This is a genomic window from Promicromonospora sp. NPDC023987 (assembly GCF_040639055.1).
GTDB lineage: Bacteria > Actinomycetota > Actinomycetes > Actinomycetales > Cellulomonadaceae > Promicromonospora.
The window spans coordinates 1-55,649 of the sequence record NZ_JBEZZF010000022.1 but is presented as its reverse complement, the minus strand read 5'-3'; the positions used below and the strand labels follow the sequence as shown (position 1 = coordinate 55,649).

Annotated in this window: 52 protein-coding genes (1 of these 52 running past the window's edge); 21 read left to right on the top strand and 31 right to left on the bottom strand. The window is 71.9% G+C overall.

The genetic code is table 11. The features are described 5' to 3' along the window. Positions 1 to 721, bottom strand: the 5' portion of a protein-coding gene (locus AB0F40_RS12450) for a MerR family transcriptional regulator (RefSeq protein ID WP_357467328.1). Its footprint begins 65 nt before the window's first position; the window shows 721 of its 786 coding nt (coding positions 1-721); it begins with the start codon at positions 719 to 721; its stop codon lies off the left edge, out of view. A gap of 126 nt (positions 722 to 847) precedes the next feature. Here AB0F40_RS12450 and AB0F40_RS12445 point away from each other — a divergent pair, with 126 nt between their 5' ends. After that, positions 848 to 1,267, top strand: coding sequence for a hypothetical protein (locus tag AB0F40_RS12445; RefSeq protein WP_357467325.1), 420 nt, complete (start codon positions 848 to 850; stop codon positions 1,265 to 1,267). A 97-nt stretch (positions 1,268 to 1,364) separates the two neighbouring features. On the opposite strand, the gene AB0F40_RS12440 is transcribed toward AB0F40_RS12445, so the two are convergent. Then, positions 1,365 to 1,805 carry a DUF779 domain-containing protein gene (locus AB0F40_RS12440; protein WP_357467322.1) on the bottom strand — a complete coding sequence of 147 codons (441 nt, stop codon included), beginning with the start codon at positions 1,803 to 1,805 and terminating at the stop codon, positions 1,365 to 1,367. An 84-nt stretch (positions 1,806 to 1,889) separates the two neighbouring features. After that, complete coding sequence (locus AB0F40_RS12435) at positions 1,890 to 3,413, bottom strand: aldehyde dehydrogenase family protein (RefSeq protein ID WP_357467319.1); 1,524 nt, start codon at positions 3,411 to 3,413, stop codon at positions 1,890 to 1,892. A gap of 235 nt (positions 3,414 to 3,648) precedes the next feature. Here AB0F40_RS12435 and AB0F40_RS12430 point away from each other — a divergent pair, with 235 nt between their 5' ends. Then, on the top strand, positions 3,649 to 5,247 hold the full coding sequence (locus AB0F40_RS12430) for a VWA domain-containing protein (protein WP_357467317.1): 1,599 nt from the start codon (positions 3,649 to 3,651) through the stop codon (positions 5,245 to 5,247). Positions 5,248 to 5,424: 177 nt separating this feature from the next. On the opposite strand, the gene AB0F40_RS12425 is transcribed toward AB0F40_RS12430, so the two are convergent. Then, the gene (locus AB0F40_RS12425) at positions 5,425 to 6,087 is read right to left on the bottom strand and encodes a hypothetical protein (RefSeq protein WP_357467314.1); all 663 of its coding nucleotides are present in this window, start codon (positions 6,085 to 6,087) and stop codon (positions 5,425 to 5,427) included. A gap of 241 nt (positions 6,088 to 6,328) precedes the next feature. Between AB0F40_RS12425 and AB0F40_RS12420 the strand changes: the two genes are divergently transcribed. Then, entirely contained in the window at positions 6,329 to 7,627 is a 1,299-nt protein-coding gene (locus AB0F40_RS12420; RefSeq protein ID WP_357467311.1) for a transcriptional regulator, read from the top strand. A gap of 75 nt (positions 7,628 to 7,702) precedes the next feature. Next, complete coding sequence (locus AB0F40_RS12415; RefSeq protein WP_357467308.1) at positions 7,703 to 8,596, top strand: sulfurtransferase; 894 nt, start codon at positions 7,703 to 7,705, stop codon at positions 8,594 to 8,596. A 4-nt stretch (positions 8,597 to 8,600) separates the two neighbouring features. Here AB0F40_RS12415 and AB0F40_RS12410 read toward each other — a convergent pair whose 3' ends face one another. Continuing rightward, on the bottom strand, positions 8,601 to 8,912 hold the full coding sequence (locus tag AB0F40_RS12410; protein ID WP_357467307.1) for a DUF3175 domain-containing protein: 312 nt from the start codon (positions 8,910 to 8,912) through the stop codon (positions 8,601 to 8,603). 65 nt (positions 8,913 to 8,977) lie between these two features. On the opposite strand from AB0F40_RS12410, the gene AB0F40_RS12405 reads away from it, so the two are divergent. Continuing rightward, a complete protein-coding gene (locus AB0F40_RS12405) occupies positions 8,978 to 9,433 on the top strand; it encodes a SufE family protein (protein ID WP_357467305.1) in 456 nt (151 codons plus the stop codon). Positions 9,434 to 9,443: 10 nt separating this feature from the next. Here the strand turns inward: AB0F40_RS12405 and AB0F40_RS12400 are convergent, their stop codons facing one another. Further along, complete coding sequence (locus tag AB0F40_RS12400; RefSeq protein WP_357467302.1) at positions 9,444 to 10,409, bottom strand: hypothetical protein; 966 nt, start codon at positions 10,407 to 10,409, stop codon at positions 9,444 to 9,446. Between the two features lie 157 nt (positions 10,410 to 10,566). Here AB0F40_RS12400 and AB0F40_RS12395 point away from each other — a divergent pair, with 157 nt between their 5' ends. Together AB0F40_RS12395 and AB0F40_RS12390 are read left to right on the top strand one after the other, a co-directional pair. Then, positions 10,567 to 11,778 (top strand): class I SAM-dependent methyltransferase, encoded by a 1,212-nt coding sequence (locus AB0F40_RS12395; protein WP_357467300.1) that lies wholly within the window; start codon positions 10,567 to 10,569, stop codon positions 11,776 to 11,778. A 312-nt stretch (positions 11,779 to 12,090) separates the two neighbouring features. Further along, positions 12,091 to 12,621, top strand: coding sequence for a hypothetical protein (locus AB0F40_RS12390; protein ID WP_357467297.1), 531 nt, complete (start codon positions 12,091 to 12,093; stop codon positions 12,619 to 12,621). Positions 12,622 to 12,822: 201 nt separating this feature from the next. On the opposite strand, the gene AB0F40_RS12385 is transcribed toward AB0F40_RS12390, so the two are convergent. Beyond that, complete coding sequence (locus AB0F40_RS12385) at positions 12,823 to 14,331, bottom strand: PLP-dependent aminotransferase family protein (protein WP_357467294.1); 1,509 nt, start codon at positions 14,329 to 14,331, stop codon at positions 12,823 to 12,825. 50 nt (positions 14,332 to 14,381) lie between these two features. On the opposite strand from AB0F40_RS12385, the gene AB0F40_RS12380 reads away from it, so the two are divergent. Continuing rightward, on the top strand, positions 14,382 to 15,386 hold the full coding sequence (locus AB0F40_RS12380; RefSeq protein WP_357467291.1) for a DMT family transporter: 1,005 nt from the start codon (positions 14,382 to 14,384) through the stop codon (positions 15,384 to 15,386). On the opposite strand, the gene AB0F40_RS12375 is transcribed toward AB0F40_RS12380, so the two are convergent. The 10 genes from AB0F40_RS12375 to AB0F40_RS12330 all read right to left on the bottom strand — a co-directional run bounded on the left by AB0F40_RS12375 (position 15,368) and on the right by AB0F40_RS12330 (position 26,412). Continuing rightward, positions 15,368 to 16,090: a response regulator gene (locus AB0F40_RS12375; RefSeq protein ID WP_357467289.1), complete on the bottom strand. Its 723-nt coding sequence runs from the start codon at positions 16,088 to 16,090 to the stop codon at positions 15,368 to 15,370. The genes AB0F40_RS12380 and AB0F40_RS12375 overlap by 19 nt on opposite strands. After that, a complete protein-coding gene (locus AB0F40_RS12370; RefSeq protein ID WP_357467286.1) occupies positions 16,087 to 18,612 on the bottom strand; it encodes a DUF4118 domain-containing protein in 2,526 nt (841 codons plus the stop codon). Before AB0F40_RS12370 ends, AB0F40_RS12375 begins: the two co-directional genes overlap by 4 nt. A gap of 4 nt (positions 18,613 to 18,616) precedes the next feature. After that, positions 18,617 to 19,237, bottom strand: coding sequence for a potassium-transporting ATPase subunit KdpC (gene kdpC / locus AB0F40_RS12365; RefSeq protein WP_357467284.1), 621 nt, complete (start codon positions 19,235 to 19,237; stop codon positions 18,617 to 18,619). Between the two features lie 35 nt (positions 19,238 to 19,272). Continuing rightward, entirely contained in the window at positions 19,273 to 21,465 is a 2,193-nt protein-coding gene (gene kdpB / locus AB0F40_RS12360; RefSeq protein WP_357467283.1) for a potassium-transporting ATPase subunit KdpB, read from the bottom strand. Continuing rightward, positions 21,462 to 23,135, bottom strand: coding sequence for a potassium-transporting ATPase subunit KdpA (gene kdpA / locus AB0F40_RS12355; protein ID WP_357467280.1), 1,674 nt, complete (start codon positions 23,133 to 23,135; stop codon positions 21,462 to 21,464). The genes kdpB and kdpA overlap by 4 nt, the downstream gene beginning before the upstream one ends. 5 nt (positions 23,136 to 23,140) lie before the next feature. Beyond that, the gene (gene kdpF / locus AB0F40_RS12350) at positions 23,141 to 23,233 is read right to left on the bottom strand and encodes a K(+)-transporting ATPase subunit F (RefSeq protein WP_357467279.1); all 93 of its coding nucleotides are present in this window, start codon (positions 23,231 to 23,233) and stop codon (positions 23,141 to 23,143) included. Then, positions 23,230 to 23,361 carry a hypothetical protein gene (locus tag AB0F40_RS12345; protein WP_357467278.1) on the bottom strand — a complete coding sequence of 44 codons (132 nt, stop codon included), beginning with the start codon at positions 23,359 to 23,361 and terminating at the stop codon, positions 23,230 to 23,232. The genes kdpF and AB0F40_RS12345 overlap by 4 nt, the downstream gene beginning before the upstream one ends. A gap of 216 nt (positions 23,362 to 23,577) precedes the next feature. Then, a complete protein-coding gene (locus AB0F40_RS12340) occupies positions 23,578 to 24,012 on the bottom strand; it encodes a zf-TFIIB domain-containing protein (RefSeq protein WP_357467276.1) in 435 nt (144 codons plus the stop codon). Between the two features lie 76 nt (positions 24,013 to 24,088). Then, positions 24,089 to 25,282 carry a hypothetical protein gene (locus AB0F40_RS12335; RefSeq protein WP_357467274.1) on the bottom strand — a complete coding sequence of 398 codons (1,194 nt, stop codon included), beginning with the start codon at positions 25,280 to 25,282 and terminating at the stop codon, positions 24,089 to 24,091. A 2-nt stretch (positions 25,283 to 25,284) separates the two neighbouring features. Next, a complete protein-coding gene (locus AB0F40_RS12330; protein WP_357467271.1) occupies positions 25,285 to 26,412 on the bottom strand; it encodes an SPFH domain-containing protein in 1,128 nt (375 codons plus the stop codon). 261 nt (positions 26,413 to 26,673) lie between these two features. Between AB0F40_RS12330 and AB0F40_RS12325 the strand changes: the two genes are divergently transcribed. After that, on the top strand, positions 26,674 to 27,057 hold the full coding sequence (locus AB0F40_RS12325; protein ID WP_357467269.1) for a universal stress protein: 384 nt from the start codon (positions 26,674 to 26,676) through the stop codon (positions 27,055 to 27,057). Positions 27,058 to 27,066: 9 nt separating this feature from the next. Here the strand turns inward: AB0F40_RS12325 and AB0F40_RS12320 are convergent, their stop codons facing one another. From AB0F40_RS12320 to AB0F40_RS12300, 5 genes are all read right to left on the bottom strand, one after another. Beyond that, positions 27,067 to 27,930 (bottom strand): carbohydrate ABC transporter permease, encoded by an 864-nt coding sequence (locus AB0F40_RS12320; RefSeq protein WP_357467266.1) that lies wholly within the window; start codon positions 27,928 to 27,930, stop codon positions 27,067 to 27,069. Further along, positions 27,927 to 28,808: a sugar ABC transporter permease gene (locus AB0F40_RS12315; protein ID WP_357467263.1), complete on the bottom strand. Its 882-nt coding sequence runs from the start codon at positions 28,806 to 28,808 to the stop codon at positions 27,927 to 27,929. The genes AB0F40_RS12320 and AB0F40_RS12315 overlap by 4 nt, the downstream gene beginning before the upstream one ends. Positions 28,809 to 28,812: 4 nt before the next feature. Further along, the gene (locus AB0F40_RS12310; protein ID WP_357467262.1) at positions 28,813 to 30,132 is read right to left on the bottom strand and encodes an extracellular solute-binding protein; all 1,320 of its coding nucleotides are present in this window, start codon (positions 30,130 to 30,132) and stop codon (positions 28,813 to 28,815) included. 69 nt (positions 30,133 to 30,201) lie between these two features. Beyond that, the gene (locus tag AB0F40_RS12305) at positions 30,202 to 32,334 is read right to left on the bottom strand and encodes a glycoside hydrolase family 36 protein (protein WP_357467260.1); all 2,133 of its coding nucleotides are present in this window, start codon (positions 32,332 to 32,334) and stop codon (positions 30,202 to 30,204) included. A gap of 86 nt (positions 32,335 to 32,420) precedes the next feature. Continuing rightward, a complete protein-coding gene (locus AB0F40_RS12300) occupies positions 32,421 to 33,458 on the bottom strand; it encodes a LacI family DNA-binding transcriptional regulator (protein ID WP_357467257.1) in 1,038 nt (345 codons plus the stop codon). 218 nt (positions 33,459 to 33,676) lie between these two features. Here AB0F40_RS12300 and AB0F40_RS12295 point away from each other — a divergent pair, with 218 nt between their 5' ends. Then, positions 33,677 to 36,346 (top strand): hypothetical protein, encoded by a 2,670-nt coding sequence (locus tag AB0F40_RS12295; RefSeq protein WP_357467255.1) that lies wholly within the window; start codon positions 33,677 to 33,679, stop codon positions 36,344 to 36,346. Between the two features lie 62 nt (positions 36,347 to 36,408). Here AB0F40_RS12295 and AB0F40_RS12290 read toward each other — a convergent pair whose 3' ends face one another. Continuing rightward, positions 36,409 to 37,308, bottom strand: coding sequence for a 2-dehydropantoate 2-reductase (locus tag AB0F40_RS12290; protein WP_357467252.1), 900 nt, complete (start codon positions 37,306 to 37,308; stop codon positions 36,409 to 36,411). Positions 37,309 to 37,624: 316 nt separating this feature from the next. Here AB0F40_RS12290 and moaA point away from each other — a divergent pair, with 316 nt between their 5' ends. Together moaA and AB0F40_RS12280 are read left to right on the top strand one after the other, a co-directional pair. Continuing rightward, positions 37,625 to 38,755, top strand: a complete 1,131-nt coding sequence (gene moaA, locus AB0F40_RS12285) for a GTP 3',8-cyclase MoaA (RefSeq protein WP_357467250.1) — start codon at positions 37,625 to 37,627, stop codon at positions 38,753 to 38,755. A gap of 99 nt (positions 38,756 to 38,854) precedes the next feature. Next, complete coding sequence (locus AB0F40_RS12280) at positions 38,855 to 40,126, top strand: DUF4143 domain-containing protein (RefSeq protein WP_357467247.1); 1,272 nt, start codon at positions 38,855 to 38,857, stop codon at positions 40,124 to 40,126. Between the two features lie 47 nt (positions 40,127 to 40,173). On the opposite strand, the gene AB0F40_RS12275 is transcribed toward AB0F40_RS12280, so the two are convergent. After that, on the bottom strand, positions 40,174 to 40,608 hold the full coding sequence (locus tag AB0F40_RS12275; protein ID WP_357467244.1) for a molybdenum cofactor biosynthesis protein MoaE: 435 nt from the start codon (positions 40,606 to 40,608) through the stop codon (positions 40,174 to 40,176). After that, the gene (gene glp / locus AB0F40_RS12270; RefSeq protein ID WP_357467241.1) at positions 40,596 to 41,834 is read right to left on the bottom strand and encodes a gephyrin-like molybdotransferase Glp; all 1,239 of its coding nucleotides are present in this window, start codon (positions 41,832 to 41,834) and stop codon (positions 40,596 to 40,598) included. The genes AB0F40_RS12275 and glp overlap by 13 nt, the downstream gene beginning before the upstream one ends. A gap of 97 nt (positions 41,835 to 41,931) precedes the next feature. Between glp and AB0F40_RS12265 the strand changes: the two genes are divergently transcribed. Next, entirely contained in the window at positions 41,932 to 42,570 is a 639-nt protein-coding gene (locus tag AB0F40_RS12265) for a hypothetical protein (protein WP_357467239.1), read from the top strand. Positions 42,571 to 42,583: 13 nt separating this feature from the next. Here the strand turns inward: AB0F40_RS12265 and AB0F40_RS12260 are convergent, their stop codons facing one another. Further along, the gene (locus AB0F40_RS12260) at positions 42,584 to 43,090 is read right to left on the bottom strand and encodes a dsRBD fold-containing protein (RefSeq protein ID WP_357467236.1); all 507 of its coding nucleotides are present in this window, start codon (positions 43,088 to 43,090) and stop codon (positions 42,584 to 42,586) included. Positions 43,091 to 43,192: 102 nt separating this feature from the next. On the opposite strand from AB0F40_RS12260, the gene AB0F40_RS12255 reads away from it, so the two are divergent. The 4 genes from AB0F40_RS12255 (at position 43,193) to AB0F40_RS12240 (ending at position 48,035) form a co-directional block, all read left to right on the top strand. After that, positions 43,193 to 44,200, top strand: a complete 1,008-nt coding sequence (locus tag AB0F40_RS12255; protein ID WP_357467233.1) for a S66 peptidase family protein — start codon at positions 43,193 to 43,195, stop codon at positions 44,198 to 44,200. A gap of 97 nt (positions 44,201 to 44,297) precedes the next feature. Next, on the top strand, positions 44,298 to 44,717 hold the full coding sequence (locus AB0F40_RS12250) for an Hsp20/alpha crystallin family protein (RefSeq protein ID WP_357467231.1): 420 nt from the start codon (positions 44,298 to 44,300) through the stop codon (positions 44,715 to 44,717). Positions 44,718 to 45,083: 366 nt separating this feature from the next. After that, positions 45,084 to 46,379 carry a family 16 glycosylhydrolase gene (locus AB0F40_RS12245; protein WP_357467228.1) on the top strand — a complete coding sequence of 432 codons (1,296 nt, stop codon included), beginning with the start codon at positions 45,084 to 45,086 and terminating at the stop codon, positions 46,377 to 46,379. A 108-nt stretch (positions 46,380 to 46,487) separates the two neighbouring features. Beyond that, positions 46,488 to 48,035 (top strand): M81 family metallopeptidase, encoded by a 1,548-nt coding sequence (locus AB0F40_RS12240; RefSeq protein WP_357467225.1) that lies wholly within the window; start codon positions 46,488 to 46,490, stop codon positions 48,033 to 48,035. A 69-nt stretch (positions 48,036 to 48,104) separates the two neighbouring features. Here the strand turns inward: AB0F40_RS12240 and AB0F40_RS12235 are convergent, their stop codons facing one another. Further along, entirely contained in the window at positions 48,105 to 49,133 is a 1,029-nt protein-coding gene (locus AB0F40_RS12235; protein WP_357467222.1) for an ornithine cyclodeaminase, read from the bottom strand. Then, positions 49,130 to 50,050 carry a dimethylargininase gene (gene ddaH / locus AB0F40_RS12230; protein WP_357467219.1) on the bottom strand — a complete coding sequence of 307 codons (921 nt, stop codon included), beginning with the start codon at positions 50,048 to 50,050 and terminating at the stop codon, positions 49,130 to 49,132. Before ddaH ends, AB0F40_RS12235 begins: the two co-directional genes overlap by 4 nt. Before the next feature lie 102 nt (positions 50,051 to 50,152). Between ddaH and AB0F40_RS12225 the strand changes: the two genes are divergently transcribed. The 3 genes from AB0F40_RS12225 to AB0F40_RS12215 all read left to right on the top strand — a co-directional run bounded on the left by AB0F40_RS12225 (position 50,153) and on the right by AB0F40_RS12215 (position 52,596). Then, positions 50,153 to 50,590 carry an Lrp/AsnC family transcriptional regulator gene (locus AB0F40_RS12225; protein WP_253868592.1) on the top strand — a complete coding sequence of 146 codons (438 nt, stop codon included), beginning with the start codon at positions 50,153 to 50,155 and terminating at the stop codon, positions 50,588 to 50,590. A gap of 79 nt (positions 50,591 to 50,669) precedes the next feature. Beyond that, entirely contained in the window at positions 50,670 to 51,305 is a 636-nt protein-coding gene (locus AB0F40_RS12220) for a DedA family protein (protein WP_357467216.1), read from the top strand. Between the two features lie 76 nt (positions 51,306 to 51,381). Beyond that, on the top strand, positions 51,382 to 52,596 hold the full coding sequence (locus AB0F40_RS12215) for an MFS transporter (RefSeq protein ID WP_357467214.1): 1,215 nt from the start codon (positions 51,382 to 51,384) through the stop codon (positions 52,594 to 52,596). Here the strand turns inward: AB0F40_RS12215 and AB0F40_RS12210 are convergent. The 3 genes from AB0F40_RS12210 to AB0F40_RS12200 all read right to left on the bottom strand — a co-directional run bounded on the left by AB0F40_RS12210 (position 52,495) and on the right by AB0F40_RS12200 (position 54,667). Then, the gene (locus AB0F40_RS12210; RefSeq protein WP_357467211.1) at positions 52,495 to 53,430 is read right to left on the bottom strand and encodes an AraC family transcriptional regulator; all 936 of its coding nucleotides are present in this window, start codon (positions 53,428 to 53,430) and stop codon (positions 52,495 to 52,497) included. The two genes, AB0F40_RS12215 and AB0F40_RS12210, sit on opposite strands and share 102 nt — an antisense overlap. Positions 53,431 to 53,531: 101 nt before the next feature. Beyond that, positions 53,532 to 53,795 carry a hypothetical protein gene (locus AB0F40_RS12205; protein ID WP_357467208.1) on the bottom strand — a complete coding sequence of 88 codons (264 nt, stop codon included), beginning with the start codon at positions 53,793 to 53,795 and terminating at the stop codon, positions 53,532 to 53,534. A 20-nt stretch (positions 53,796 to 53,815) separates the two neighbouring features. Next, positions 53,816 to 54,667 (bottom strand): helix-turn-helix transcriptional regulator, encoded by an 852-nt coding sequence (locus tag AB0F40_RS12200; protein ID WP_357467205.1) that lies wholly within the window; start codon positions 54,665 to 54,667, stop codon positions 53,816 to 53,818. A gap of 86 nt (positions 54,668 to 54,753) precedes the next feature. On the opposite strand from AB0F40_RS12200, the gene AB0F40_RS12195 reads away from it, so the two are divergent. Further along, positions 54,754 to 55,554 carry a glucose 1-dehydrogenase gene (locus tag AB0F40_RS12195; RefSeq protein WP_357467202.1) on the top strand — a complete coding sequence of 267 codons (801 nt, stop codon included), beginning with the start codon at positions 54,754 to 54,756 and terminating at the stop codon, positions 55,552 to 55,554. The last annotated feature ends 95 nt before the right edge of the window (positions 55,555 to 55,649 follow it).

Genomic DNA, 55,649 nt, shown 5'->3' with positions numbered 1-55,649 from the left:
CCCCGTCGGTGCCGCCGTAGTTCGCGGCGAACCGGTCGTCCGCCACGTACATGTCACCCAGTCCCAGCAGGTAGCCGCGGTCGGGCCGGCCCTGGTCGTGGCCGGGCGTGCCAGGCACTGCGACGAGCCACGCTGCGTGCCGGGCGGCGATCGCCTGAGCCTCGTCCGACGCAGGGTCCAGACCGGCTTCCGCGGCCTCGATCCAGGCGGTGCTCAGCGCCTGCACCCGCGCCTTGAACTGGTCTTGTCCTTCCTTGCCGAGGCCGCGCCACCACGTGTCGCTCTTCACGTACGCGTCGCGGCCCCAGCGCTCGACCACCTCCTGCTCGTACCGGGTGTGGTCGAATCCGTCGAGCATGTCCTGCGCCATGATGTTCTCCTTCGCTTCGGGGTCCTTCTCGAGTGCAGCGACCGTCCGTTCGACCGACGCGATCTGCCGCGCCAGCCGGTCCTGCTCCGCCCGCAGCGAGACGAGGTGACGATGTAACGCCTTCGCCTCGTCCCGGTCGCTGTCGAGCACTTCGGCGATGTCGGCGAGGCCGAGCCCGAGATCGCGCAGCAGCAAGATCCGCTGCAGCCGGACCAGGGCGGGGCGGTCGTAGCGGCGCGGGCCGCTCGCCGTCGTCCGGACGGCGGGCAGGAGCCCCACCGCGTCGTAGTGCCGCAGCGTCCGGCTGGTGACGCCGGTCAGCCGCGCGATCTCTTGGATGGACCAGTGCATGCCTCGCACATTAGAGGTTGACGTCGCGTCAACTTCAAGCCCTTCTTTCAGAGAAGTGCGAGGCGCACCAGGAGCAGCCTGTGGATAACTCGCTCGCCCAGGCGCCTGCGCGGCAATACTGGCTGCATGGACACATCAACTGACATCATTCCGGGGCAACCACTGGCTGACGACGCGGCGCTCCTCGCGTTCGCGAGGTTCTTGCACGACGGCGTAAGACCGCGCCGCCGCACGCTGTGGTTCGTGATGCTGGACCGCGAGCGCCGCCCGCTGCCGGTGATCGTGCCGATCGACGACGTGCCGGACGCGCCGGAGGTCCTCATGGTGGACAACCTGGGGCAGGCCTGGCACGAGATCCTGCAGGACGAGCCGGGCGCGTCGCTCCTGCTGATGCTCGAGCGGCCTGGCCCGGCAGCCGCCTCGCTCGACGACCTCGCCTGGCGCGCGGCACTCGACTCGGCTGCGGCCGGGCACGGGCTCAGGCTCGCCGCGTTCTTTCTCGCGACGGCGGACGGCGTGTCCACGCTGACGCCGGGGGCCTGCTGACAGAGGTCCGGTTCGAGAATGACATCAGGTACCGAGCCGGGCTGGATTCGGTACCCGAAGTCATTCTCGAGACGGACCGTTTGCACGGGAGGCCGGGTCAGTCGCGCAGGAGGTCCGACTCCTCGTCGGTGAACAGCCGCGAGCGGATGAGGAACCGCACGCCCTCGGGCGCCTCCACGCTGAACCCTGCACCGCGGCCGGGGACCACGTCGATGGTGAGGTGCGTGTGCTTCCAGTACTCGAACTGGTTGCGGCTCATCCAGACCGGGACGGTGAACGATTCCGCGTCCCGGTCAGGTGGCGCCGCGACGGCGAGGTCACCGAGGTGGATGTCGGCGTCGCCGGTGATGAAGTCGCCGTCGGGGTAGCACATCGGGGACGACCCGTCGCAGCACCCGCCGGACTGGTGGAACATCAGCTCACCGTGCTTGTCCCGCAACCGTGCGAGCAGGGCTGCGGCGGAGTCGGTCACGGCGACCCGCGCGGGCGGCGCGGGCGGCGCGCCGGCCGCCTGGGGCGGCCAGACATCGTCGGACATGGTGCCTCCTCGTATCGGTCGCTGGTGTCAGACGTACGGGTCACCCGGGTGACCCGTACGTCTGACACGTCGGAGCACGGGCTCCTAGAAGAAGCCCTGCTTGCCCTGCGCGTAGCTGACCAGGAGGTTCTTGGTCTGCTGGTAGTGGTCGAGCATCATCTTGTGGTTCTCGCGGCCCACACCCGAGCCCTTGTAGCCGCCGAACGCCGCCGCCGCCGGGTAGGCGTGGTAGCAGTTGGTCCACACGCGGCCGGCCTCGATCGCGCGCCCTGCCCGGTACGCGTCCGCGCCGGACCGGGTCCACACGCCCGCACCCAGCCCGTACAGGGTGTCGTTGGCGACCTTGATGGCGTCGTCGAAGTCGGCGAACTCGGTGACCGCCACCACGGGCCCGAAGATCTCCTCCTGGAAGATCCGCATGGAGTTCTTGCCCTCGAAGATCGTGGGCGTCACGTAGTACCCGCCCGCGAGGTCGCCCTCCATCTCGGCCCGGTAGCCGCCGGTGAGCACCTTGGCGCCCTCGGCCTTGCCGATGTCGAAGTAGCTGAGGATCTTCTCGAGCTGGTCGTTGCTCGCCTGCGCCCCGATCATGGTGTCGGTGTCCAGCGGGTTGCCCTGCTTGATCGCCTCGGTGCGCGCGACGGCGTCGGCCAGGAAGGACTGGTAGATGTCCGCCTGGATGAGCGCACGCGACGGGCACGTGCACACCTCACCCTGGTTGAGGGCGAACATCGTGAAGCCCTCCAGCGCCTTGTCGTAGAACTCGTCGTTCGACGCCGCGACGTCGCTGAAGAAGATGTTCGGCGACTTGCCGCCCAGCTCCAGGGTGACCGGGATGATGTTCTGCGACGCGTACTGCATGATCAGGCGGCCGGTCGTGGTCTCGCCGGTGAACGCGATCTTGCGGATCCGGGGCGAGCTCGCCAGCGGCTTGCCCGCCTCCGCGCCGAACCCGTTGACCACGTTCAGGACGCCCGGCGGGATCAGGTCCGCGATGAGCTCCATGAGGTACAGGATCGACGTCGGCGTCTGCTCGGCCGGCTTGAGCACCACCGCGTTGCCCGCCGCGAGGGCCGGCGCCAGCTTCCACACGGCCATGAGGATCGGGAAGTTCCACGGGATGATCTGGCCCACCACGCCCAGCGGCTCGTGGAAGTGGTAGGCGATCGTGTCGCCGTCGATCTCGCTGATCGAGCCCTCCTGCGCCCGGATCGCGCCCGCGAAGTAGCGGAAGTGGTCGATCGCCAGCGGGAGGTCCGCGGCGAGCGTCTCGCGCACCGGCTTACCGTTCTCCCAGGTCTCGGCGACGGCCAGCTCCTCGAGGTGCTCCTCCATGCGGTCCGCGATCTTGTTCAGGACCCGCGCGCGCTCGGTGACCGACGTGCGGCCCCAGGCGGGCGCGGCGCCGTGCGCGGCATCGAGAGCCCGGTCGATGTCGTCGGCGTCGCCGCGCGCGACCTCGGTGAAGGTCTGCCCGTTCACGGGGCTGGGATTCTCGAAGTACTGGCCGTTCGCGGGCGGTACGTACTCGCCCCCGATCCAGTGGTCGTACCGGGGCCGGAAGCTGGCGATGGCACCTTCGGTACCTGGGGCTGCGTACACGGTCATGGTCTGCCTCCTCGCAGGTTCTCGTGCCCGCCGTCAGCTGCCCGACGGCGGAGCCACGCCCCGGGTGCAGCGGCGCACCCGGGTGGGGCGAGGTTAGGCAGCGGGGCGTTGCATCGAGGTTGCAACCCGACCGTGACCTCGACGCGGCAAGCACGGTCGGCCACGGAACACATGGCCTGCAGAGGACAGCACACAGGTCCGAGCAGGCACGCCGACCACGACGAGGGGCCACCCCATGACAACCACGACCCACCGGACCATCCCCTGCGCCCGCCCTGCGCGATGGCTGGCCGTCCCGCTCGCAACCCTGGTAACGGCGGCGCTGGCGCTCGCAGGCTGCACCGCCGACGGCGGCGCGACGGAGACCGCCGCCGACGGGGCGAACCTCGCGATCCCCGCGCCCGAGGCGCTGGGCGACATGCCGGTCCCTGTACTGCCCGGCCCCGTGCCGCCCGGACCGGCACCGACCGGTTCGGGCGAGGAGTACGACGACTCCCCCGAGACCCCGTTCCAGGACGTCGCCACCAGCCCCCTGTCCACGTTCTCGGCCGACGTCGACACGGCGTCGTACTCGAACCTGCGCCGCCAGGTGAACCAGGGTGTCGTGCCGGAGGGCGTGCGGATCGAGGAGCTCGTCAACTACTTCGACTACGACTATCCGGCGCCCGCCCCGGGCGCCGAGCACCCGTTCTCGGTGTCGGCCCAGGTCGCGACGGCGCCGTGGAACCCGGACCACCAGCTCGCGATGATCGGCGTGCAGGCGACGGAGGCGATACCGGCGTCGGCGGGCAACAACATCGTGTTCCTGCTCGACGTGTCCGGCTCGATGGACGAGCCGAACAAGCTGCCGCTGCTCGCCGAGTCGTTCGCACTGCTGGTGGAACAGCTCGACGATGACGACCGGGTGTCGATCGTGACGTACGCCGGTGACAACCAGGTGGTCGCGGACTCCGTGCCCGGCTCGGAGCACGGGGTGCTGGTGGACCACCTGCGGTCGCTGCGGGCCGGCGGGTCCACAGGGGGCGCGGACGGCCTGCGGACAGCGTACGAGCTGGCCGAGAAGAACTTCGTCGAGGGCGGCAACAACCGGGTGGTCCTGGCGACCGACGGCGACTTCAACGTCGGCCCGTCCAGCCCGGAGGAGCTCACCGAGCTGATCGAGGCCGAGCGCGAGTCCGGGGTCTACGTCTCGGTCCTGGGCTTCGGCATGCACAACCTGAAGGACGACACGATGGAGGCCATCGCCGACCACGGGAACGGCAACTACGCCTACATCGACACCCTGGCGGAGGCGCGCAAGGTCCTGGTGGACGAGTTCGGCTCCACCATGTTCGTGGTGGCCAAGGACCTGAAGCTGCAGGTGGAGCTCAACCCCGCCACCGTCGGCGCCTACCGGCTGATCGGCTACGACAACCGGCGTCTGGCGGACGAGGACTTCGAGGACGACACCAAGGACGCGGGCGACGTCGGTGCCGGGCACTCCGTGACCGCCTTCTACGAGCTCGTCCCGGCCGGCACCGCCCCTGACGGCACCAGCGACGACTTCATGACGGTGCACGTGCGCTACAAGGCACCGGAGGGCACCGACCCGGCGTCCAGCACCGAGGCCGAGTTCCCCGTCGGCGCGGACGCGTTCACGACGGCGCCGAGCACGGACTTCGCCTTCGCGTCCGCCGTCGTCGAGCTCGGGCTGATCGCCACCCGGTCGGAGTACCGAGCCGGCGCCAGCCTCGACGCGGTGCGAGAGCGAGCGGCGGGCTCCCTGGGCGCCGACCCGTACGAGCTCCGAGCGGAGTTCGTCGACCTCGTCGAGGCCTACCGCGGCCTGGCGTGATCTTTGCTTCGCGGCAAATGCGCAACCTAGAAAGGAACGCTCAATACATCGGTCTGATCGGAGATATCGATGAGAAGAAGCTCGATCCCGCGCCGACCCCGACGATTCCCGGAAAACAGGTTTCGACACCGGAAAAGTGGCGGAACTTTAGGCCGTCGCGAAATGCCGACACAAGCGTCAAGAACCTTCGCGGGACGTGAGCACCGTCCGGTCACCGACCGGGTCCCGGGTGTCCAGGACCCGCTGCGCCCCCTGCGACCGCTGGACCATGTCGACGGCGACACGCAGGTCCTCGGCGGCCCAGTCCAGGGAGCTCTCGATGTGCGTGGCCTGGGCGAGCAGGGTACGAGCCTGCGTCACGGACGACGGCGGCGCGTCCGTGACGCGCTGTGCCGCGGCCGCCCGGGCGTCGGCGAGTGCCTCGGCGAGGACGTCGCGGGTGGCCGGGTCCGCGACCTGGCCGTTCGAGTGGTCATAGACCCGCTGGGCCGTGTCCATGACGGCTACGAGGTCGTGCGAACGGGCCGATGTGGTGCTGACCTGCGTGTCGATCTGGGAGTTGAGGGTCATGAGGTGGCTCGTCTCGTCGGCCCGGACCGACCCCGACCAGAGCGAGACGGCGACGGCGACACCGGTGACGATCGCGGCACCGAAGACCCAGCGTCGCCGGCCACGTGCGCCGGCAAGATCAGCGACCGGCGGCTCCGCCGTATCGAGTGGAGGCAGCTCGACCGGGTCGAGCTCGGGCAGCCTGACCGGCCCGCCCCGCGGCTGTTCGTTCGTCGCGGGTCTGGCAGGTTCCGGCTTGGTTAAAGCGATGGTGTTCAACTCTTCCCCCAAAGAGAGATCCCATGAAAACAACCTGTCGGGCTCGAAGCCCTTTTACAACCGATGCGAATGACGCTAGGACTACTTCTAGCGTCTCGCGCGGCGAGACCGTAATACACCCGTGATCTGTGGAAAACCGGCCTCGGCGCGGTGGATAACTTGGCGATCACGGTGGACAACCTGTTGATGACCTTGGTCCGGTGCCTACACTGGCGAGGTTCGACGACGACGTCGGGACCAGGTCAGGGGCAGCATGACGCAGGTGCCACACCGGGACGCGCAGTGGGTTCGCGCGGCATACGAGAGCTTCGTCGGTTCTGCCGGCTCGCAGGAGCCCGCAGGGATCGACCCGGTCGTCGCGGCCTCGTGGCGGCGGAGCCTGCGCAACGGCGTCGACCCGGACCACCCGGGTGCGGTGGCCGTCGCGGGGTCGGGCGACCTGGACGACTACCGCCGCGACCATCCCCTGGCCGTCGCGATGCCCCTCGTGCGCGACCTGGTGGGCGGGGCGACGGGTGACGGCCTGGTCGTCGCGGTGTCGGACGACGTGGGACGCCTTCTCTGGATCGAGGGCCGCGGTCCCGTGCGCTCCGCGGTCGACCACGTGGGTTTCGTCGAGGGCGCGGTGTGGCGCGAGGAGTCCGTCGGCACCAACGCACCCGGCACCGCCCTGGCCACCCGGCGCCCGGTCCAGGTGCTCGGGGCCGAGCACTTCGTGCGGCCGGTCCAGCAGCTCAGCTGCACGGCGGCCCCCGTGCACGACCCGGCCGGCGGGATCGTCGGCGTCCTCGACCTCACCGGAGGCAGCGCCGCCGGTTCCCACGTCGCCCTCGCCCTGGTCCGGGCCACGGTCGCGATGGTCGAGCGCGAGCTCGCCGCCCGCGCCACCCGGCTCCGGGGGCCCGACGGCGGAGGCTCGGCCTGGGCGGGCGGCCTCGCCCACGAGCTCGGTGCCGCGGCCGGCGCAGCCGAACCGGTTCCCGACCTGCGGCTGCTCGGCACGCCGGCGCTACGCGAGCGTCGGCTCTCGCTGCGGCACGCCGAGATCCTGCTGCTGCTCGCCGAGCACCCCCGCGGGCTCGGCGCGGAGGAGCTCGCCGTGCTGCTGCACCCCGGCGACCTGTCGCTCGTCGCGGTGCGCGCGGAGATCTCGCGCCTCCGCCGGGTGGCCGACGGCGTCCTGCACGGCCCGCTGCTCTCCGGCTCCCGCCCGTACCGCCTCGCCCGCGCGCTGCGGTCCGACGTCGGCACGGTGCGGTCCCGGCTCAGCCGCGGCGACGTACGCGGCGCGCTCGCCGCCTACCCCGAGGCCCTGCTGCGCCGGTCGGTCGCACCGGGGGTCGAGCGCCTGCGCGAGGAGCTCGAGGCCGAGGTCCGTGGGGCCGTGCACGCCTGTGGTGACGCGGCCGCCGTCGAGCAGTGGACCGCACGGAGCGAGGGCGCTGACGACCACGCGGCGTGGGCGCGCCTGGCCCGGCTGGCACCGGCAGGCAGTCCGCAGGCGGCGCGGGCGTGGGCGCACCTGGGGGTGCTGGAGCGGCGGCTGGCCTGAGCGGCCACCGCCGGGATCTTTTCGGCACGGCCGTGTGTTCTATTCTCGTCAGCACGTGCTCTACGAGGAGGCCCCATGCCCGCGCCCATCGACCCGTCGGACAAGATCGCGCAGTACGCCCACCCGGAACGACTCGTGAGCACCACCTGGCTCGCCGACCACCTGAAGGACCCGGGGATCGTCGTGGTCGAGTCCGACGAGGACGTCCTGCTCTACGAGACGGGGCATATCCCGGGCGCCGTGAAGGTCGACTGGCACACCGAGCTGCAGCACCCGCAGATGCGCGACTACCTGGACGGCGCGGCGTTCGCCGAGCTCATGGGCAGCAAGGGCATCACGCGCGACACGACGATCATCGTGTACGGGGACAAGAACAACTGGTGGGCCGCCTACACGGCCTGGGTGTTCACCCTGTTCGGGCACGCGGACGTGCGCCTGCTCGACGGCGGCCGGGGGCTGTGGAGCGCGGAGGGCCGCGAGCTCACCACCGACGTCCCGGCGCCCGCGCCGGTCGAGTACCCGGCGGTCGAGCGGGACGACACCGCGATCCGCGCCTTCCGCGAGGACGTCCTGAGCCACCTCGGCAACGGCCCGCTCGTCGACATCCGCTCACCGCAGGAGTACACGGGCGAGCGCATCGCCATCCCGGACTACCCGGAGGAGGGTGTGCTGCGCGGCGGCCACATCCCCACGGCACGCAACGTCCCGTGGGCGACGGCGGTCGCCGAGGACGGCACGTACAAGACGCGCGAGGAGCTCGAGGCGATCTACACGTCCGGCCTGGGCATGAGCCCTGACGACGCCGTGATCACCTACTGCCGCATCGGCGAGCGCTCGAGCCACACCTGGTTCGCACTCGCCTACCTGCTCGGCTACACCGACGTGCGCAACTACGACGGCTCGTGGACCGAGTGGGGCAACGCCGTCCGCGTCCCCGTGGCGACGGGCGGCGAACCGGGCACGGTCTGACAGGTCAGTCGCGGCCGAACTCCTTGCGCAGCTCGTCCTTGGCGCGCTCGAGCACCTTGCGCTGGTCCGGGTCGAGCTCCTTGCCCGCGCGGTTCACATAGAACGTGAGCATCGACATCGCTGAGCGGTACGGGGAGCTCTTGCGCCGGCCGCTCGACTCCGCGGACCGCTTGAGGGATCTGGCGATGCGCGCGGGGTCGCCCCACGTGAAGACGCCGTCCTCCAGGTCCAGGGCGTCACTGCCCTCGGTGACGTCCTGGGACCAGCGGTCGGGGTCCTTGCCCGACCGCTTGCCCGACCGCTTCTTCTCGGCCATGCATCAACCGTACGACGCCGCCCGGTCGCTCGCTCGAGCCCTGCGCGCGGTGGGAGGATGAACAGATGAGCACCAACGACGTCGACCTGCCCGAGGCCCTCGCCGAGCTGCGGGACGCCTTTCTGGAGACGCCCGAGAAGGACCGGCTCCAGCTGCTGCTGGAGGTGTCCCGCGAGCTTCCGCCGTTGCCCGCCAGGTACGCGGACGCGCCGGAACGGCTCGAGCGTGTGCAGGAGTGCCAGTCCCCCGTCTATGCGTTCGCCGAGGTGGACGACGCCGGAGTGGTCGCCTTCCACGCGAGCGCACCGGAGGAGGCGCCCACGACGCGCGGCTTCGCATCGATCCTGGCGCAGGGGCTGACCGGGCTCACCGCACAGCAGGTGCTGGACGTGCCCGAGGACTACCCCCTCCAGCTCGGCCTCACCAAGGTGGTCAGCCTGCTGCGACTCAACGGCATGGCGGGCATGCTGACCCGGGCCAAGCGCCAGGTCCGGGAGCAGTTGGCGGCCGCACAGGTCTGACGACGCTCGCCTACCCGGCGCTGAGGCGGTCGCGGAGCCACGGGACGCAGGCCTCGGCCTGGATCCGCTGGAACGCGCGCACGTGCGGGATGCCGGGCGGCGGGTCCAGCAGCGAGCTGCGCGCGAAGTAGGCCGTCAGGACCGCCACCCAGACGGTGACCGCCTCGTGGTCGACGTCCGCGGGGAGCGACGTCCGCTCGAGGACGTCCTCCGGGGCCGGCCCGCCACCCGCGTGCACCGCCGGGAGCATGCCGGTCTGGTCCAGGAACTGGGCGCCGCGCACGGAGTGCGGCCAGTCAACGGCCACCGCCTCCTCCACGCCGTCGGCCCGCCGGACGACGACGGCGTTGTCGGCGCGCAGATCACCGTGCACCAGGTGCCGGCCGGCGAACGCCTCGAGCTGCCGCTCGGGCGTGACTATCCCCGCGATCCGGTCGAGGTTCTTCGCCAGCCAGGGGTCGTAGGCCGCCAGACCGGCCGGGCGCTCGTCGGCCAGCAGGGCGGCCTCGGGCCAGGTGTGCTCGGCGAAGACAGGGAACGGCCCGCCGTCCGGCACCTCGTGCTGGGCGATGCGACGGGCGAGGTGCTGCAGCCGGTCGAGATCGTCGAGGTCCCACGGCTCGGTCCGGGGCGCCCGCCCGCTGACGACGTCGGACGCGATGACCACCCACGCCGGGTCCCCGCCCTCGACGTCGGGCAGCTCGAGGATCCAGCGAAAGGCGGGCGCGGGGACGCCGTCGGGCAAGGCCGCCGCGTGAACGGCCTCCCGCCGGTGCAGGCGCGCGGCGACCGCGTGCTCGGTCGAGGCGACCTTGACGAAGACCATGCCCGTGGCGGATTCCAGCGAGAGCGCCCAACCGGGCGAGTAACCGCCGTCGTGCGAGGTCCATCCGGTGATCGAGGAACCGACCTGCGCGGCGATGGCGGCGCGCACGTGCTCGGGGAGGTCGGGCCAGGTGGGTCGCACGCGAGTCATGCCGCGATCATGCCAACCGTCCGCAGAGCCTGACGAGAGGAATTCGGGCCTCGTCGGTGTCAGGAAGCCGTGAGACGATACGGGCACGCATGACGGGAAGAGTCCGCCGTGACCACGGGCTTGGTCCGGCACCTTCGATTCCCTTCAGGAGTACGTCATGTCCGTGGTCCGCTGGTCCGAGGACGGGACACCCCGCTCCGCTCGCTGGCGCTCGGAGAACGCCACTCCCCCACCGGCCCGCGTCGTCGTCGTCGACGACCGCACCACCGCCAAGGCCGCCTATCGGATGGCTCGGAGCGGCGCGGGCCTGCTCTGGCGCGGCGACTTCCACAACGCCAGGCAGCTCCTGCGTGCCGTGGACCGGCTGCACGGCCGCTCCCGCTCCGCGTCGGTCAGCAAGGGCACGGCGGACGACGGCGCCGCCGCCCTCTTCCACAGGCATCGTGCGGGACGTGCGGAACGGGCCCGCCTGCTCGGGAGCCTGCTGGTCGTGCTCGAGCCCGACCACACCCTGCGGCTGGGCCGCGCGCCCGACGTCCGCGCGGCCATCGACCACGCCTACGGCACGGCTGACGGCGACACCGCAGTCGCCGGCGTGACCGACGGCGACTCGGCCGACAGCGAATCGGCCGACGGCGCGAGCGGCCGGACGTGCCTGGCGCTCACCGAGCTCGTCGGCGTGCTCAGCGCGTACCAGTGGCACGAGCAGGGCGTCGAGATCGCCGCCCTTGGCGCGCGCATCCATCCCGCGTACGGCGTCTTCTCGCCGGTGCGCGGCGAGTACGTCGACCTCGTCGCCCAGGCACCCTTCGCAGGGGGCGAGGCACCGGCGGTCGTCTTCGACCTCGGCACGGGGACAGGGGTGCTCGCCGCCGTCCTGGCCCGCCGCGGGGCCGGCCGGGTCGTCGCCACCGACATCAATCCCCGAGCGGTGGCCTGCGCCCGCGACAACCTGCACCGGCTGGGGCTCGCTGACCGCACACAGGTCCGCGAGGCGGACCTGTGGCCGAGCGGACGTGCCGACCTGATCGTGTGCAACCCGCCGTGGCTGCCCGCGCGTCCGACCTCCGCCCTCGAGCTCGGGATCTACGACGCCGGCTCCGACGTGCTCCACCGATTCCTCGACGGGCTCGCCGACCACCTCGCTCCGGCCGGCGAGGGCTGGCTCGTTCTCTCGGACCTCGCCGAGCACCTCTGCCTACGCACACGGGACGAGCTCCTCGCCCGCATCGCCGACGCCGGCCTGCGGGTCGCCGGCCGCCACGAGACGAACCCGCAGCATCCCCGAGCCAACGACGCCGCCGACGCGCTGCACGAAGCGCGACGGCGCGAGGTCACGTCCCTGTGGCGGCTGGTACGGGACTCCTGAACTGGCCGACCGCCCGTATCACCACTGTGATGTCTGGGTTACGGGTATTCCTGTCGCTCTGCCGCAGAGTTCGATCCTGGAATGTCTTGATTCATTCCCCGAATACTTCGATGCGTTCCGATTGACAGGGCGAAAATGGCGTCGGACTCTTCTTCGTGGTGAACACACGTGTGTGCTCCACCGCTGTTTCGACGGAGCTATTCGAGGGGAAACACCATGATCCGAGGATTCCGTGTAATCAGTCGTGCTGTAGTCACCGCGGCCGTCTCGGCCGGCCTGGTCTGTGCAGCCACAACAGGTGCGAGCGCACTGGTGACGGCCGACGGCGACACGCCGGCGGCCGCAGCCACCGCAACCGACCCGATGCCGGACGTCGCGGCCGAGACCGAGGCGGTCCAGGACGTCGAGGCCGTCCCGGACGTGGCGGCCGTACCGGACGTCGCGACCGAGACGGTCCCGGACGTCGCGACCGAGGTCGAGGCAGTCCCGGACGCCGCCGCCGAGACCGGGGCCGAGACCGATGTCCCGACCGAGGCCGACGCCGCGACCGGCGCTGATGCCGCCACCGAGGCCGACGTCACGACCGAGGCCGTACCCGACGTCCCGGTCGACAACCCGGTGCCCGACGTCCCGGTGGACGGCCTGCCCGACGTCCCCGTGGACAACCCCGTGCCGGACGTTCCGGTGCCGGACGTCCCCGTCCCGGACCTTCCGGTGCCCCTCCCGGTCCCGACCGCCGGCCTGCTGGACACCGTGCTCGGCGCGGTCGACGGTCTGCTCGCCGCCGTCCTCGGCCTCCTCGGTGGCGGCCTCCCCGTCCCCGTCCCTGTCCCCGGGGTGTGACGACCTACCCCGCCAACTTGCCGGACGTCGCCAGCACGGCCGGTATCTGACGTCTTTTGCGCCAGCTGTTCGCAACGGTGGACTGGCACAAAAGACAGCTGTGGAGCCCTTTCCTGGATTTCCAGGAAAGGGCCTCACTGCTGTATGAAGAAGCAATCAGGCATTTCCTCGGTAACCGGCGGACTGCCTCATGGGTTTATCTCAGAGGCTCTGCGCGATCCGCCGTACGGCCGCGTGCAGCCGGTCCGGAGTGTTCGCGGCGTACCCGATCACCAGGCCAGGGGGCCCAGCGCCCATCCGGTGCGCCGACAAGGGCTGCACACGGACGCCGGCCTCGCCGGCCCGCCCGGCGGCCGCACGGTCGTCGATGCCGGGCAGCGTCACCATCAGGTGCAGGCCGGCGGCCACCCCGTGAGCGGTGCTGTCGGGCAGATGCGCGGCAAGTGCCGCGAGCAGGGCGTCGCGGCGGGCACGGTGGCGTCGCCGGACCTGGCGGAGGTGGCGCTCGAACCCGCCAGAGGTGATGAAGTGCGCCAGGGCGAGCTGAGGCAGCGCGGGGCTCGCGAGATCGGTCCAGTACCGGGCCTCGACCAGCTCGGCCTGGAGCGCGGCCGGCGCGAGGAGCCAGCCGATGCGGATGGCCGGGGCCAGCGACTTGGACACGCTGCCGAGGTGCACCACGTGGTCGGGCGCGAGCGCACGCAGCGCCGGGACCGGCGGGCGGTCGTAGCGGTGCTCGGCGTCGTAGTCGTCCTCGATGACCAGACGCCTGGGCGGGCGTCCGGAGCCCGACGGCGGTGCGCCGTGCGCCCACGCGACGAGCTCCCGTCGACGGTCCGGGGCGAGCACCACACCCGTGGGGAACTGGTGCGCGGGAGTGACCACCACGGCGTCGACCCCCGTTCTGCCGAGCGCGGCCACGTCGAGCCCGTCGTGGTCCACCGGGACCGGGACCGGCTCCAGGTCCCACCGTCGCAGGTGCTCGCGCGCCCCGAACGAGCCCGGGTCCTCGAACCCGATCCGGCGCAGCCCCTGGGCCCCGAGCGCCCGGGCGAGCAGCATGAGGCCCTGGGAGACGCCGTTGACCACGAGGATGTCGTCCGGACGGGCGCGCAGCCCTCGGGTGCGCGCGAGCCAGCCGGCGAGCGCCTCGCGGAGCGCGGGCAGACCGCGCGGGTCCCCGTAGCCGAGCTCGCTCGACGCCAGCCCGGTCAGCGCCGACCGTTCGGCGCGAGCCCAGGCGGCACGAGGGAACGCGGACAGGTCGGGCAGCCCGGGTGCCAGGTCGATCAGGTCCGGCAGGTCGGCACGGTGGTCCGGCGTCGCCGTGCCGGTCGGGGCAGGCGGGACGCCCGCAAGGCCCGATGCCGTGGCCGTCCGCGCACCGACGTCGGGCCGCGGCCGCGGGGCGGACGACGGGGCGGACATCGGTGCCCATGCCGTGCGGACCGTCGTGCCGCCGCCGTGGTGGCCGGACAGCAGGCCCTCGTCGGTGAGACGCCGGTAGGCGTCGACCACCACGCCGCGCGAGCAGCCCAGCTGGCCCGCCAGGACGCGGGTCGCGGGCAGCCGGTCGCCCGGTGCGAGCCGGCCGTCGGACACCGCGTCCCGCACCGCCTCGGCGAGCCACGCCGTGAGGCTGCCGCGGCCGGCCTGGGCGGGGTCGAGCTGGAGAAAGTCGGCCCCTGGCATCTTGGTCCCCTTGATCATCGTGATCTTGGCCCTGTCAGATATACCAAAGTTCGAGCAGGCTCGCGGGCATGACGACCAGCACCCGACCGGCGGCACGGACCGAGCACACGGACCAGCAGGCGAGACCATGGTCCGGACCGCTGTACGCGGGCATCGGGATGGCGCTGGTCGGCAGCCAGGTGGCGGTGTCGGGCGTGCTCGCCGACGCTCCACTCTTCGCGGTGCAGGCTCTCCGGTACACGGTCGCTGCCGCCGTCCTCGTACTGGTCCTGCGGGTGACCCGCCAGGCCGTTCCCGTCCCGCGCGGCCGGGAGTGGGCGTGGCTGGCGGGCGTGGCGCTGAGCGGGCTGGTGCTGTTCAACGTGGGCGTGGTGCGCGGCGTCGCGCACGCCGAGCCAGCGGTGATCGGTGTCGCCGTCGCGGCGGTGCCCATCCTGCTGGCGCTGGTGGGCCCGCTGCTCGGGCGCACCCGGCCGACGCCGCTCGTGGTGGTCGCGGCGGTGGTGGTGACCCTGGGCGCCGTCCTGGTGACCGGTGGTGGGCGCACCGATTCCGCCGGGCTGGGCTACGCGCTGCTGACGCTGCTCTGCGAGGCCGGGTTCACGCTGCTGGCGGTGCCGGTGCTGCGCAGGCTCGGGCCGCACGGGGTGTCGCTCCATGCGGTCTGGATCGCGGCGGCGGCGCTCTGGGCACTGAGCCTCACCACAGAGGGGCCGGGCGCCGTCCTGACGCTGCGCGCCGAGCACCTGCCCGCCACGCTGCACCTCGCGCTCGGTGTCACGGTGGTGGCGTTCCTGCTCTGGTACACGGCGGTCGGGCGGATCGGTCCGGGGCGTGCCGGGCTGTTCACCGGCGTGGTGCCCGTCGCGTCGGCGGTGGGCAGCGTGCTGCTCGGCGGCCCCGTGCCGGGACCGCTGGTGTGGGTGGGCGTCGCGGTGGTCGTCGCGGGCGTCGTGCTCGGGGCTCAGCCGGCCGGCCGTGGCTCGCGGCCCAAGAGGCGCAGAGCGTCGAGCCACGGACCGGTGCCGCGTGGCGACGTCCGGCGCCGTCGGCCTCACTCCTCGAACCGGTAGCCCGATCCCGGATGGGTGAGAATATGGCGCGGGTGGGACGGGTCCTGCTCCAGCTTGCGCCGCAGCTGCGCCGTGTAGACGCGGAGATAGTTGGTCTCCGTCGAGTACGCGGGGCCCCAGACCTCGTGCAGCAGGAGCTTGCGGTCCACGAGCCGGCCGCGGTTGCGCACGAGCACCTCCAGCAGCGCCCACTCGGTAGGGCTGAGCCGCACCTCGGCGCCGGCGCGGGACACCTGCCGGCGCGCCAGGTCGATCCGCAGCTCCCCTGCCGTGACCACGGGTTCCTCGGACTGGGTCGGCTCCGCTCGCCGGACGGCGGCGCGCAGCCGTGCGAGGAGCTCGTTCATCGCGAACGGCTTGGTCACGTAGTCGTCGGCACCCGCGTCCAGGGCGTCGACCTTGTCGTCGCCGAGCTGGCGCGCGGACAGCACCACGATCGGCACCCGCGTCCAGCCCCGGATCCCCTCGATGACGTCGAGGCCCGGCATGTCGGGCAGGCCGAGGTCGAGCAGCACCACGTCCGGCCGGGCCGACGCCACGGCATCAAGGGCCGCCGCGCCCGTCGGTGCGGCGGTGACGTCCCAGCCGTGCGCCCGCAGGTTGATGGCCAGCGCGCGGGCCAGCGCGGCGTCGTCGTCCACCACGAGCACCCGGTTGCCCGACGCCGATGCCCGCTCGCCCCCGCCACCTGGCTCACCGATCACAGGCCCATCCCATCATGGTCGGCGTCCCGGGCGCGTGGCACCGTGAGCACCATCGTCAGGCCGCCGCCCGGGGTGTCCTCGGCGGCGATCCACGCACCGACGGCGGCCGCGAGGCCCGACGCGACGGCCAGGCCGAGGCCCAGGCCGCCCGTGCTCGTGTCGTCGAGGCGCTGGAACGGCTCGAACATGGTGGCCTTGCGGTCGTCCGGAACGCCGGGTCCGGTGTCCGCCACGCGCAGCTCGACGGTCTCCCGCGTCGCGGAGGCCGTGACCAGGACCTTCGCCCCGGCCGGGGAGTGCCGCACCGCGTTCGAGACGACGTTCGCCACCACCCGCTCGAACAGGCCCGGGTCGGTGCGCACGAGCGGGAGGTCCTCCGGCACGTCGAGGGCCAGCCCGGACAGCCACGGCTCGACGGCGATCGGCACCACCTCCTCCAGCGACGCGGCGCGCAGGGCCGGGCGCACGGCCCCGGTCTGCAGGCGCGACAGGTCCAGGAGGTTGCCGATGAGCCGTTCGAGGCGGTGCGTCGAGTCGGCGATCGTCGCCGTCAGGGTGTCGCGGTCCTCCCGGTCGAGCTCGACGTCGGGCGAGGCGAGCCCGTCCACGGCCGTGCGGATCACCGCGAGCGGCGTGCGCAGGTCGTGGGAGACCGCGGCGAGCAGCGCCGTGCGTGTGCGCTCGGTCTGCTCCAGCACCTCCGCCTGCGCCGCCTGCTCGCGCAGCCGCCGGTGCTCCAGGACGATCCCGGCCTGCGCGCCGAACGCCTCGACCACCTGCCGGTCCGTCGCCGGGAGCACCCGCCCGGCCAGGAGCAGCCGGTGCCGGTCGTCGATCGCCACCTCGGTCACGGGTCCGTCCGGGACCTGCTCGGCGCCCCTCGACTCGTGCGCGACGACCGTCCACGGAGCGCGTTCGTCGGCACGTTCCTCCAGCCGCACGCCGGACATCGCGAAGGTCTGTGCCAGCCGCTGCACGATCGCCTGGGCCGTGTCCTGCCCGGACAGCACCGAGCGCGACAGCGCGGCCAGCGTGGACGCCTCGGCGCGGGCCCGATAGGCCTGAGTGGTGCGGCGCGCCGCGAGGTCGACCACCGACGCGACGGCGACCGCGACCACCACGAAAACAGCGAGCGCGAACACGTTCTCGGCCTCCGCGATCGTCCATCGGGTCACCGGGGGCGTGAAGAACCAGTTGAGGCAGAGGTTCGACACGATGGCGGCCACGATGGCCGGCCAGAGCCCGCCGATCATGGCGACCCCGACCACGCCGGCCAGGAGCAGCATGGCGTCGGTCGCGAGGGCCACGTCGTCCCGGCCGATCAGCAGGAGGATGGCGGTCAGAGCCGTCGGCATCGCGAGCGCCGACCCCCAGCCCGCGGCCCTGCGCCCCGGTGACAGCGACGAGTACCGGGACCCCACGCCGACTCCCATGCGGGCCCGCTCGTGCGTCACGAGGTGCACGTCGATGGCGCCCGACAGGCGCGCGATCTCCGCTCCGGAGGAACCGAGCAGCGCCTGCCGCCACACGCTGTGCCGGGACACGCCCACCACGATCATCGTCGCGTTGACCCCGCGCGCGAAGTCCACGACCGCTGACGGCACGTCCTCCCCGACGACCGTGTGGAACGAGCCACCGAGCGACTCCACCAGGGCCCGGTGCGCGCTGATGGTGGCCGACGGCGTCGACGGCAGCCCGTCCGTCGGCAGCACGTGCACGGCCAGCAGCTCCGTGCCGGCGGCGCGCTGCGCGATCCGCGCACCCCGGCGCAGCAGCGTCTCCGTCTCGGGGCCACCGGTGACGGCGACGACGATGCGCTCGCGGGCCGGCCAGGTGCCGTCGATGGCGTGGTCGGCGCGGTACCTGGTCAGGGCGTCGTCGACGCGGTCGGCGAGCCACAGCAGGGCGAGCTCGCGCAGCGCCGTCAGGTTGCCGACGCGGAAGAACGACGACATGGACGCGTCGATCTGCTCGGCCCGGTACACGTTGCCGTGGGCGAGCCGGCGCCGCAGCTGCTGCGGCGAGAGGTCGACGAGCTGGATCTGGTCGGCGTCGCGCACCACCTGGTCGGGCACCGTCTCCCGCTGCCGGACGCCGGTGATCGCCTCGACGTCGTCGGTCAGCGACGCGAGGTGCTGCACGTTGACCGTGGTGACCACGTCGATGCCTGCGTCGAGCAGGTCGTGCACGTCCTGCCAGCGCTTGGCGTGCTGCGACCCGGGTGCGTTGGTGTGCGCGAGCTCGTCCACGAGCGCCACCTTGGGCGCCCGTTCCAGCACGGCCGCCACGTCGAGCTCCGTGAGCATGGTCCCGCGGTGCTCGACGAGCCGCCGCGGGACCATCTCCAGGTCCCTGATCCGGTCGACGGTCGCCGCCCGGCCGTGCGTCTCCACGAGGCCGATCACGACGTCGGTGCCGCGTGCGCGGCGACGGCACGCCTCGTCGAGCATGGCGTAGGTCTTGCCCACGCCAGGGGCCGCCCCGAGGTAGACGGTGAGGCGGCCCCGGCGTCCGGTGGTCATGGCCTCAGTGTGCGACATCGAGAGCGAGGTTGAGCTGCAGGACGTTCACCCGCGGCTCGCCGAGCACGCCCAGGTCGCGTCCGGTGGTGTGCTGCGCCACCAGGTCGGCCACCTCGGCGTCGGTCAGGCCCCTGGCGGCCGCGACCCGCGCGACCTGGATCGCCGCGTACTCGGGGCTGACGTGCGGGTCGAGGCCCGAGGCCGAAGCCGTGACGGCGTCGGCGGGGACGTCGGCCGGGGCCACCCCCTCCAGGTCGGCGACCGCCGCCTTGCGCTCCTCGATGGAGGCGACCAGGTCGGGGTTGAGCGGGCCCAGGTTGGACCCGCCGGACGCGAGGGTGTCGTACTCGCCGGCCGACGGCCGAGGGTGGAAGTACTGCTCGCCCGCGAAGCCCTGGGCGATCAGCGCGGATCCGGCCGCGTCGTCGCGCGAGGTGGTGCGCGCGCCGTCGGACCCGACGAGCGAGCCGTTGGCCTGCCAGCCGAAGGCCATCTGCCCGACGGCGGTCATCGCGAGCGGGTAGGCCAGCCCGGTCAGCAGGGTGAAGGCGAGCAGCATGCGTAGCCCGGCCAGCGAGTGGCGGGTCAGCGTCGCGAGGTCGCTCGCCGCTGTGGTCGTTGCCATGTGAGTTCCTTTCCAGGTCCGCTGCACGGTCCGGGCTACAGGCCAGGGAGCAGCGAGACGACGAGGTCGATGAGCTTGATCCCGACGAACGGGGCGACCAGGCCGCCGAGACCGTAGATCAGCAGGTTGCGCCGCAGCAGGTCCGACGCCGACGCCGGCCGGTACCGCACACCGCGCAGCGACAGCGGGATCAGCACGAGGATGATCAGCGCGTTGAAGATGACGGCCGACAGGATCGCCGAGCCGGGGCTCGACAGCCGCATGACGTTCAGCACCTCGAGCTGCGGGAACACCGTGAGAAACATGGCGGGCAGGATCGCGAAGTACTTCGCGACGTCGTTCGCGACGGAGAACGTGGTCAGCGCGCCGCGCGTGATGAGCAGCTGCTTGCCGATCTCCACGATCTCGATGAGCTTGGTGGGGTCGGAGTCGAGGTCCACCATGTTGCCCGCCTCCTTGGCGGCGGACGTGCCGGTGTTCATCGCGACGCCGACGTCGGACTGAGCGAGCGCGGGGGCGTCGTTCGTGCCGTCCCCGGCCATGGCGACCAGCCTGCCGCCCTCCTGCTCGCGGCGGATCAGGTCGAGCTTGTCCTCGGGCGTGGCCTCCGCCAGCACGTCGTCCACCCCCGCCTCGGCGGCGATGGCCCGCGCGGTCACCTGGTTGTCGCCCGTGACCATGACGGACCGGATGCCCATCGCGCGCAGCTGGTCGAACCGCTCGCGCATCCCCTCCTTGACCACGTCCTTGAGCCGGACGACGCCGAGCACGCGAGCCGGCGCCTCGCCGACCTGCTCGGCGACGACGAGGGGCGTGCCGCCCGTCCGGGACACGGCGTCGACGTGGGCCGCCAGCTCCTCGGCTTCCTGCTCGGAGAGCTGCGCACCGGTGCTGTGCACCCAACGCTGGACGGCGCTGCCGGCCCCCTTCCGGATGCGGACGGCGCCCGGCAGGTCCACCCCCGACATCCGCGTCTGCGCGGTGAACGCCACCCACTCCACCCCGTCCGTTGAGTGCTGGGTATTTGTGGGGTCAGCAGGCTCCGGCCCCACAAATACCCCGCACTCAGCGGAGGAGTAGCGGGCGTCGACCAGCTCGACGATGCTTCGGCCCTCCGGCGTCTCGTCCGCCAGCGAGGCCAGGCGCGCCGCGGCGGCCAGCTCGTCCGGGGTCACCCCGCCCACCGGCAGCACCTCCGTCGCGCGCCGGTTGCCGTAGGTGATGGTGCCGGTCTTGTCGAGCAGCAGCACGTCGACGTCACCCGCCGCCTCGACCGCCCGGCCCGACATCGCCAGCACGTTGCGCTGCACCAGCCGGTCCATGCCCGCGATGCCGATGGCGCTGAGCAGCGCGCCGATCGTCGTCGGGATCAGGCAGACCAGCAAGGCCACCAGCACCAGCAGCGACTGCCGCGAGCCCGAGTACACCGCGAACGGCTGCAGCGTCGCGACAGCCAGGAGGAACACGATGGTGAGCGACGTGAGCAGGATGTTCAGTGCCACCTCGTTCGGCGTCTTCTGCCGCTCGCTGCCCTCCACCAGCGCGATCATCCGGTCCACGAACGTCGAGCCCGCCGGCGCCGTGATGCGCACGACGATCTGGTCGGACAGGACCACCGTGCCGCCGGTGACCGCGCTGCGGTCGCCGCCGGACTCCCTGATGACCGGGGCCGACTCACCCGTGACCGCCGACTCGTCCACCGACGCGACGCCCTCGATGACGTCGCCGTCGCCCGGCAGGGTCTCCCCCGCCGCGACCACCACGACGTCGCCCACCTGGAGCGTCGAGGACGGCACCTCGACCGTCGGCAGCAGGTCCAGGCGCGAGCCCGACGCCAGCGTGTCCTGCGCAGCGGTGACCTTGCGCGCCGTCGTCTGCCGCTGCGTCGCCCGCAGGGTGGAGGCCTGCGCCTTGCCCCGCGACTCCGCCACCGACTCCGCGAGGGTCGCGAAGAACACCGTCGCCCACAGCCACACGGCGATCCACCCGGCGAACACGCCGGGCTCGATGATCGCGAGGACCGTCGTGACGAGTGCACCCACCTCGACCACGAACATCACCGGCGACGTGTACAGCACGCGCGGATCGAGCTTCCGCAGCGCGCCAGGGAGCGCCGCCCGCAGCTGCGCCCAGGTCAGGGCACGCGGGGTCGAACGCTTCGGGCGGTGCGCGGTTCCAGCAGGTACGTGGGCGGGCGCCTCGGGGACGCTCCGGGTGTCGATGGTCATGACAGGGACTCCACAACGGGACCGAGGGACAGGACGGGAATGAAGGTGAGCCCCACGACGACGAGCGCCACCGCGGCCAGCAGACCGGCGAACAGCGGACGGTGCGTCGGCAGCGTGCCCGACGTCGCCGGGACCGCCGTCTGGCTCGCGAGCCTGCCGGCCAGGGCCAGCACCAGGGCTATCGGGACGAAGCGCCCGGCCAGCATCGCCAGGCCCTGGGCCACCTCGTAGAACGGGGTGCCCGTGGTCAGGCCCGCGAACGCCGACCCGTTGTTGTTCGCCGCCGACGCGAACGCGTACAGCACCTCGGACAGACCATGCGGGCCGGGGTCCTGGATCCCCGCCAGCCCCGGCTCGACGACGACGGCCACCGCCGTGCCGACCAGCACCAGCGCGGGCACCGTCAGCACGTACAGCGCGACGATCGTCATCTCCGGGCGGCCGATCTTCTTGCCCAGGTACTCCGGGGTACGACCCACCATCAGGCCCGCGACGAACACCGCGACCACCGCCAGCAGGAGCATCCCGTACAGGCCGGCGCCCACCCCGCCCGGCGCCACCTCGCCCAGCAGCATGTTGAACAGCAGCATGCCGCCACCCGGCGCCGTGAACGAGTCGTGCATCGAGTTCACCGACCCCGTCGACGTCGCCGTCGTCGACACCGCGAACAGGGCGCTCGCGGCGAGCCCGAACCGCGACTCCTTGCCCTCCATGGCGGCACCCGCCGCCTGGGGCGCGGCACCGGGGCCCGCCAGCTCGGCCCAGGTGGTCAGCGCCAGCGACGCCGCCCAGAGGCCACCCATGACGCCGAGGACCGCCCAGCCCTGGCGGCGGTCGCCGACCATGATGCCGAACGCCCGCGGCAGGGTGAACGGGATGACGAGCAGCAGGAAGATCTCGACGAGGTTCGTGAACGGCGTCGGGTTCTCGAAGGGGTGCGCCGAGTTCGCGTTGAAGAACCCGCCACCGTTGGTGCCGACGTTCTTGATGGCCTCCTGAGAGGCGACCGGACCGCCCAGCACGTGCTGGGTGGCGCCCTCCACCGTGCGGATCGCCGTGTGCGGGTCCAGGTTCTGGATGACGCCGCACGCCATCAGCACGATCGCGGCGACGACGGAGAGCGGCAGGAGGACACGGACCACGCCGCGGGTCAGGTCGGACCAGAAGTTGCCGACGCGCGCGTCGGTACCCGAGCGGGCGAAGCCGCGCACCAGGGCGATGGCGACGGCCATGCCGACGGCCGCCGAGACGAAGTTCTGCACGGTGAGGCCGGTCATCTGGAGCAGGTGTCCCGCGGCGGCCTCCCCCGAGTACCACTGCCAGTTCGTGTTCGTGGTGAAGCTGACGGCGGTGTTCCAGGCGCCGCCCGGGTCGAGCCCGGTGAAGCCGAGGTCCCACGGCAGGTAGGCCTGGAGCCGCCCCAGCCCGTAGAGAAAGAGCACGGAGACGAGCGAGAAGCCCAGCAGCGACATCAGGTAGGTGGTCCAGCGCTGCTCAGCGTCCGGGTCCACGCGCACGGCGCGGTACCAGAGGCGCTCGGCCCGCAGGTGGTTCGGGCTGCTGTAGGTACGCGCCAGGTACGCGCCCAGCGGTACGTGCACGGCGGCGAGCGCGGCGACCAGCACAAGGATCTGCGCCAGTGCCACGAGCACGGGGGCTGCGGTGCTCATGACGATCACCGCGTCCGGTCGGCGCGCAGCAGCGCCACGAAGAGGTACCCGAGGCCGGCCAGCGTGAGCACCAGGCCCACGACGTCGAACGCGTTCACTTCCGCCTCCCCAGGGGGTCGGCGGACGAGTCGCGCGGGGCGGTCTCGTGCGTGGCGGCGCGACGCGCCACCAGGGCCACCGCGGTGAAGAACACCACGGTCAGGAGGATGTAGGCCAGATCGGTCATGCCACTGGTCTACGCCGGTGCGCGACCGGTGGAAGCGGTCCTTGACGGAACGTTGACACCGGGCGCCGGGACCCTGACAGGCCTCTAACGGGTTACCTCGTCAGGGCCGGTTCCGGACAGCAGACGACCCCAACACCCTGCACGCCACCTGCGGCGTGTCGCGTGCATGGTGTTGGGGTCGTCCGGGCCGATCCGGGCCGATCCGGGCCGGGGGCCTCAGAAGTCGAAGAGGTCCTCCAGAAAGGACTCCTTGCGCTTCTTCTTGTAGCGCGGGTCGTACCGGCGGTCGCCGTCGTACCGGCGGTCGCCGTCGTAGCGCCGGTCGCCGTCGTACCGGCGGTCCCGGTCGTAGCGGCGGTCGTCGTCGCGCCGACGGTCGTCGTACCGCGGGTCGTAGGCCGGCTGCGACGAGCCGTACGGGCCCGCCTGCACGGGGTTGGGCACCGGCGGGGCGGGAGGGGCCGGCGCTACAGGAGGGGCGGGCGCCGTCGGCCGGTTCTCGGCGGCGATCTCGTTCTCCACCGAGCGGTCGATGACCTTGTCGAGCTCACCACGGTCGAGCCACACGCCACGACACGTGGGGCAGTAGTCGATCTCGATCCCCTTGCGCTCGGACATGACGAGCGTGGTCTGGTCGATGGGGCACAGCATCGTAAGGGTCTCCTTGCGGTCGTCGTCTGCAGATCATCAACGGACGGGCCGAGCGTGCGGTTCCGCGACGTCAGGATCAGACGCCGGGGTCCATGTAGGGCCCCACGCTCTCACGGGCCGCCGGATCACCCAACAGCGCGAGCCCCGAGTAGACGGTGGCCGTCGCACCGCCGTCCTGGGACGTCGCCACCAACCACACGACCGCCGCGACCAGGAGCAGCCCCACGAGGACGGCCGACGCGATCTTCCAGACCGACCACGGGCGCTCGCCCACGACCTCGGCCGTGCGGGCGTTGACGAGCACCTGGAACGGCTTGCCGCCGTACAGGTACGTCGCGATCCACACCGGGAGCAGCAGGAGCTTGTACGTGATCTCCGAGTAGCCGGTGTCCACGTGGTGCACCCGCTGGACGTCGCCGCCGATGTCCCGCTCGCAGTCGTTCTCGATGACGGGCGCCATCTTCTGCTTGGCGACGTCCAGGCCCGCCTCCGGCTCGACGTCGTACCGCAGCGTCTCGTAGCCCGCCAGGTAGTCGGGCTGGTACTGCGCTGCCTGCTCCAGCGGCCACGGGCTGAGCTTCGCAAGGTGCTCCGGCATGACCCGCCCGGTCCCCGCGACGAGCACGTCGTCGAAGGCCCGCGCCACCGTGCCGGACGCGGGGTACCAGCGGGTCTTCTGCACCTGCCGGGTCTGCGTCTGGCTGCGGCCCTCGGAGTCGGTGGTGGTGTACGTCTCGGTCACCCAGTAGTGCTCGCCGCGCTGCCCCGTGTAGGCGGACCGGGTCTGCGCGTCGAACGTCCAGTGGGGCAGGTAGACGCCGTGCGCCTGCTCCGCGGACACCACCTTCTTCAGGGCCGACGGCGCGAACCACCGCGAGCGCACCCACTTCTGCAGGGCGCTCTGCATCGACGGCCTGTCGACCCCGAACGGGAGGACCGCCTCCGGTTCGACCAGGCCGAGCGCCTCGACCTCTGCGACCATCGGCGATCCGCAGAACCCGCACTTCTGCGACAGGTGACCGCTGGTGGTCAGCGCGCCGCACGTGCCGCACTGGTACTCGTGCGTGGCCGGGGCGGCCGCGCGTGGCGTGGCGGCGAGGCTCGCGAAGTCGTGCTCACGCACCTCGCCGACGGCGGTGACCTGCTGCGCGTGCCCGCAGTACGGGCAGGTCAGCGTCCCGGTCCCGGCCGCGAACTCGACGCTGGCCCCGCACTGCTCGCACGGGTAGGCGTGGTGGGCGGTCGTGCCGCCCTCTGTGAGCTCCGCCATCCTCAGGCCTGCGGCAGCGGGGGCGGGGTGGCGCCCAGGTGCTTCGCGACGTCGGGTACCGCCGACGCCGGCTCCCAGCCGGCCATCCCGGCGCGCCAGATCAGCGTGCCGGGCGTGAGCGTGCCTGCGGCGGCCTGGCCGGCCAGCGCGGCGTCGTCGAACGGGCCGGTCTGCGCGCCGGCGTTGCCGAGGTACCAGCCGGGCAGCGGCGGCGGACCCGACGCCGGAGCCGCGGCCGCCGGTGCGGGTGCGGGTGCGGGTGCCGACTGGGTGGGCGGAACTATCGCGTTGCCCACCGACTGGCCGAGGCCCATGCCGATCACGGCACCGGCGCTGCCGCCGCCCTCGGCCGCGGCCTCCATCGCGGCGCCCGCCTGGAACTGCTGGAAGGCGGCCATGCTGCCGACGGTCCCGGAGGAGACGATGCCCATGGACGTGCGCTTGTCGAGCGCCTCCTCGACCTCTGGCGGCAGGGAGATGTTCTCGATGACGAAGTTCGGCACCGAGATGCCCAGCTCCGCGAGCTCCTCGGTGAGCTTGGTCGCGAGCTGGTCGCCGAGCTGGGCGTGATGGGCGGCGAGGTCGATCACGGGGATCCCGGCGGACGCGAGTGCGCTCGCGAGGTGGCTCACGACGTTCTGACGCAGGTACTCGTGCACCTCGTCGGTGCGGAACCGCTGATCGGTGCCGACGAGCTCGCGCAGCAGCTTCTGCGGGTCGGTGACGCGGGCGGCGAACGCGCCGAAGGCGCGCAGGCGCACCATGCCCAGCTCCGGGTCCCGCATCATGACGGGGTTCTTGGTGCCCCACTTCAGGTCGGTGAACTGGCGGGTGCTGACGAAGTACACCTCGGCCTTGAAGGGCGAGTGGAAGCCGTACTTCCAGCCCTTCAGCGTCGACAGCACCGGCAGGTTCTGGGTCTCGAGCGTGTAGGTGCCCGGCTCGAACACGTCGGCGATCAGGCCCTCGTTGACGAAGACGGCGGTCTGCGACTCGCGCACGACGAGCTGTGCGCCCATCTTGATCTCGTTCTCGTAGCGAGGGAACCGCCACACGATGGTGTCCCGTGTGTCGTCGAGCCATTCGACGATGTCGACCAGCTCGCCCTTGATCTTGTCCAGCAGGCCCATGACGTGCTCCTTCGTTCTCTACCTACCCGGCTGCTCGCCCGGACGCTGCAAGCACTGGGACCCTACAATTCCTGCCCACCCCGGCGAAACGAAAGCAGCGCCGAGGGGGCGGCGTGACCAGCCACGTGGCGGCGGAGCGACGACGTATCACGTGGCAGCCGTATCACGTGGCAGCGGACGACTGCCAGCACCCCTGACATGTGAGAGAGTTTCACCAGCAGGGGTGACACCCGGCGAACCTGTCCGGAGGTGCAAGGACCGATGACCGTCCTCGTGGCGTACAACGAGTCGCCCCAGGGTGAGGCCGCGATGCGTGCCGCCGTCACCGAGGCGGTGCGACGCCGGCAGGAGCTGGCAGTCCTCGTCCTCACGCCCCAGGTGGGTGCCAACGTCCCCGCGGCGCTGGCGCATCTGCTCGACACCGTCCCCGGCACCGTCACGGTCGCGCCGATCACCTTCCGCTCCGAGCAGGCCGACGTCGCCGATGCGATCGTCGACCAGGCCGAGGCGGTCGCGGCGGACCTCGTGGTCATCGGCTCGCGCAAGCACTCGACGGTCGGCAAGTTCCTCGTCGGGTCGACGACGCAGCGCGTGCTGCTCGACTCCCCCGCACCGGTCCTGGTGGTCAAGGCCGGCTACGCCTGACAGTCCTTTCTACTTCACGGCGCCCGACGTGATGCCCGAGATGATCTTGCGCTGAGCGACGATGAAGACGACCAGCAGCGGCAGGCTCATCAGCACCACGTAGGCGAAGATCAGGTGCCAGTTCTCCAGGTACAGCCCGGCGCTGGCGACCTGGAACAGGTTCAGCGGCAGGGTGTCCAGGCGCCCGCCCACGACGAAGAACGCATAGAAGACGTCGTTCCACACGTACAGGCAGATCAGGATGGTCGCCGTGGACAGCACGGGCGCCAGGAGCGGCAGGATGATCCGGCCGAACACGCGCAGCGGCCCCGCCCCGTCGACCCGGGCCGCCTCCTCGAGCTCCATCGGGATCGTGCGGATGAACCCGGTGACGAAGAAGATGACCGTCGACAGGTACATCCCCATGTAGACGCCGATCATCCCCACCGCGGTGCCCGCGAGGCCGAGCTGGCGCAGCAGCAGCACGACGGTCACGACGGCGGGCGGCAGCACGATGCCGCTGATAGCCAGCGCGTAGAGCACCGCCATGAGCCGCGAGCTGCGCCGGGCGAGCACCCACGAGGCGAGCGACCCGAGCGCGAGCACGCCGACGACCGCTGGGACCATGACCAGCAGGCTCCCGAAGAACGCGGCGGGCACGCGGCCCTGCTCCCAGACGGCCGCGAAGTTCTCGGCGTACTGCCACGTGGCGGGCAGGGAGAGGTCAGGGTCCAGGGCCTCGCCCTGGGTCTTGCCCGCGGTGACGACCACTATCCACAGCGGCATGCCGATGAGCAGGACGACGGCGAGGATCGCCGCCACCGGCTGGACGCGCCGCCAGAACCCGTGCCGGGTGTTCACGCGCCTGCCGTTCACGTGCCGCGTGGAGCTCACAGGACTTCCTCTCTCTTGCGCAGGGTCCGGATGACCGGGAACGCGAGGGCCACCACGACGACGAACAGCACGAGGCTCATGGTCGTGGCCTGCGCGAACAGACCCTGCCCGAACGTGCGGAAGATGAAGATGTTGAGCAGCTCGGTCGTCCGCGCGGGCCCGCCGCCCGTGGTCGCCTGGACGATGTCGAACCCGTTCATCGAGCCGAGCAGGGCGGTCGCGACGTTGAAGGTCAGCGCGGGTGCGAGCAGCGGGAACCGGATGTCGCGGAAGGTGGTCCAGGCCGAGGCGCCGTCGAGCCGGGCGGCCTCGAGCACGTCCTCGCTGATGGTCTTCAGGCCGGCGAGGTAGATGAGCATGGACAGCCCCATCCACTTCCAGGCGTGGACCAGGGCGACGACCACCAGCGTCCATGTGGTGTCGCCCAGCCAGGGAATCGTGACCGGGTGGCCCACCACGGCGCCGAGGATCGCGTTGGCGGCGCCGTCCGGCTTGAGGATGGCCTGGAACACGTACCCGGCGGCCAGCGCGGACATGACGACCGGGATGAAGAACATGACCCGGGCGAACCGGTTGATCCGGGTGTCCCGCTCCAGGAGCAGCGCGAGCAGCAGCCCGAAGACGTTCTGGAAGACGGCCACGAGCACCGCGTAGACCAGCGTGATCCGCAGGGACGACAGCAGGGTTCCGCTCGAGATGAGGTCACGGAAGTTCCGCAGCCCGACGAACCCGATCTCGCTCTTGAAGCTCGACCAGTCGGTGAACGAGTAGACGAAGTTGAAGACCGTCGGCAGGAAGAAGAACACCCCGAGGACCGCGAACGCCGGGACGAGGTACCGGCCCGGGTGGGCGGCGCGGTGGCGGTGGTCGGTGCGCACCGGGTCAGAAGCCTTCGATGCCCTGGGCTCGCGCGAGCTGGGCGAACTGGTCCTGGGTCTGCTGCGCGACCTCTTCGGGCGTCGCCGTGCCCTGGATCATGTCGGCCAGGTAGATGTACAGGTCGGGGTTCGCCACGGCGAGCGCCTGCATGGAGCCGACGGACTCGCCGAGCGACGCGTGCACGTCGAGGAGTGCCTGGGGCACGGAGTCCGGCGTCGGCACGTCGTCCTGCAGCGAGATCGTGTCGCGGTCGGCCACGAAGTCGGCGTACCCGTCACCGAGCCAGTAGGCGAGGAGCTGGCGGGCCGCCGCCTCCTGGTCGGCGTCGCCGGTCCTGAAGGCGACCAGGGCGTTGGACTGGTCGGGGACGAACGTGCCCACGTTCCCGTTGGGTGAGATCGGGAAGAAGCCGATCTTCTCGTCCAGCTCGGCCGTGTCGGCCTTGGCCTGGAGCTGGCCGAAGAACGAGTTGACCTGGACCGCCATGGCGGCGTCCCCCGACAGCAGGGCGTCCGCCTGGTCCTCGAACGTCGCGGTCCTGATGTCCTCGTTGAAGAGGCCTTCGTCGATCAGGCCCTGGTACGTCTCGATGGCGCCGAGGATCGTCGGGTCGGTGAACTTCTCCTCACCGGTGTTCACGCGGTCCCACAGCCCGTCCTCGGCGGCGTCGGCGAGCTGGACCTGGACCCACCACTGCGTGGCCCACTGGTCGCCGGCCATCTCGAAGAACGGCGTCTCGCCGTCGGCCTTCAGGGCACGGGCGGTCTCGACGAAGCTGTTCCAGTCGGTGGGCGTCTCGGTGATCCCGTGCTCGGCGAACACCTCCTTGTTGTAGTACACGCCCTCGACCGCCGGGCTGGTGACGAGGGCGGCGTAGCGGGTGTCGTCGAGGAGCCCGGTCATGTCGGCAAGGCCCTCGCCGTACGAGTCGAGCCAGGGCGCGCCGTCGAGCGGCTGCAGGTTGCCGGGGGCGTTGAGCGCGGTCAGCATGGAGCCGGTCGGCTGCCAGAACGCGAGGTCGGGGAGGTCGCCCGTGGCGACCTTGGTCTGCACGCCCTGCTCGTAGGGGTCGGGGATCGTGACGACCTCCACCTCGGCCCCGGTCAGCTCCTCGAACCCGGCGACGACGGCGTCCGGTGCGGTGCTCGAGTTCTGCGCGGCCCAGATGGTGAGCGTGGTGCCGGTCAGGTCGGCGTCCTGCGCGGGCCAGGCCCCGGCGCCGCCCGGTTCGGTGCTGCCTGCGCCCGCCGTCGGGTCGCTGCATCCGGCGGTGAGGAGGCCGACGGCGACTGCCGCCGCCGGGATGGTCAGATACTTCTTCATATCGACTCCTTGGATGGACGCAGTCTTCGCCGACTGCGGGTCGGGCGGGCCGCCGTGCGGCCCCGATGGTCAGTCGAGCGCTGGTCGGACGAGGTCGGGGTGCCGGACTCGCAGGACGCGGGCCTGCGGGCCGGCGGGGATGCGGACGTGGACGGGACCGTCCCCGGCGCGCGTGAGGTGCCACCCGTCGTCGGGCGGACCGTAGGCGATGTCGACGGCGCCGGCGGGCAGGTCGAGGGCGAGCTCCGTGCTTCCGGTCCCGCGCCACCAGACGACGACCAGGGACTCGTCGGCGCCGCGCAGCCCGGAGGCCACGAGCGGGGCGCTCCAGTCCGGGAGCCCCAGCGGCCAGAACGGGACGGAGCCCACCAGCCGCGAGGTCCAGCGCTTGGCCAGGCTGACGCCGGCGGCGACCAGCGCCGCCTGCTCCGGCGTCATGTCGTGCAGCTTGCCGGAGAGGTAGAAGCGCCCGGCGAGGCCGGTGGAGACCGTGAAGACGATCTCCTCGTCGGTCATGTCCGGCTGGGGGTAGGCCCAGTTCGCCGCCTGCTCCGGCAGAATGCCGACCAGGGCGCCCGCGGCGATCGGCGGGTAGAGCAGGGGGTTCTGCTGGTCCGATGTCGACTGCAGGTCGAGCCGGGACAGCAGCGCGTAGTCGGAGCGCATGGCGCCCGACGCACAGTTCTCGAGCACCAGGCCGGGGTGGCGTGCCAGAACGCCGTCGAGCCAGTCGAGGTGCGCGCGGTTCTGCTGGAGCAGGCCGTCGCCGGGGCTGTCGGCGTCCAGGTCGGTACCCGCGCCGGGCGTGACGTTGTAGTCGAGCTTGAAGTAGCCGACGCCGAAGTCCTCGACCAGGCGGTCGACCACCTCGTCCAGGTGCTTGAGGACGTCGCCGTGCCGCAGGTCCAGCAGGTACCGGTCGTGCTCGGTGATCCGTACACCGTGCCGCTGCAGGAACGCCTCGTCCGGCAGCCGGTCCACCAGCGGGCTGCGCACCCCCACCACCTCGGGCTCGAGCCACAGCCCCGGCACCATGCCGGCCCCGCGGATCGCGTCGACCACGCGCCGCAGGCCGCCGTCGGGGAACCGCGCGGCCGACGGCTCCCACAGGCCGACGGAGTCCCACCAGTCGCCGCCGTCGTCGTACCAGCCGGCGTCGATGCAGAAGTACTCGGCACCTGCCTGGGCCGCCGCGTCGACCAGCGGCAGGAGCTTCGCGGTGGTGGGATCGCCCATGATCGTGTTCATGTAGTCGTTGAAGACGACGACGGGGCGGCGCGGGTCGCGGCGCAGCGCGCGGCGGTGCCGGGTCAGCTCGGCCAGCGACTCCTGCCACCCGTCCGACGCCGCGACGGACACGGGGACCGAGACGAAGGTCTCGCCGGCCCCGAGCACCCGGGTCCAGGCGTGGTCGTCGTCGGTGGGACCGAAGAGGCCGAGCACCAGCAGCTCCTCGTCCTCGCCGTCCAGACGCACCCCGAGCTCCGCGCGCCACGCGCCGTTGTGCTCGACCTGCCAGGCGAGCGCTGGACCGCCGTCGGCCAGGACGACGCCGGCCGGGTTGTACCGTCCCGAGGACCACGAGCCCGTGCTGACCAGGCTGCGGGCGCCGCGGGCGTCCTGGTGCTGGTGCGCGGGCAGGTCGAGCCCGACGAGCCCGGCCTGGTCCGAGAGCCTCGTCCAGGCCCAGCGGTTCTCGCCGACCCACTCGCCGTGGCCTTCCAGCGACAGCGTGTCGGCGACCGGGGCCGCCCCGACCGGGCGGCCGATCATCAGCGACGACACCGCCTGCAGCACCAGGGGCGCCGGGCCGTCGTTGCGGACCGACGTCCACGACTGGAGCGAGGTGCCGTTCTCGCGGGCCCGGAGGTGCGAGGTCGTGTGCAGCCCGGTGACGTCGTCCCGCTGGAACACCCGGAGGGTCCGCCAGCCGTCCGCCGACGTCGCATCGTGGCCCAGCACGCGCAGCCGCGTGCCGATCGCCGTCGCGGTGTTGCGGGTGTTGGCACTGGCCCGCCCGTGCCCGACCGCGAGGACCTCCACGAGCGGCTGCGTCGGGGTCCCGGGGTCGTCGCTCGTGGACAGGGCCGCCGGGGCGTCGTCGGGCAGGACGAGCACCAGGCTCTCCTGGCCCAGGGCCCAGAGAGCTACTCGCGTCGCTGCTGAGCGGTGGTTCGCCGTCGTCGGCTGGCTTCCATGCACGACGTCATGAAAGCGCATATCAGAACGGAACGCAAGACTCCCGTCGGCAGGCAATGATTCAGCGCGCTACTGCGGCGCAACCGCTTTCAGCGAGCGTCGAGCACGCGGTCGGCACGCGGCGCGGCCGAGGACCGCAGGATCAGATCGGGGACGAAGCGCACGGACGCGGGCACGGTGCCGCTGTCGATCTGGCTGTTGAGCAGGTGGAACGTCTTCTGCCCCAGCCGGACGAAGTCCTGGCGCACGGTGGTCAGCGGCGGCGTCCACAGGTGGCTGAGCGGGTGATCGTCGAAGCCGATGACGCTGACCGCCTCCGGAACGCTCCTGCCCGCATCGGCCAGGCCCTTGGTCAGTCCCATCGCGAGCTCGTCGTTGCCGCACAGCACCGCCGTCACCTCGGGCTGACCCGCGAGGCGCGTGCCCGCGTCGTAGCCCGAGTCCGGCGCCCAGTCGGCGTACAGCACCGGCGGGACGGGCGCCCCCGCCTCCGTGAGCGCGTCGCGCCAGCCCAGCAGGCGGGCGCTCGGCCGGCCGGGCGACGGGATCGCCACGTGGTGCACGGTGTCATGGCCGATCTCCAGGAGGTGCTTGGTCGCGCGCGCGGCGGCGAAGCGGTCGTCCATGAACGCGTGCGCCACCTCCTCGTCGGACGGCCTGCCGGACGCCGCCGCGACGACGGGCAGCCACGACGGGATCGCGGCGAGCGCCGCCACCCCCGGCGGGTCGTACTCGAGCACGATGGCTCCGGCCATGGGCTGGCCGAGCGCGTGGTCGATCGCCGCGTCGACGGTGCGCTTGTCGTCGGTCTCGACGACGGAGATGACCACCATGTAGCCCGCCTGCCGCGCGGCCTCCTCGATGCCCTGGAGCGTCGAGGCGTAGCCGTACCGCGTCGTGTCGCCCGTGAAGACGGCGATCATGGGCTGGCCGCCCGTGGCCAGCGCCCTGGCGGCACCGTTCGGCCGGAAGCCCAGCTCCTTGATCGCCGCCATCACGCGGGCGCGCCGCTCGGGACCGACAGGCACCGAGCCGCTCAGGACGCGGGAGACGGTCGGGACGGAGACGCCGGCGACGCGCGCGACGTCGGCGATGACAGGCGGCTTCATCGGGCGGTCAGGTTCCACGGGGCCAGGTTACGTCCAAAACACGGGCCCCACGGAAGCACCCTTGCCAAATCAGGATGATTAGCGCTTTCATAGTCCCGGCGTCACCCGTTCGGCACGGCTGACGCCGTCCTGTCGGTCCCGATCCACGAAGGAGTGGAGCACAGGTGAGCAATCCTGATAGCGCAGATCAGATCCGAGCCCGACGACGGCCCGGCCGGCACCGAGTGTGGAGCAGCATGGCGGTCACCGCCCTCGCCGCCGCGACCCTGACGGCCGCGCCGTCGGCCGCGGCCCAGCCCGAGACTCTCACCGTGGACTTCGGCACCACCACCGGGGAGTTCCGCGGGGGCGCGACCGGCACGCTGTACGGGTTCGGCGACGAGGGCGTACCGACGCAGGCGCTCATCAACGGCGCCCACATCACGAACTCCTCGCAGAAGCCGCCGTTCGGGACGCAGCATCCGAGCGGGGACATCCTGCAGATCGAGAACGGCTTCTTCGCGAAGCACGGCGAGGAGCTCGCCATCTACATCCAGGACCACTATCCCGACTGGCCGTACCACCGTGGCGTCCGCGTGGGTGACGTGCGCACCTACGACCAGGCCACCGGGGAGTACGTCGAGGAGCCCAACGGCGTGTGGGACTACCTCGAGGTCGTCGAGCTCATGGTGGAGGTGGTCGCCATGCAGTCCGACCACCCCGAGGAGTACCTGTTCATCCCCTTCAACGAGCCGGACGGCATCTGGTACCAGGACTGGTCGACGATGCGCGAGACGTTCCTGGCGGACTGGAAGGTGGTCCACGACAAGATCCAGGAGGTCTACGCCCGCCACGGGCTGGCGCCCGCCCGGATCGGCGGTCCCGGTGACGCCCGCTGGCAGTCCGAGCGGTCGCGGGACTTCCTCACGTTCGCGAAGCAGAACGACGTGCTTCCCGACGTCTTCATCTGGCACGAGCTCGGCATCGAGAACCTCGCGACCTTCCGGTCGCACCTCGCCGACTACCGCGCGCTCGAACGTGAGCTCGGCGTCGCGCCGATCCACGTCAACATCACCGAGTACGGCATGCTGCGCGACATGGGCGTGCCGGGCCAGCTCATCCAGTGGTTCTCCATGTTCGAGGACGCCAAGGTGGACTCGCAGACCGCCTACTGGAACTACGCGGGCAACTTCTCGGACAACAGCGCCCGGCCCAACGGTGCCAACGGCGGCTGGTGGCTGTTCAAGTGGTACGGCGACCTGGCCGGCTCGCAGACCGTCCGGGTGACGCCGCCAGAGCTGGACGTCGCCGACACCCTGCAGGGCATCGGTGCGATCGACGCGGCCAACCGCCGGGCGACGGTCCTGTACGGCGGCACCGACTCCGACGTCCGGCTCGACCTGCGCGGCCTGTCCCCCGCCGTCTTCGGCCGGTCGGTCGACGTCGAGGTCCGTGAGGTCACGCTGAGCGGCGCCGAGGGGCTTGCGGGCACACCGCGAGTGGTCCACGCCGTCGACGGGGCGCGCGTCGCAAACAACGGCACGCTGGGCCTCACCGTCCCGACCTACGACCGGTACGCCGCCTACCAGGTGGTCGTCACTCCGGCGCAGGACCGGGCGGTCACGGTGGACCCGGTCTGGACGACCAGCATCGAGGCGGAGGACACCGATCTCACCGCCGCCCGGACCTACTTCCAGGATCCCCGAGGGAACGGCGGCTGGAAGTTCCTCGCCTCGGGGAGCAACGACGTCGGGTCCTTCAACCAGCCGTCCTCGAAGGCCGACTGGACCGTCACGGTGCCCCGCACCGGTACCTACCGGTTCCAGGTCATCGGCGCCACGCCCGGCAAGCCCGGCAGGCACGCGCTGTTCGTCGACGGCGCGCACCGCACCGACATCCAGTACACGGCCGACCTCGCGCTCACCGACACGTCGCGCTGGCAGTACCGAGGGAGCGCCGAGGTAGGGGTGCCGCTCACCGCCGGCACCCACGTCCTGTCCGTCCGGGCGAGCCGGGACGGCAGCAAGGTGCTGCCGAACTCGGACATCACGCTGGACAAGTTCTCCCTGACCGACGTCACCGACGGCGAGCCCACCACCTACCCCGCGAGCACGCTGCGCTACTACGGCGGTGCGGGCCTGGGCTGGGACGCGGGCACGCGCGGCTTCGGCAGCATCGCCGGGCGCGGGCAGCGGGCCGACGTCTACCTCAACGCGATGGAGACCGGCTACTACGACGTCGCGGTGGAGTTCCACACCGCCGGGGCGTCCGACCTCCGGCTCGACCTCGGTGGCCGCACGCTCGCGGAGGTGGCGGCCCCGAACGGCGGCCACCGCCGCACCACGGTCCGCGCGCATCTCACCGAGGGGATCAACGAGCTGGAGCTCCGGTCGGACCACGGGGCCCGCGTGCGGTCGGTGACCGTCACCCGGGCGCCCGACGGCGACGCCGCGGCCTCGACGTTCGAGGCCGAGGACCTGCTCCTGAGCGGGGATGCGGCGGTGGCGAGCGTCGACCCGGCGTCAGGCTCGAACGCCTCGGGCGGCAAGTACGTGGGGTGGGTCGGCGACGGGGACGAGAACCACATCACCGTCCCCCGGGGCGACGGGTTCGACGCCCCGGGCGACTACGACCTCGTGGTCCACTACGCGAACGCCGAGACCGCCGGAGAGCACGACTACAACCCGCAGGTGGTCGACCGGCAGGCCGTCGTGACCGAGGGCGGCGACGGGACGCCGGTCGGCTCCGCGTTCTTCCGGTACACGTACTCGTGGGACAGCTTCTGGCAGCGGACGATCCCGGTCACCCTGACCACGGATACCGGCGACCTCCGGCTCGGCAATCCGACGGCCTGGGCCCCGAACATCGACAAGGTCACGGTCGCCCCACTGACCGTCGGAACCCCGAAGACGACCCGCACCCGCTGACCCTCCGTTGAGTGCGGGATATTTGCGCCCTTCAGGCTCTGAAAGGGGCAAATATCCAGCACTCAACGAGGTGGGCGGGTTCGGGTGGCGATTCGGGCGATGACGTCGTCCAGGTGCGGGGTCGGGAGGCCGTGCGACGCCGCCCGGCGGCGCACCGCACCGCCGATGGCGTCGAGCTCACCCTCGTGGCCGGCCTCGATGTCCGCCTGCAACGACGACCGCATGGGCGCGGGGAACCCGCCCAGGATGCCCTGGAGGTCCTCGCCGGTGGTCGGCACACCCTCCGCCGTGGCGGTCGCGGCGATCTCCGCCAGCAGCCCAGAGGTCAGACGGGGGTCACGGGTCAGCGCGTCCCCGATGCCGGTCGCCCAGGCCGACGTCAGCAGCGCGAGCGGCGCGAGGAAGCGCAGCTTCTTCCACAGCACCTCGGTGTCGGTCCCGCCGGTGACCACCTCGATGGGCGTGTCCCGCAGGGCAGCGACGACGCCGAGCCCGGCGGCGTCGTCGGGCACGACCGCCCGCAGCAGCGCTCCGCGATGCCGGACCAGCGCGGGCCCGAAGCCGCCGGCGCCCGTGCGCAGGGTCTCGCCCGCGATGGTGGCGCCCACGACGCGCACGCCGGGCAGCGCCGAGCGCAGCACGTCCAGATGATCCAGGCCGTTGAGCAGGGACAGCACCTCGGTCGGCTCGGTGCCGTCGAGCAGCGCGGCGGCGTCGGCCACGCCCTCCGCCTTGACCGCTACGATCACGCGCGCACCGTGCGGGACCTCCGTCGTCGCGACCAGCGGGGCGTGCCACGTCCCGAACTCGTCGGTCGTGACGTCGAGGCCGTGCTCCGTGACCTGCCGGGCGCTCTTCTCCCGGGCGACCACGACGACGTCGTGCCCCGCCTGCTGGAGCATGGCGGCGGTGAGGCCGCCGATCGCGCCAGCGCCGATGATCGCGATGAGGTTGTCAGTCATGGGCCACATCGTAGGCAGGCGCCGTCTTGGCTCGGGCCGGTGGCCGACGGCGCCGAACCGCAACTTAGCCAGGACCCTTGACGCCGAGCCGCAAGACGTTAGTCCATCGCAGCCCTCGGAGACACGAACGTTGCGGTTCGGCGTCCGGCGCCACGTTCAAGTTGCGGTTCGGCGCCATCCCCTAGGCCGATGCCCTCGTAACTTGCGGCTCGACGCCGTCCGACCGACCCGCGCACCCACACCTTGCGGCTCGACGCCGCCCGCACCGGCCCGGAGACCGGCTCAACCTTGGTCGACGCTGGTCTACTCTCGGAGCATGGCAGCTGTCACGCTCGGGATCCCGTCGGTCCGAGGTCTGCCGCGGCGCGCTGCCACGCCGGCCGGAAAGCCGCGCCCCGAGACCCCGCTGCTCGTCGATCGGTACGGACGCGTCGCACGCGACCTGCGCGTCTCCATCACGACGGCGTGCTCCCTGCGCTGCACCTACTGCATGCCCGCCGAGGGCCTCCCGCTGGTGCCGCGCGACGAGCTGATGACGCCGGAGGAGATCGGTCGGCTCGTCGGCGTCGGCGTGCGGGACCTCGGCATCCGCGACATCCGGTTCACCGGTGGTGAGCCGCTCATGCGGCGCGACCTGGAGCAGATCATCGGCGCCGCACGCACGGCGGCCGACGACGCGATGGCCGCCGTCGAGGCGGCGGGCGGCCTGCCCGAGCACGTCCGTATCGCCATGACCTCGAACGCACTCGGGCTCGACAAGCGCGTGGACGCGCTGGTCGCGGCGGGGCTCGACCGGGTCAACGTCTCGCTCGACACGGTGGACCGGGAGGCGTTCGCGACCCTGACCCGTCGGGACCGCCTGGACGACGTGCTGACCGGGATCCGGGCGGCCCTCGCGGCGGGCCTGGCCCCGGTCAAGATCAACGCGGTGCTCCTGCCGGAGACCCTCGCGGGCGCCGCGGACCTGCTCGCGTGGGCCGTCGAGCACGGTTGCAACCTGCGCTTCATCGAGGAGATGCCGCTCGACGCGGACGGGCAGTGGACGCGCGACGACGTCGTGAGCGCGGCCGACCTGCTGAGCCGGCTCGGCGAACGGTTCACCCTGACCCCTGCGGGCCGCGAGGACCCGTCAGCCCCGGCGGAGGAATGGCTCGTGGACCGCGGGCCCGCCACCGTCGGCATCATCGCGTCGGTGACCCGCTCCTTCTGCGGCGCCTGCGACCGCACCCGGCTGACGGCCGAGGGCACCGTGCGGTCCTGCCTGTTCGGCAACGAGGAGACGGACCTGAAGGCGCTACTGCGCAACGGCGCAACGGACGACGAGGTCGGCGACGCCTGGCGGGCCGCGATGTGGGCCAAGCCCCGCGCGCACGGCAGCGACGCCGTCGAGCTGGCCCCCGACGCGTTCGCCGCCACCGAGCGCAGCATGGGCGCCATCGGCGGCTGAGCAGGGTCGTCGAGTCGCACAATGGCACCCCGTCTGTTTGCACAGTAGGAACGCGTCGATATGCTCAATAGAACCCCGTCCAACTGCTAAATTCAGGGGATGGCATACCAGCGCAGGATCGTCGACGATCTCCTCGACGAACTGTTCCCCCACTTGGCCGCGATTGCCCTGGAGGGAGCCAAGGGCGTGGGAAAAACGGCTACTGCCAGCCAGCGAGCAGAGACGGTCCTCACGCTCAACGAGCCTCGCCAGCGCGAGGTGCTCGAAGGTAACCCTGACTACGTGGTTCAGGCGCTACCGCCAGTGCTCATCGACGAATGGCAGCTTGAGCCATCCGTATGGGATCGAGTACGGCGGGCCGTCGACGACGACAGTGCTGGCGGACAGTTCCTGTTGGCCGGATCGGCCGGCATCCCACCCGGAGTGAGAATCCATTCGGGAGCCGGGCGCATCGTCAGCTTCCCGATGCGCCCCCTCGCGTTCTCCGAGCGCGGCCTAAGCGAGCCGACAGTCTCACTCGCGCCCCTACTCCAGGGTGGACGGCCGGAGATCAGTGGTCGCACCGCCATCGACTTGCCGGCCTACACCGACGAGATCCTTCGGTCGGGATTCCCCGGTATTCGAGAGCTTCCCGAGCGCGCCCGCAGGATCCAGTTGGACAGCTACGTGACACGAATCGTGGAGCGAGAGCTCCCCGAAAACGGTGTCGTCGTGCGACGGCCGAACGCCCTCAAGTCGTGGCTCACCGCGTACGGTGCCGCCACCGCCACCGACACCTCGTACTCCACGATCCTGGACGCCGCCACGGCCGGCGAAGCCGACAAGCCGGCACGGGGAACTGCCGACAACTACCGCGAGCACTTGCAGCGGATCTTCGTCCTCGACCCGATTCCGGCCTGGATACCTACGTTCAACACTCTCAAGCGCCTCACCCACGCCCCCAAGCACCACCTCGTCGACCCTGCGATCGCCGCTCGCCTCGTCGGAGTCGGAAAACCTGGCCTGCTACGCGGCGAGGGGACACGGGTCTCGGCGCAGACGGGGACCTGGCTTGGAGCACTCTTCGAGTCACTCACCGCGCAGAGCGTGCGTGTCTACGCCGGCGCGATCGACGCGGAGGTCGGCCACCTCCGCACAAAGAACACAGATCACGAGGTAGACCTGATCGTCGAAGGAGAGGACCGGCAAGTCGTCGCCATCGAGGTCAAACTATCGGCCACGATCACCGACAAGGATGTCCGGCACCTCAACTGGCTCCAAGAGCAGATCGGTGACCGTCTGGCGGACCGAGTGGTCATCACGACCGGCGAGTTCGCCTACCGTCGTCCTGACGGCGTCGCCGTCGTCCCGCTCGCGTTGCTCGGCCCCTGAACGCCGACACCGTGCACAGCGTCTCGGCCCACGCGTCCATCCAGCACCTACAGGCCGACCCACTCCGACTCGCCGTCGGTGAACTGCTGCTTCTTCCAGATGGGCACCTCGGCCTTGATGCGCTCCACCAGCAGGGAGCACGCCTCGAACGCCTCCTTGCGGTGTCCGGCCGACGCCGCCGCCACGAGTGCGACGTCCCCGACCTCGAGATGCCCGTACCGATGGGTGGCGGCCACCCGGAGCCCCGTCTCGGCCGCCACGGCCTGGCACACTTTTCGCAGAACGCCCGTCGCATCGGGGTGCGCCTCGTAGTCGAGGCTCGTGACGGCACGGCCACCGTCGTCGTCGCGCACCACGCCGCGGAACGTGACCACGGCACCGCACTCCGGATCCGCCACCGCCGCCTCGACGGCCCGCCCGACGGCGTCGTCGAGCACGTCCTGCGACACTCGCACGACCTCGTGCGGCGTCACAGCGCCCACGTGGTCACCTCGGCGCCATCCGCGAGGGTGGTCGCGGCGGCGGGGACGTCGATCAGGACGTCCGCGGCCGCCATCGACGCCACGAGGTGCGACCCCGGCCCGCCGACCACGGCGACCCGCGCGCCGGCACCGGCGTCGTCGACCCACCGTCCGCGCAGCAGCTGCCGCTTTCCCTCCGGGGAGCCGACGGCGGCGTCGAGCACCGCAGGGACCGGCGCCAGGGGCGGCAGGCTGCCCGCCTGCCGCAGGATGTCGCGGAGGAACACGACGAACGAGACCTGCGCGCTGACCGGGTTGCCCGGGAAGGCCAGCACGGGCTTGCCCGCGACCCTTCCGAGGCCCTGCGGACCGCCGGGCTGCATGGCCACCGAGCGGAAGGTGACCTCCGGCAGCGCCTCCTTGACCACCTCGTACGCCCCCTGGCTGACTCCGCCGGTCGTCACGACGACATCGCACAGTGCCGCCGCCCGTTCCAGGCCCATCCGCACGATCACCGGCTCGTCGGGGACCGTCAGGCGCAGGCCGACCCGCCCGCCCGCTGCCCGGACCGCGGCCGCGAGGGCCGGACCGTTCGCGTCCCAGATCTGGCCGGGGCCGGGCTCGCCGTCCGGCGCGACGAGCTCGCTCCCCGTGGACACGATGGCCACGGACACCGGCACGCGGACCGTCAGCCGGGCGATGCCGCACGCGGCGGCCGCCGCCACGTGGTGCGGCGCCAGCACCGTCCCGGCGCGCAGCACGACGGCGCCCTCGGCGACGTCCGACCCGGATTCCCGGACGAACTCCCCGGCGTCGCGCCCGCGCAGCACCTCGACCTTCGTCACCGAGTCGTCATGGATCCCGTTGAAGGTCACGTGGTCGGTGTCCTCGACGGGGACCACCGCGTCAGCGCCCTCGGGTACGGGCGCGCCGGTCATGATGCGGACCGCGGTACCCGGCTCCAGCGGAACCGGCTCGCCCGGCGCCGCGGCCACGTCCCCCGCGACGGGCAGGGTGACGGGCGTGCCCGGGCCGGCCGAGGCGACGTCGGCCGCACGCACCGCGAACCCGTCCATCTGGGAGTTGCGGAAGCGGGGCAGCGGCGCCGGCGCGACGACGTCGCGCGCCAGGACCCGCCCGAGCACCTCCCGGTGGATGGATACCTCTTCCGTGGGCCGGTCCGCGAGCTCCGCGAGGAGCTCCGCGACGTCGGCCCGATGCTGTTCCACGTCAACGCGCTCGCTCATGTCCGCAACCTACCTGGCACACCGGGGGCAAAGCACACCGGGGTCCGACGCGCCGCGCGCTCTGGCGCCGGGACCGTACCGGGCATCAGAATCGAGCATGCACATCCACGCGCTGAGCAACAACGGGACCACCCCGGACGGCGCTCTCGTGCGCCGGGAGTCACAGACCCACGCCGGCCTGCGGGTGCTCGACTCCGTGCTCGCCATGCGCCCGACGCCAGGCGTCGTGCTGCGGGCCCGGCAGCGGGTCGAGTTCGAGGGCGACGTGCGCCGCTGGGTGCGCTACTCCCTGCAGCGTGAGCCCGGCGGCGTGGACGTCGTGTTCGAGCGCGCCGACCTGCCGCCCGGGGTCGGGGACGGCGTGCCGTCGTTCGCGCGATACCTCCTGGTGCTGGAGCTCGCGACGGTGGGCGCGTGGGTCGAGTACACCCAGCTCGACGACGCCGACCCGACACGCACGCAGCACGCCCTGCTGGTCCGTACCGACACCCAGCCGCTCCTGCTGCCCGACGGCGTCTCGACGTCGGCGATGCGCATCGACCAGCTCCTCGACGGCAGCCCCGCCAACGCGTTCTGGTGCGACAACTTCGGCGTGCTCCAGGCCGACTACATCGAGTCGTTCCCCGACGGCAGCACGGTCAGCGGCATCTCGTGGCGCACCACGTGGGAAGGCATCGTGCCGTGGCTCGACACCGAGGTGCGGCACGCGCTGGACGCCTCCGGCATCCTGGCATAGCGGTCCCGCGGCACTACCGGTGCACGTGCGCCTTGTGCCCGACCGCCGCCGAGACGTCCTGCTCCGCGACGGCGAGCAGCCGGTCGGCCAGCCGTCGCAGCGCCCGGCCGGCGGCGAGCTCGTCGCCGATCAGCGGTACCTCGGGGTCCTCCGGCGCCTTCCTGGCGTGCCCGACGCCGCGCAGCGCGTCCGACGGGCCGTTCATCACGGTGGCCTCCGCCGTCGTGCTGCCGCCTGACTCGACCACCGTGATCCGGACGTCCCAGGTGAGCGCGCGCCCCTGCCGCGGCTCGCCAGGCCCCGCCGGCTCACCCGGGACGCCGAGCGCTGCCCGGGCCTCCGGGTCGACGACGGTGTCCGCGCCGGGGTAGACGAGCGTCTCCTCTCCGGTGTCCGACCACCTCACCCGGTAGGGCGGCGAGCCGTCGGGATGGGGGCACTCGGTCACCACGCCGTCGCGGACCGCACCGCCGACCACACCCGAGGCCGTGACTATCCGGTCGCCCACTGCTGCCTTCATGGGGTCCTCCTCGCGTCGTTGCGGACCCTTCCATCATCGCCCCGGATGCCGGTCCGCGGCACCCGCACCAGAACGGCGGCGTCACGGCCCTAGGCTCAGGCCATGTCAGAGCACGCAGAGACCGTCCTCCCGCCCAGGCTCCGCGCCGGCGACACCGTCCGGGTGGTCGCGCCCGCCAGGTCGCGGGCGATGATCATGGAGCACGACAACACGCGGTGGATCGACGAGCGGTTCGCCACCATGGGACTCACCCTCACGTTCGGCGCGCACGTCGACGAGGACGACCGGTTCCGCAGCGGTTCGATCGAGCACCGCGTGGCGGACCTGCACGCCGCGTTCGCCGACCCCTCCGTCGCCGGCATCGTCACCGTGATCGGCGGGTTCAACAGCAACGAGCTGCTCCCCCACCTGGACTTCGACCTCATCGCGGCCAACCCGAAGGTCTTCTGCGGGTACTCGGACATCACGGCGCTGCAGAACGCGATCCTCGCCCGCACCGGCCTGGTCACCTACTCGGGCCCGCACTGGTCGAGCTGGGGCATGCGCGACCACTTCGAGCCGACCGGGGACTGGTTCCGCGCCGCGGTCATGGCGGACACCCCGATCGCCGTCGAACCGTCGCAGGCCTGGACCGACGACACGTGGTTCATGGACCAGGACGCCCGCACCCCCGTCGCGAACGAGGGCTGGTGGTCGCTGCGCCCCGGGCACGCCTCGGGCCGGATCGTCGGCGGCAACCTCTCCACGCTGCACCTGCTGCAGGGAACCGCGTACATGCCGTCGCTCGACGGTGCACTCCTCTTCCTCGAGGACGACTTCGAGTCCGACGCCGCGCACGTCGCGCGCAACCTCACCTCGCTGCTCCAGCTGCCCGACGCCGACGGCGTCACGGGGCTCGTGATCGGCCGGTTCCAGGACAGCTCCGGCGTGACCCGCGCGGCGCTCGACGAGATCGTCGCGCGCCAGCCCGCGCTGCGCGGCAAGCCCGTGCTGGCCGGCGTGGACTTCGGACACACCAGCCCGCTGCTCACCCTCCCGATCGGCGGCGCGGCGGAGCTCACGGTGGCCGCGGACGACGGTGGGGCGACCCTGACGCTCACGCGCCACTGACTCCCGACGTGTCGCCGTCCGCCGTCGGCGAACTCGGAAATTGAGTCGGGTCGACTCAGGTTGAACCGGTCATCAACCCCTTCCGGAGGAGAACATCATGACCACCGTTCTGACCCGTTCACCGTTCACCCAGACCTGGCTCCGCGACCCGTGGAGCCCGCAGGCGGCCGTCGCCGAGGGCCCGGTGCCCGCGGCGGACGTCTACCGCGAGGGCGAGGACCTCGTCGCCCGCCTCGACCTGCCGGGCGTCGACCCGGTCACCGACATCACGGTCGAGGTCGAGGGCCGCAAGCTCGTCGTGCGCGGCGAGCGCAAGGACCAGCGTTCGGAGGAGTCCGAGGGCCGCCGCGTCTCGGAGGTCCGCTTCGGCTCCTTCCGGCGCACCGTCACGCTGCCGAAGACCGTGGACGGCGACGCCGTCCGCGCGTCCTACGACGCCGGCGTGCTGACGGTCAGCGTCCCCGGCGTCTTCGCCGGCACGACGCCGCAGCGCATCGAGGTCACCACCGCCGCCTGATCACCTCAGCGGCACCACGACGGCGTCCGACCGCTCCCTGCGGCCGGGCGCCGTCGGCTGTCGGGGGCGCCGTCGGGCGAGGTCCGCTTCGAGAATGCGTTTGGGCTTGATCCGAGGCCCGGAAGCAGTCGTAACCGCATGGTCGAGGCGGACGTTCGCCGGACGGAGCGTGGGACGGCGTCCGGGAAAACCCTTATGTACTGGTCAGGACGTTGTGCGGCGCCGCATCGCGTCGAATACTTCTCGTGAGCGCTCGTCAGCTCTTGCGCACCGCCGTCGCACACCGGAGTGCACGCGCGACTGCCGCAATCATGCCTGTCGCGCGGCTCCGTGCGGCGGAGGAACACGTTCGCGAAGGAGCGTTCGATGCGTAGCACGAGAAGCACGAGACACCGCACGACCCGCACTGTCCTGACAGCGACCGCCGCACTGACCCTGGTCCTGTCGGTCTCGCTCGTCGCCTCTGCGGCGACGGCCAAGGCGCCCGACGCCGGGCCGGCACCCGACAAGGGCTCGACCTCGTCCGCCACCTCGACCGCTGCCGCCGCGCTGACCTGGTCGGACGAGTTCGACGGGCCGGCGGGCGCCGCCCCGAACGCCGCCAACTGGAACCACGAGACCGGAGCCGGCGGCTGGGGCAACAACGAGCTGCAGAACTACACGACCTCCCGGCAGAACTCGGCGCTGGACGGCAATGGGAACCTCGTCATCACCGCCCGCCAGGACGGCAACGGCGGGTACACCTCGGCGCGGATGACGACCAAGGGCAAGGTCCAGCCGCAGTACGGGCACCTCGAGGCGCGGATCAAGATCCCCAGGGGGCAGGGCATCTGGCCCGCGTTCTGGATGCTCGGCGGCCAGTTCCCCGGTACGCCGTGGCCCAGCTCGGGCGAGATCGACATCATGGAGAACATCGGCAGGGAGCCCCATCTGGTGCACGGCACCCTGCACGGCCCGGGCTACTCCGGCGGCAACCCCATCACCGGGCACTACCAGCACCCGCAGGGCTGGTCGTTCGCCGACGACTTCCACACGTTCGCCATCGACTGGAGCCCCAACTCCATCACCTGGCTCGTGGACGGCAACGCCTACCAGACCTTCACCACGGCGAACACCGGCAGCAACCCGTGGGTCTTCAACCAGCCGTTCTTCTTCATCCTGAACGTCGCCGTCGGCGGCAACTGGCCCGGCTACCCCGACGGAACCACGCAGTTCCCGCAGCAGATGGTCGTCGACTACGTCCGCGTCTACGACTCGACGGGCGGCGGCGGTGGCGGCTCCACCGGGACGGTGACCGCGAGCAACGGCATCTGTCTCGACGTCGCGGGCGCGGGGACGGCCAACGGCACGCCCGTCCAGCTCGCGCACTGCAACGGTAACCAGGCGCAGCAGTGGACCGTCGGCTCGGACGGCACGGTCCGAGCGCTCGGCAAGTGCCTCGACGTCGCAGGCGGCGGCACAGCGGCGGGTACCGCCGTCCAGCTCTGGGAGTGCAACGGGACCGGCGCCCAGCAGTGGGCCCACACGAGCGGCACCCAGGCGCTGCGCAACCCGCAGTCGGGCCGCTGCCTGCAGCCGGTCGGGCGGGCGCAGAACGACGGCACCCGCACAGAGATCGCCAACTGCGACGGGAGCACGGTCCAGCGCTGGACCCTGCCGTAGCGGCACCGCCCAAGGAGGCGACCCCTACATCGTGCACGCGACACGCCGACGATCGCGTGCACGATGTAGGGGTCGTTCGCGCGCCGGCCACGAACCGGAAGGACCACCATGACGACTGCCCGCCCACGGGTGGCGATCGCCGGGATGTCGATCGAGTCCAGCACCTTCTCTCCGCACCGCTCCGGGTGGGAGGCGTTCACGCTCCGCCGCGGTGCCGACCTGGTTGCCCACTACCCGTTCCTCGCCGACGGCGCTCCCCTGCGCGACGCCGCAGCCTGGACCGGCGTGCTGCACGCACGCTCCCTGCCCGGCGGCGCCGTCCCGGCGAGCGTCTACGAGTCGGTGCGCGACGAGATCGTCGCGACCCTGCGCGCTCAGCAGGCCGAGCAGGGCCCCTACGACGGCGTGCTGCTCGACGTCCACGGGGCGATGACGGTCGTCGGGCGGGACGACGCCGAGGCGGATCTCGCGGCGGCCGTGCGCGCCACCGTGGGGCCGGGGGCCCTCATCAGCACCACCATGGACCTGCACGGCAACGTGCCGCGGGAGCTGGCCGAGGTGAGCGACCTGATCACGTGCTACCGCACGGCCCCGCACGAGGACGTGTGGGAGACGCGGGAGCGCGGGGCCGCGAACCTGCTCTCCCGACTTCGTGAGGGCGGTGCACCGAAGAAGGCCTGGCTGCAGGTGCCGTTGCTGCTTCCTGGCGAGAGGACGAGCACCCGGCTGGAGCCCGCGAGCAGCATCTACGCCGACGTCGCCCAAGTGGCCGAGCTGCCCGGCGTCGTCGACGCCGCGCTCTGGGTCGGGTACGCGTGGGCCGACGAGCCGAGCTGCCGGGCCGCGGTCGTCGTCACGGGCGACGACGAAGAGGTGATCGTGCGCGAGGCCGAGCGGCTTGCCCGCCGGTACTGGGACGCTCGCGACGACTTCGCCTTCGTCGCGCCCGCCGCCCCGTACGCGGAGTGCGTGGCGACGGCCCTCGCGAGCACCGCGCGTCCGTTCTTCCTGTCCGACTCGGGCGACAACCCGACGGCGGGCGGCGCCGGCGACGTGACCTGGACGCTCGCGCGACTGCTGGCCGAGCCCGCCTTCGCCGCGGTCTCGGACGACGGCGGGCCCCCCGGCGGCGAGTCCCCCGGCGACGGAGCCCCCAACGGCAGGCGCACCGCAATCTACGCCGCGCTGCCGGACGCCGCGGCCACGCGCGAGGCCGCGAAGGCCTGGGCCGAGCACGGCGCGGGCGCCGTGGTCGACGTCGAGGCCGGCGCCCGGGTCGACGACGGTCCCAACGGACCGGTCCGGCTGCACGGCGTCGTCGAGCACGTGAGCGAGGGCGATCCCGACGCCGGGATCGTCGCGGTGGTCCGCGTGGGCGGCCTGCGCGTGATCCTCACCGAGCGGCGCAAGCCGTACCACCTGGAGTCTGACTTCACGGTGCTGGGCCTGGACCCGCGCGGCACGGACGTCGTGGTGGTCAAGATCGGCTATCTGGAGCCCGACCTGTACGACATGGCGGCCGACTGGATGCTCATGCTCACGCCCGGCGGCGTCGACCAGAACCTGCTACGGCTGGGCCACCACCGGCTGGCCGCGCCGGTGCACCCGTTCCACGGGTTCGAGAAGGAGCCGGCGCTGCGCGCGGACCTCCTCTGACCGTTGAGTGCTGGATATTCGCCCTCTTCAGGCTCCTGGAGGGGCAAATATCCAGCACTCAACGACGTGTCAGGCCTCGGCTACCAGGGAGTACAAGTCCTTCGGGTTGGTCGGCTCGGCGATCAGGTCGAGGTGCTGGAGCAGCTCCGGCGCGTTCGCCGTCACGTCCTCCAGCACGAACTTCAGGGCCGTCCAGTCCTCCACGGCGAACCCGACCGAGTCGAACACGACCAGCTCGTCCTGGCTCCGCCGCCCCTGCGCGGCGCCGGTGACGACCTCCCACAGCTCGGTGACCGGGAAGTCCGCCGCCTGACGCTGGATCTCGCCCTCGATGCGGGTCTGCTCGGGGAGCTCCACGAACACGCTCGCCCGAGCGACGATCGCGGGGTCCAGCTCGGTCTTGCCCGGGCAGTCGCCGCCGATCGCGTTGATGAGCACGCCGCCGGACACGTCGGCGTCGTGCAGCACCGTCGCGTTCTGCTTGTCGGCGGTGCACGTCGTGATCACGTCGGCGCCGCGGGCCGCGTCAGCGGCGTCGTCGGCCAGGACGACGTCGAAGCCGAGCGCCTTCGCGTGCCCCGCCAGCTTCTCCATGGCGAGCGGGTCGACGTCGAAGACGCGCAGCGTCTCGATGCCGAGCTCCGCGCGCATGCCGAGGGCCTGGAACTCGGCCTGCGAGCCGCAGCCGATCAGGGCCAGCGTGCGCGACCCGGCCGGTGCGAGGTACCGGGCGGCCAGCGCCGACGTCGCCGCGGTGCGCAGCGCGGTGAGCAGCGTCATCTCGGCGAGGAACGTCGGGTAGCCGTTGCCGACGGAGGCGAGCATGCCGACCGCCGTCACCGTCTGGAAGCCGTTCACGGGGTTCAGCGGGTGCCCGTTGACCAGCTTGAACCCGTAGGTCTCCTCGTCGGAGGTAGGCATCAGCTCGATGACGCCCTCCTTCGAGTGCGAGGCGATGCGCGGCCGCTTGTCGAGCTCGGGCCAGCGCGCGAAGTCGCGCTCTAGGGCGTCGGTGAGCGCCGCGATGGCGGCCTCGGGGCCGCGCCGGGCCACCCAGCGTGCGGTGGCGGCGACGTCGAGGTACGGAACTGTGGTCATCGCTGGGACTCCTCGGTGGTGGCGGCAGCGGCGTCGGGACGCAGCTCGAGCGTGCAGCACTTGACCGAGCCGCCGCCCTTGAAGATCTCGGACAGGTCGATGCCCACGGGGACGAACCCGCGCTCCTTGAGCGCGTCGGCGTAGTCGCGGGCGCGCTCGCTGAGGAACACGTGCAGCCCGTCGGAGACGACGTTCAGGCCGAGCACGGCCGCATCCTCCGCGCCGACGAGGATCGCGTCGGGGAACAGGCGGCCCAGGGTCTCCTGAGCGGCGGGGCTGAAGGCCTCGGGGTGGTAGGCGACGACGGTCTCGCCGGACACGGCGCCGTCGTCGAGCACCGAGAGGGCCGTGTCGAGGTGGTAGTAGCGCGGGTCGACCAGCTCGAGCGGGACCAGCTCGATCCCCTGCTCGGCGAGCTCCAGGCGCTCGGCCACCTCGGCGTGGCCGGCGGGCGTGGTGCGGAAGCCGGTGCCCGCGAGCAGCGTCTTGCCGATGAGCAGCAGGTCGCCCTCGCCCTCCATGGTCTCGACGGCCTCGCCGAGCCGGCGATAGGGCGCGGCGGCGTCGGTGTCGAACCAGCGGTCGTACGCGGGGCCCTCCGCGGCACGCTCGGGGTAGGTGAACCGGGCGGCGAGCGCCCGTCCGCCGACGACGATCCCGCCGTTGGCCGCGTAGACCATGTCGGGCAGGCCGGGCTCCGGCTCGATGACGTCGACCCGGTGTCCGCGTGCCTCGTAGGTGGCGCGGAGCACCTCCCACTGCGCGAGGGCCTTCGCGGGGTCGACCGGCGAGGACGGGTCCATCCAGGGGTTGATGGCATAGACGACGTCGAAGTACGTGGGCGGGCACATGAGGTAGTGCCGCGGTGTGGCGGTCCGCTGGGGGGTGGTCTGCGGCATCGCGGTGGTCTGCGTCATGTCGTGAGGCTACGTCCGGACCGATTCACAACAGCCACGCATCCGTTGCGCATTCAGCCACGGTTTCTTGCGCAATCGCCTGATGTACTGAACGATTCGTTCATGGATGCCGTGAACCGCGCGATCGTCGGAGAGTTGCTGCGCGACGGTCGCGCCACGTACCAGGAGGTGGGCAGCGTCGTCGGCCTCTCCGCCCCCGCCGTGAAGCGGCGGGTGGACCTCATGATCGCCCGTGGGGAGATCGCCGGCTTCACCGTACGCGTGGACCCGCAGGCGATGGGCTGGACCCTCGAGGGGTACGTCGAGATCTTCTGCTCCGGCATCGTGTCGCCGGCCGTGCTCGAGCGCGACTTCGCCCCCATCCCCGAGGTGGTGCGCGTCTCCACGGTGACCGGCGACGCCGACGCGATGGTGCACGTCATGGCGGCGAACATGGAACAGGTCGAGCACGTCGTCGAACGCATCCGGACCGTCACGCACGTGGTCAAGACGCGCACGGCGCTGGTGATGTCCCGGGTCGTCGACCGGCCGGGTGCCTGACCGGTGGCCGAGCCAGGGGGCGCAACACCTTAGGGTGTCCTTACCAGGATTTTCCTGTCCGGACCGGAGGGTGCCCTCGATGATCAGAACCACGGTGTCCGACGACGTCGCCGGCTGGCTCGACGTGCTCGGTCCCCTCACGTTCTACCTGGTGGTCTGGGGCCTCGTGTTCGTCGGGACGGCGTTCTTCGTCGGCGTCTTCATCCCGTTCCTGACCGGCGACGGCCTGCTGTTCGGCGCGGGGATCGTGGCAGGGAGCACCGACCGGATCGACATCTGGGTGCTGGCGATCGGCGTCGGCGTCGCGGCGGTGGCGGGCGACCAGGTCGCGTTCCTGCTGGGCCGCAGGTACGGGCGGCCGTACCTGGAGTCCCGGAAGGGGCGTTGGGTGCAGGCCGCCGTGGCCCGGACCGAGAAGTTCTACGACCTGTTCGGGTGGTGGTCGGTCGTGATCGGCCGCTACATGCCGTGGGCCCGCGTGTTCGTCCCGGTGATCGCCGGCGTGGCCCGCATGCCGTACGCGAAGTTCCTCACCGCGAACGTCTTCGGGGCGCTGAGCTGGGCGGTGCTGATCACCGTGCTCGGTTACTTCGCGGCGTCGAACCCGTCGGTGCGTCCCATCGCGTACGTCGTGGCGGGCGTGGTCATCGCCGCGTCGGTGGTGGCGGGCATCCGGGCGTGGCGGCAGGAACGGGCGGCGGTCCCGAGGGACTGATCGGCCGCGGCCGGTCGATCAACAGCTACCGCCGTGGGATCAACCGGTCCGTGCCCGTGGCACACAGGCTGGGCCCATGCCCACACAGAGCACCTCGCTGAGCACACCGCCCAGCTCTCCGGCCGACGCGACACCGGACGGTTCCCGGCAGATCGCGCGGCGGAGCAGCCCGAGCTGGATTCCGGTCATCGCGCTCTCGTTCGGGATCGGGATGGTGGTACTGAGCGAGTTCCTGCCCGCGAGCGTGCTGCCGACCCTCGCGGCCGACATCGGAGTCAGCGAGGGAACCGCAGGCCTTGCCGTTGCCGCGACCGCGATCGCCGGGGCGCTCACCGCACCGAGCATCGCGGTGCTGCTCCCCCGGGCAGACCGCCGCACGGTGCTCATCGCTCTGCTCGCGACCGCTGCGCTGTCGAACCTGGTGGTCGCCGTCGCGCCGAGCTTCGCCGTCCTGCTGGCCGGCCGGTTCCTGCTCGGCGTCGCGCTCGCCGGGTACTGGTCGTTCGCCTTCGGAGCAGGCATGCACGCCGTGCCCGGCCGAGCACCCGTGGTCTCGTCGGCCCTCGCGTTCGGGGTCAGCATCGCTACCGTGGTCGGCGTACCGCTCGCCTCCGTGGTGGGCGACGCTGTCGGTTGGCGGACGACGTTCGGCGGCTCCGCGGTCCTCACCGTGCTCGGCGCAGCCGCGCTCGCGCTGACCCTGCCGTCCGTCCCTGCCCACCCGGCGGCAGGTCTACGGATGCTGCGCGAGGCGGTGCGCAACGGACGACTGATGGCAGGTATCGGCTGTGTGGGGCTGGTCGCCTTCGCCAACTTCGCCGCGTTCCCCTTCATCCGCATCGCCATCGACCGCGTGGACCCGGCGGCCACCTCATGGCTCCTGCTGGCGTGGGGTCTCGGCGGCCTGGTCGGCACGGTCCTGGCCGGATTCCTCGCGCGTTGGCTGCGGCCGATGGTCGCGGTGGCGCCGTTCGTGGTCGCGGCCGCGCTGCTGCTCACGGCGGCCGCCGCTACTGTGCCGGTACTGGCCGTCGCGGTGGTCCTGTGGGGCTTCTCGTTCAGCATGATCCCCGTGCTCACGCAGCTCTGGGTGACCCGGGTCGAGCCCGAGCGGTCCGAGTCCGCGATATCCCTGCAGGTCACGGCCTTCCAGATCGCGATAACCGTCGGGGCAGCTCTCGGTGGCGCGCTACTGGACGGACACGGTGTCCGCTTGCTGCTGGTGGTGGGTGCGGTCTCCGCGGTGGCCGCCGGACTTGGCTGGACCTTCCTGCGGACGCCCCGCACCTGACCTGCCGGGCGGGACCGATGGCACCCAGGGTCTGGCGGGCCGCACCGGAGACGGAACACGAGCGGCCCGCCAGCCGAGCGGCGAGACGCCGTGGTCAGCCGTGAACGCCCGGCTGAACGCGGCCACGGAGCCGTACCCCACCTCGAACGCCACCCGCGTGACCGGGAGGTGGCCGTCGGTCAGCAGCGTGCGCGCCCGGTACATCCGCACGTCCCGCAGCATCCGCATGGGGCTGTGTCCGGTCGCGCGGCGGAAGCGCTCGGTCAGCGCGGAGCGCGACAGGTGCACCAGGCCGGCCATCCCGTCGAGGGTCCACGGCTCCTCCGGCCGGGCCGCCAGCGCGGCCACCACCTGGGCGACCTCCGCGTCGGCTGCTGCGTCGATCTCTGCGGCTGCGTTCGCGTCGGCGCCGCGGTCGAGGCGGTCGGTGCCGGTCGCGTCCTCCAGCCACAGGGCCGACATCGCTGCCCCGATGAGGCCGGCGTAGCTCGCCGCGAAGAGGTCCCTGCCGCACTTCACCTCGAGCGGGCAGGTGGTCACCAGCGCGACGACGCCGCGCTGCCGCTCGCTGAACCCGGGCACGACCAGCGGGCTCGGCAGCACGGCGGACGGCGCGTTCTGCCACAGGTCGCCGTGCACGAGTTCGGTCTCGATGTCGGCCGTGAGCCGGTGCGCGGTCCGGGCGTCGACGAGCAACGCTCCGCCAGGCAGCACCCTGCTGCGGCCGCCGGCGGTCTCGAGCGTCGCCGCCCCGGTCAGGACCAGTGCCCAGAGGCCGCGTGGACCGGACGCGCTCGCGCCGGCAGGCATCCACTCGCGCCTCAGCGTCGTCATCTCCCACTCCATACGTAGCGGAGCCACGAAGAAGCGCCGGCTATTCCCGGCACCTGACCCGGGCCCCGGGTAGGCGGGACGGGTACGTGGTCGGCAGAACGTCAGGAGATCGGCAGCCCGAGGTGCCGATCTCCTGACATACTGCCGATCAACCGCCCGCCCGGGGCGCGGCGCTCAAGCAGGGCCTCGTCCCGCTGCTGGGCGTCATCGCCCTGGCCGTCGGCCTGGCGGCCTGACCGCCGCGCCGGAGGCCAGGCTCCCCCACGGAAGGTCTTGCGGTACTCCTGCGGGGAGGTGCCGGCCAAGCGGCGGAACTGGACCCGGAAGTTGCTCGTGCTCGGGATCGCGGAGCGGGCGGCGCGCACATAGCCCGGCGTCTGCCGCGCTATGTGGGGGCGGTCATCTGCTGCGTGCCGACCACCGACAGGAGCCGCAACGCCTCCTCGGAGGGCGAGCCGGGGTCCGCCGTGTAGATCACCACGTGCTGGTCCCGGTCGGTGAGGTCGAGCACGTCGCAGTTGACCGTGACCGGGCCGACCAGCGGGTGCTGGAACGTCTTGCGCAGCACGGGGGCGGATCGCACGTCTGCCGCGGCCCACAGCTCGGTGAACCACCGGCTGCCCGCGAGGAGCTCGTCCCGCAACGCCGTCAGGCCGGGGTCACCGGGATACCGTGCCAGCGTGGCGCGGAGCCGGCTGGTCGAGGCACGGGCGAACTCCTCGAGGTCGGACACCCCGTACATCTTCCGCCTGCCGGAGGCGTCCGGGAGGAACGCCCGGCGCAGGAGGTAGCGCTCGCGCGGCGGCACCGCTGAGAAGTCCTCCATGAGGGCGGCCGCGAGCCCGTTCCACGCGATGATCTCGGAGGCCGCGGACGTCACGAACGCCGCGGCCTGCGGCAGCCGGTCCAGCATGAGCTGGACGCTGGGCCGTACCTCCCGCGGTGGCCCCGGAGGCGGTCCGGGCGGCATCCCGGCGAGGTGGTGCAGGTGGTCGCGCTCGGCGTCGGACAGGCGCAGCGCGCGGGCGAGGCCGCCCAGCACCTCACGCGACGGCCGTGGGCCGCGGGCCTGCTCCAGCCGCGTGTAGTACTCGGTGGAGATGTACGCGAGCTGCGCCACCTCCTCGCGGCGCAGGCCGGGCGTACGACGGCGCCGCCCGGTGGGCAGGCCGACGTCGGCGGGGCGGATCCGCTCCCGCCTGCCGCGCAGAAAGGTCGCCAGCTCGGCTCTGTCCATAGCCCGAGTATGGGCGGCCCCCGGGACCGTAGCCAGGTACCCGCGGTGCCTGGATAGGCCGCGGCGCCGGGCGCACGCTCGTCGGCATGAGCACATCAACCACCCCAGCATCCGCCCCTACGACGGCTGGCGGTCTGCTGGCCGGCAAGGTCGCGTTCATCACCGGTGCCGGCCGCGGCATCGGCGCCGCCGCGGCCCGCCTGTTCGCCCGCGAGGGCGCCGCCGTGTTCCTCACGGCCCGCACGGAGTCGGAGCTGAAGGCGGTGACCGAGGAGGTCCGGGCAGCGGGCGGCACCGCGGACCACGCGGTGGCGGACCTGTCGGACGCCGACAGCGTGCGCGCCGCCGTCGACCGGGTCGTGGAGCTCCACGGCCGCCTGGACGTCGCGTTCAACAACGGCGCCACGTTTACCCCGCCGCAGCCGCTCGACCAGGTCTCCGAGGCCGACTTCGACCATCTCTACGCCGTGAACCTGCGCGGGCCGTGGCTGGCCATGGTCGCCGAGATCAACGCCATCCGGGCCACGGCGGGCACGGGCGCCGTCGTCAACAACACCAGCATCGGCAGCCTGCGCGCCAACCCAGTGCTGCCCGCCTACGGCGCCATGAAGCGGGGCGTGAACAGCCTCACCGAGTCGGCCGCCGTGACCTACGGGCCGGAGGGCATCCGGGTCAACGCGGTCTCCCCCGGCGGCACGTACACCGAGATGATCCGGGCCTGGGAGGAGCACACTCCCGGGCTGATGGACCAGATGACGCCCGGGATCCCGCTGCGCCGCGGCGCCCAGCCCGAGGAGATCGCCGAGGCCGCCGCCTGGCTGCTCAGCGACCGCGCCTCGTACGTGACGGGCGCGGTCCTGAAGGTCGACGGCGGCGCGGGCGCCTGACCCCGGGCCGGGTCGGGGGGACCGGTACGTGGTCGGTAGCCTCGGGGTCGAGCACAGTCGCGCCACCGGCCACCCGGCCGAGTGCGTCGACGAAG

Excerpts from the sequence above, each read along its gene's own strand:
- AB0F40_RS12385 (WP_357467294.1), bottom strand. The coding sequence starts at position 14,331 with ATGATCAAGGGGACCAAGATGCCAGGGGCCGACTTTCTCCAGCTCGAC.
- AB0F40_RS12260 (WP_357467236.1), bottom strand. The coding sequence starts at position 43,090 with ATGAAGGCAGCAGTGGGCGACCGGATAGTCACGGCCTCGGGTGTGGTC.
- AB0F40_RS12400 (WP_357467302.1), bottom strand. The coding sequence starts at position 10,409 with ATGACTCGCGTGCGACCCACCTGGCCCGACCTCCCCGAGCACGTGCGC.
- AB0F40_RS12340 (WP_357467276.1), bottom strand. The coding sequence starts at position 24,012 with ATGCTGTGCCCCATCGACCAGACCACGCTCGTCATGTCCGAGCGCAAG.
- AB0F40_RS12380 (WP_357467291.1), top strand. The coding sequence starts at position 14,382 with ATGACGACCAGCACCCGACCGGCGGCACGGACCGAGCACACGGACCAG.
- AB0F40_RS12200 (WP_357467205.1), bottom strand. The coding sequence starts at position 54,667 with ATGGACAGAGCCGAGCTGGCGACCTTTCTGCGCGGCAGGCGGGAGCGG.
- AB0F40_RS12240 (WP_357467225.1), top strand. The coding sequence starts at position 46,488 with ATGACGACTGCCCGCCCACGGGTGGCGATCGCCGGGATGTCGATCGAG.
- AB0F40_RS12410 (WP_357467307.1), bottom strand. The coding sequence starts at position 8,912 with ATGGCCGAGAAGAAGCGGTCGGGCAAGCGGTCGGGCAAGGACCCCGAC.
- AB0F40_RS12405 (WP_357467305.1), top strand. The coding sequence starts at position 8,978 with ATGAGCACCAACGACGTCGACCTGCCCGAGGCCCTCGCCGAGCTGCGG.
- kdpC (WP_357467284.1), bottom strand. The coding sequence starts at position 19,237 with ATGGCAACGACCACAGCGGCGAGCGACCTCGCGACGCTGACCCGCCAC.
- AB0F40_RS12330 (WP_357467271.1), bottom strand. The coding sequence starts at position 26,412 with ATGGGCCTGCTGGACAAGATCAAGGGCGAGCTGGTCGACATCGTCGAA.
- AB0F40_RS12345 (WP_357467278.1), bottom strand. The coding sequence starts at position 23,361 with ATGACCGATCTGGCCTACATCCTCCTGACCGTGGTGTTCTTCACCGCG.
- AB0F40_RS12415 (WP_357467308.1), top strand. The coding sequence starts at position 7,703 with ATGCCCGCGCCCATCGACCCGTCGGACAAGATCGCGCAGTACGCCCAC.
- kdpB (WP_357467283.1), bottom strand. The coding sequence starts at position 21,465 with ATGACCATCGACACCCGGAGCGTCCCCGAGGCGCCCGCCCACGTACCT.
- AB0F40_RS12245 (WP_357467228.1), top strand. The coding sequence starts at position 45,084 with ATGCGTAGCACGAGAAGCACGAGACACCGCACGACCCGCACTGTCCTG.
- AB0F40_RS12280 (WP_357467247.1), top strand. The coding sequence starts at position 38,855 with ATGGCATACCAGCGCAGGATCGTCGACGATCTCCTCGACGAACTGTTC.
- AB0F40_RS12430 (WP_357467317.1), top strand. The coding sequence starts at position 3,649 with ATGACAACCACGACCCACCGGACCATCCCCTGCGCCCGCCCTGCGCGA.
- AB0F40_RS12335 (WP_357467274.1), bottom strand. The coding sequence starts at position 25,282 with ATGGCGGAGCTCACAGAGGGCGGCACGACCGCCCACCACGCCTACCCG.
- AB0F40_RS12220 (WP_357467216.1), top strand. The coding sequence starts at position 50,670 with ATGATCAGAACCACGGTGTCCGACGACGTCGCCGGCTGGCTCGACGTG.
- AB0F40_RS12435 (WP_357467319.1), bottom strand. The coding sequence starts at position 3,413 with ATGACCGTGTACGCAGCCCCAGGTACCGAAGGTGCCATCGCCAGCTTC.
- AB0F40_RS12395 (WP_357467300.1), top strand. The coding sequence starts at position 10,567 with ATGTCCGTGGTCCGCTGGTCCGAGGACGGGACACCCCGCTCCGCTCGC.
- ddaH (WP_357467219.1), bottom strand. The coding sequence starts at position 50,050 with ATGACGCAGACCACCGCGATGCCGCAGACCACCCCCCAGCGGACCGCC.
- moaA (WP_357467250.1), top strand. The coding sequence starts at position 37,625 with ATGGCAGCTGTCACGCTCGGGATCCCGTCGGTCCGAGGTCTGCCGCGG.
- AB0F40_RS12310 (WP_357467262.1), bottom strand. The coding sequence starts at position 30,132 with ATGAAGAAGTATCTGACCATCCCGGCGGCGGCAGTCGCCGTCGGCCTC.
- AB0F40_RS12195 (WP_357467202.1), top strand. The coding sequence starts at position 54,754 with ATGAGCACATCAACCACCCCAGCATCCGCCCCTACGACGGCTGGCGGT.
- AB0F40_RS12235 (WP_357467222.1), bottom strand. The coding sequence starts at position 49,133 with ATGACCACAGTTCCGTACCTCGACGTCGCCGCCACCGCACGCTGGGTG.
- AB0F40_RS12210 (WP_357467211.1), bottom strand. The coding sequence starts at position 53,430 with ATGACGACGCTGAGGCGCGAGTGGATGCCTGCCGGCGCGAGCGCGTCC.
- AB0F40_RS12440 (WP_357467322.1), bottom strand. The coding sequence starts at position 1,805 with ATGTCCGACGATGTCTGGCCGCCCCAGGCGGCCGGCGCGCCGCCCGCG.
- kdpA (WP_357467280.1), bottom strand. The coding sequence starts at position 23,135 with ATGAGCACCGCAGCCCCCGTGCTCGTGGCACTGGCGCAGATCCTTGTG.
- AB0F40_RS12295 (WP_357467255.1), top strand. The coding sequence starts at position 33,677 with ATGGCGGTCACCGCCCTCGCCGCCGCGACCCTGACGGCCGCGCCGTCG.
- AB0F40_RS12290 (WP_357467252.1), bottom strand. The coding sequence starts at position 37,308 with ATGACTGACAACCTCATCGCGATCATCGGCGCTGGCGCGATCGGCGGC.
- AB0F40_RS12445 (WP_357467325.1), top strand. The coding sequence starts at position 848 with ATGGACACATCAACTGACATCATTCCGGGGCAACCACTGGCTGACGAC.
- AB0F40_RS12370 (WP_357467286.1), bottom strand. The coding sequence starts at position 18,612 with ATGACCACCGGACGCCGGGGCCGCCTCACCGTCTACCTCGGGGCGGCC.
- AB0F40_RS12265 (WP_357467239.1), top strand. The coding sequence starts at position 41,932 with ATGCACATCCACGCGCTGAGCAACAACGGGACCACCCCGGACGGCGCT.
- AB0F40_RS12255 (WP_357467233.1), top strand. The coding sequence starts at position 43,193 with ATGTCAGAGCACGCAGAGACCGTCCTCCCGCCCAGGCTCCGCGCCGGC.
- AB0F40_RS12215 (WP_357467214.1), top strand. The coding sequence starts at position 51,382 with ATGCCCACACAGAGCACCTCGCTGAGCACACCGCCCAGCTCTCCGGCC.
- AB0F40_RS12420 (WP_357467311.1), top strand. The coding sequence starts at position 6,329 with ATGACGCAGGTGCCACACCGGGACGCGCAGTGGGTTCGCGCGGCATAC.
- AB0F40_RS12225 (WP_253868592.1), top strand. The coding sequence starts at position 50,153 with ATGGATGCCGTGAACCGCGCGATCGTCGGAGAGTTGCTGCGCGACGGT.
- AB0F40_RS12250 (WP_357467231.1), top strand. The coding sequence starts at position 44,298 with ATGACCACCGTTCTGACCCGTTCACCGTTCACCCAGACCTGGCTCCGC.
- AB0F40_RS12325 (WP_357467269.1), top strand. The coding sequence starts at position 26,674 with ATGACCGTCCTCGTGGCGTACAACGAGTCGCCCCAGGGTGAGGCCGCG.
- glp (WP_357467241.1), bottom strand. The coding sequence starts at position 41,834 with ATGAGCGAGCGCGTTGACGTGGAACAGCATCGGGCCGACGTCGCGGAG.